At 70.1% G+C, this 54,655-nt stretch carries 56 protein-coding genes, 1 tRNA gene, 1 other RNA gene and 1 pseudogene (3 of these 59 cut by a window edge); 21 read left to right on the forward strand and 38 right to left on the reverse strand.

The features are described from left to right. Positions 1 to 5, forward strand: partial view of a hypothetical protein gene (locus E4J16_RS09295; protein ID WP_136313826.1) — the end only. 442 nt of this gene lie to the left of the window's left edge; only the last 5 of its 447 coding nucleotides appear in the window; its start codon lies beyond the left edge, outside the window; the stop codon is at positions 3 to 5. Further along, positions 1 to 315 carry the 3' portion of a transcriptional regulator gene (locus E4J16_RS09300; RefSeq protein ID WP_073330740.1) on the forward strand. It extends 3 nt beyond the left edge of the window, so 315 of the gene's 318 nt are visible here — the last part of the coding sequence; its start codon lies off the left edge, out of view; the stop codon is at positions 313 to 315. Before E4J16_RS09295 ends, E4J16_RS09300 begins: the two co-directional genes overlap by 8 nt. Positions 316 to 1,307: 992 nt before the next feature. On the opposite strand, the gene E4J16_RS09305 is transcribed toward E4J16_RS09300, so the two are convergent. The 5 genes from E4J16_RS09305 to clpS are packed head-to-tail and all read right to left on the reverse strand — an operon-like array spanning position 1,308 to position 4,558. After that, on the reverse strand, positions 1,308 to 1,835 hold the full coding sequence (locus E4J16_RS09305) for a DUF3054 domain-containing protein (RefSeq protein ID WP_136313828.1): 528 nt from the start codon (positions 1,833 to 1,835) through the stop codon (positions 1,308 to 1,310). Positions 1,836 to 1,838: 3 nt separating this feature from the next. Continuing rightward, complete coding sequence (locus tag E4J16_RS09310; protein WP_136313829.1) at positions 1,839 to 2,639, reverse strand: MBL fold metallo-hydrolase; 801 nt, start codon at positions 2,637 to 2,639, stop codon at positions 1,839 to 1,841. A 14-nt stretch (positions 2,640 to 2,653) separates the two neighbouring features. Further along, positions 2,654 to 3,484, reverse strand: coding sequence for a glutamate racemase (gene murI, locus E4J16_RS09315; RefSeq protein ID WP_240038449.1), 831 nt, complete (start codon positions 3,482 to 3,484; stop codon positions 2,654 to 2,656). Between the two features lie 31 nt (positions 3,485 to 3,515). Further along, a complete protein-coding gene (locus E4J16_RS09320; RefSeq protein ID WP_136192370.1) occupies positions 3,516 to 4,202 on the reverse strand; it encodes a DUF2017 family protein in 687 nt (228 codons plus the stop codon). Beyond that, on the reverse strand, positions 4,202 to 4,558 hold the full coding sequence (clpS, locus tag E4J16_RS09325; RefSeq protein ID WP_136192371.1) for an ATP-dependent Clp protease adapter ClpS: 357 nt from the start codon (positions 4,556 to 4,558) through the stop codon (positions 4,202 to 4,204). The genes E4J16_RS09320 and clpS overlap by 1 nt, the downstream gene beginning before the upstream one ends. A gap of 76 nt (positions 4,559 to 4,634) precedes the next feature. On the opposite strand from clpS, the gene E4J16_RS09330 reads away from it, so the two are divergent. After that, entirely contained in the window at positions 4,635 to 6,029 is a 1,395-nt protein-coding gene (locus E4J16_RS09330; protein ID WP_187271342.1) for a nicotinate phosphoribosyltransferase, read from the forward strand. Between the two features lie 109 nt (positions 6,030 to 6,138). Here the strand turns inward: E4J16_RS09330 and E4J16_RS09335 are convergent, their stop codons facing one another. The 13 genes from E4J16_RS09335 to E4J16_RS09395 all read right to left on the reverse strand — a co-directional run bounded on the left by E4J16_RS09335 (position 6,139) and on the right by E4J16_RS09395 (position 21,135). Beyond that, positions 6,139 to 7,956, reverse strand: a complete 1,818-nt coding sequence (locus tag E4J16_RS09335) for a DEAD/DEAH box helicase (RefSeq protein WP_136313831.1) — start codon at positions 7,954 to 7,956, stop codon at positions 6,139 to 6,141. Further along, complete coding sequence (locus E4J16_RS09340) at positions 7,953 to 8,333, reverse strand: DUF3039 domain-containing protein (protein WP_136313832.1); 381 nt, start codon at positions 8,331 to 8,333, stop codon at positions 7,953 to 7,955. The genes E4J16_RS09335 and E4J16_RS09340 overlap by 4 nt, the downstream gene beginning before the upstream one ends. A gap of 196 nt (positions 8,334 to 8,529) precedes the next feature. Further along, complete coding sequence (gene nagB / locus E4J16_RS09345; protein WP_136192374.1) at positions 8,530 to 9,267, reverse strand: glucosamine-6-phosphate deaminase; 738 nt, start codon at positions 9,265 to 9,267, stop codon at positions 8,530 to 8,532. A gap of 221 nt (positions 9,268 to 9,488) precedes the next feature. After that, a complete protein-coding gene (locus E4J16_RS09350; protein WP_136313833.1) occupies positions 9,489 to 11,210 on the reverse strand; it encodes a transporter in 1,722 nt (573 codons plus the stop codon). Next, complete coding sequence (locus tag E4J16_RS09355) at positions 11,186 to 11,998, reverse strand: ABC transporter ATP-binding protein (protein ID WP_136192376.1); 813 nt, start codon at positions 11,996 to 11,998, stop codon at positions 11,186 to 11,188. The genes E4J16_RS09350 and E4J16_RS09355 overlap by 25 nt, the downstream gene beginning before the upstream one ends. 251 nt (positions 11,999 to 12,249) lie before the next feature. Next, complete coding sequence (locus E4J16_RS09360) at positions 12,250 to 12,534, reverse strand: HU family DNA-binding protein (protein ID WP_092532173.1); 285 nt, start codon at positions 12,532 to 12,534, stop codon at positions 12,250 to 12,252. 204 nt (positions 12,535 to 12,738) lie between these two features. Continuing rightward, the gene (locus E4J16_RS09365; protein WP_136313834.1) at positions 12,739 to 13,431 is read right to left on the reverse strand and encodes an N-acetylmannosamine-6-phosphate 2-epimerase; all 693 of its coding nucleotides are present in this window, start codon (positions 13,429 to 13,431) and stop codon (positions 12,739 to 12,741) included. Positions 13,432 to 13,525: 94 nt separating this feature from the next. Further along, positions 13,526 to 14,557, reverse strand: coding sequence for an ROK family protein (locus E4J16_RS09370; protein WP_136313835.1), 1,032 nt, complete (start codon positions 14,555 to 14,557; stop codon positions 13,526 to 13,528). A 1-nt stretch (position 14,558) separates the two neighbouring features. After that, positions 14,559 to 15,476: a dihydrodipicolinate synthase family protein gene (locus E4J16_RS09375; RefSeq protein ID WP_136313836.1), complete on the reverse strand. Its 918-nt coding sequence runs from the start codon at positions 15,474 to 15,476 to the stop codon at positions 14,559 to 14,561. Between the two features lie 57 nt (positions 15,477 to 15,533). Next, positions 15,534 to 16,358 carry an ABC transporter ATP-binding protein gene (locus E4J16_RS09380; protein ID WP_136192380.1) on the reverse strand — a complete coding sequence of 275 codons (825 nt, stop codon included), beginning with the start codon at positions 16,356 to 16,358 and terminating at the stop codon, positions 15,534 to 15,536. After that, on the reverse strand, positions 16,358 to 18,502 hold the full coding sequence (locus E4J16_RS09385) for a dipeptide/oligopeptide/nickel ABC transporter permease/ATP-binding protein (RefSeq protein ID WP_136313837.1): 2,145 nt from the start codon (positions 18,500 to 18,502) through the stop codon (positions 16,358 to 16,360). Before E4J16_RS09385 ends, E4J16_RS09380 begins: the two co-directional genes overlap by 1 nt. Beyond that, the gene (locus E4J16_RS09390; protein WP_136192382.1) at positions 18,502 to 19,467 is read right to left on the reverse strand and encodes an ABC transporter permease; all 966 of its coding nucleotides are present in this window, start codon (positions 19,465 to 19,467) and stop codon (positions 18,502 to 18,504) included. Before E4J16_RS09390 ends, E4J16_RS09385 begins: the two co-directional genes overlap by 1 nt. A gap of 39 nt (positions 19,468 to 19,506) precedes the next feature. Beyond that, on the reverse strand, positions 19,507 to 21,135 hold the full coding sequence (locus E4J16_RS09395; RefSeq protein ID WP_136313838.1) for an ABC transporter substrate-binding protein: 1,629 nt from the start codon (positions 21,133 to 21,135) through the stop codon (positions 19,507 to 19,509). A 197-nt stretch (positions 21,136 to 21,332) separates the two neighbouring features. Here E4J16_RS09395 and E4J16_RS09400 point away from each other — a divergent pair, with 197 nt between their 5' ends. After that, positions 21,333 to 22,049: a FadR/GntR family transcriptional regulator gene (locus E4J16_RS09400; protein WP_240038454.1), complete on the forward strand. Its 717-nt coding sequence runs from the start codon at positions 21,333 to 21,335 to the stop codon at positions 22,047 to 22,049. A 91-nt stretch (positions 22,050 to 22,140) separates the two neighbouring features. On the opposite strand, the pseudogene E4J16_RS16255 reads toward E4J16_RS09400, so the two are convergent. Further along, a pseudogene (locus tag E4J16_RS16255) lies at positions 22,141 to 23,263 on the reverse strand (alpha/beta hydrolase fold domain-containing protein). A 205-nt stretch (positions 23,264 to 23,468) separates the two neighbouring features. Between E4J16_RS16255 and E4J16_RS09410 the strand changes: the two are divergent. Beyond that, a complete protein-coding gene (locus tag E4J16_RS09410; RefSeq protein ID WP_136314652.1) occupies positions 23,469 to 25,406 on the forward strand; it encodes a solute carrier family 23 protein in 1,938 nt (645 codons plus the stop codon). 114 nt (positions 25,407 to 25,520) lie between these two features. Then, entirely contained in the window at positions 25,521 to 26,162 is a 642-nt protein-coding gene (locus E4J16_RS09415) for a hypothetical protein (protein WP_136313839.1), read from the forward strand. 1,279 nt (positions 26,163 to 27,441) lie between these two features. On the opposite strand, the gene E4J16_RS09420 is transcribed toward E4J16_RS09415, so the two are convergent. Beyond that, the gene (locus tag E4J16_RS09420) at positions 27,442 to 28,074 is read right to left on the reverse strand and encodes a TetR/AcrR family transcriptional regulator (RefSeq protein ID WP_136313840.1); all 633 of its coding nucleotides are present in this window, start codon (positions 28,072 to 28,074) and stop codon (positions 27,442 to 27,444) included. A gap of 99 nt (positions 28,075 to 28,173) precedes the next feature. Here E4J16_RS09420 and E4J16_RS09425 point away from each other — a divergent pair, with 99 nt between their 5' ends. Then, the gene (locus E4J16_RS09425) at positions 28,174 to 28,764 is read left to right on the forward strand and encodes an NAD(P)H-dependent oxidoreductase (protein WP_136192387.1); all 591 of its coding nucleotides are present in this window, start codon (positions 28,174 to 28,176) and stop codon (positions 28,762 to 28,764) included. A gap of 136 nt (positions 28,765 to 28,900) precedes the next feature. Here the strand turns inward: E4J16_RS09425 and E4J16_RS09430 are convergent, their stop codons facing one another. From E4J16_RS09430 to ssrA, 7 genes are all read right to left on the reverse strand, one after another. Then, positions 28,901 to 29,713 carry a hypothetical protein gene (locus E4J16_RS09430; RefSeq protein ID WP_136313841.1) on the reverse strand — a complete coding sequence of 271 codons (813 nt, stop codon included), beginning with the start codon at positions 29,711 to 29,713 and terminating at the stop codon, positions 28,901 to 28,903. 173 nt (positions 29,714 to 29,886) lie between these two features. Further along, a complete protein-coding gene (locus E4J16_RS09435) occupies positions 29,887 to 30,711 on the reverse strand; it encodes a MerR family transcriptional regulator (protein WP_136313842.1) in 825 nt (274 codons plus the stop codon). An 886-nt stretch (positions 30,712 to 31,597) separates the two neighbouring features. Then, a complete protein-coding gene (locus E4J16_RS09440) occupies positions 31,598 to 32,377 on the reverse strand; it encodes a hypothetical protein (RefSeq protein ID WP_136313843.1) in 780 nt (259 codons plus the stop codon). 9 nt (positions 32,378 to 32,386) lie between these two features. Continuing rightward, positions 32,387 to 32,632 carry a hypothetical protein gene (locus E4J16_RS09445; RefSeq protein ID WP_136313844.1) on the reverse strand — a complete coding sequence of 82 codons (246 nt, stop codon included), beginning with the start codon at positions 32,630 to 32,632 and terminating at the stop codon, positions 32,387 to 32,389. A 371-nt stretch (positions 32,633 to 33,003) separates the two neighbouring features. Beyond that, entirely contained in the window at positions 33,004 to 33,381 is a 378-nt protein-coding gene (locus tag E4J16_RS16260; protein WP_420809309.1) for an IS3 family transposase, read from the reverse strand. A gap of 213 nt (positions 33,382 to 33,594) precedes the next feature. Continuing rightward, positions 33,595 to 34,140 carry a hypothetical protein gene (locus E4J16_RS09455; protein WP_136313845.1) on the reverse strand — a complete coding sequence of 182 codons (546 nt, stop codon included), beginning with the start codon at positions 34,138 to 34,140 and terminating at the stop codon, positions 33,595 to 33,597. 112 nt (positions 34,141 to 34,252) lie between these two features. Further along, positions 34,253 to 34,621, reverse strand: a transfer-messenger RNA (tmRNA) gene (gene ssrA, locus E4J16_RS09460). A 174-nt stretch (positions 34,622 to 34,795) separates the two neighbouring features. On the opposite strand from ssrA, the gene E4J16_RS09465 reads away from it, so the two are divergent. Next, positions 34,796 to 35,791 carry an aldo/keto reductase gene (locus E4J16_RS09465; protein WP_136192399.1) on the forward strand — a complete coding sequence of 332 codons (996 nt, stop codon included), beginning with the start codon at positions 34,796 to 34,798 and terminating at the stop codon, positions 35,789 to 35,791. A gap of 108 nt (positions 35,792 to 35,899) precedes the next feature. On the opposite strand, the gene smpB is transcribed toward E4J16_RS09465, so the two are convergent. From smpB to ftsE, 4 genes are all read right to left on the reverse strand, one after another. Then, on the reverse strand, positions 35,900 to 36,430 hold the full coding sequence (gene smpB, locus E4J16_RS09470) for an SsrA-binding protein SmpB (protein ID WP_136192400.1): 531 nt from the start codon (positions 36,428 to 36,430) through the stop codon (positions 35,900 to 35,902). Positions 36,431 to 36,520: 90 nt separating this feature from the next. After that, positions 36,521 to 37,855, reverse strand: coding sequence for a peptidoglycan DD-metalloendopeptidase family protein (locus E4J16_RS09475; RefSeq protein WP_136192401.1), 1,335 nt, complete (start codon positions 37,853 to 37,855; stop codon positions 36,521 to 36,523). Positions 37,856 to 37,860: 5 nt separating this feature from the next. Further along, on the reverse strand, positions 37,861 to 38,775 hold the full coding sequence (gene ftsX / locus E4J16_RS09480) for a permease-like cell division protein FtsX (protein WP_136192402.1): 915 nt from the start codon (positions 38,773 to 38,775) through the stop codon (positions 37,861 to 37,863). Positions 38,776 to 38,853: 78 nt separating this feature from the next. Next, positions 38,854 to 39,543 (reverse strand): cell division ATP-binding protein FtsE, encoded by a 690-nt coding sequence (gene ftsE, locus E4J16_RS09485; RefSeq protein WP_136192403.1) that lies wholly within the window; start codon positions 39,541 to 39,543, stop codon positions 38,854 to 38,856. A gap of 151 nt (positions 39,544 to 39,694) precedes the next feature. On the opposite strand from ftsE, the gene E4J16_RS15115 reads away from it, so the two are divergent. Next, on the forward strand, positions 39,695 to 40,258 hold the full coding sequence (locus E4J16_RS15115) for a TY-Chap domain-containing protein (protein ID WP_168709482.1): 564 nt from the start codon (positions 39,695 to 39,697) through the stop codon (positions 40,256 to 40,258). A gap of 61 nt (positions 40,259 to 40,319) precedes the next feature. On the opposite strand, the gene ssb is transcribed toward E4J16_RS15115, so the two are convergent. The 4 genes from ssb to E4J16_RS09515 all read right to left on the reverse strand — a co-directional run bounded on the left by ssb (position 40,320) and on the right by E4J16_RS09515 (position 46,430). Beyond that, positions 40,320 to 40,958 (reverse strand): single-stranded DNA-binding protein, encoded by a 639-nt coding sequence (ssb, locus tag E4J16_RS09500; RefSeq protein WP_136313847.1) that lies wholly within the window; start codon positions 40,956 to 40,958, stop codon positions 40,320 to 40,322. A gap of 215 nt (positions 40,959 to 41,173) precedes the next feature. Continuing rightward, entirely contained in the window at positions 41,174 to 42,658 is a 1,485-nt protein-coding gene (locus tag E4J16_RS09505) for a GTPase (RefSeq protein ID WP_136192407.1), read from the reverse strand. Continuing rightward, positions 42,655 to 44,250 carry a GTPase domain-containing protein gene (locus tag E4J16_RS09510; protein WP_136313848.1) on the reverse strand — a complete coding sequence of 532 codons (1,596 nt, stop codon included), beginning with the start codon at positions 44,248 to 44,250 and terminating at the stop codon, positions 42,655 to 42,657. Before E4J16_RS09510 ends, E4J16_RS09505 begins: the two co-directional genes overlap by 4 nt. 134 nt (positions 44,251 to 44,384) lie before the next feature. Next, positions 44,385 to 46,430: an ATP-binding cassette domain-containing protein gene (locus E4J16_RS09515; RefSeq protein ID WP_136313849.1), complete on the reverse strand. Its 2,046-nt coding sequence runs from the start codon at positions 46,428 to 46,430 to the stop codon at positions 44,385 to 44,387. Here E4J16_RS09515 and E4J16_RS15120 point away from each other — a divergent pair. Next, positions 46,423 to 46,587, forward strand: a complete 165-nt coding sequence (locus E4J16_RS15120; protein ID WP_168709483.1) for a hypothetical protein — start codon at positions 46,423 to 46,425, stop codon at positions 46,585 to 46,587. The two genes, E4J16_RS09515 and E4J16_RS15120, sit on opposite strands and share 8 nt — an antisense overlap. Here E4J16_RS15120 and E4J16_RS15345 read toward each other — a convergent pair. Further along, on the reverse strand, positions 46,520 to 47,314 hold the full coding sequence (locus tag E4J16_RS15345) for an FHA domain-containing protein (protein ID WP_136313850.1): 795 nt from the start codon (positions 47,312 to 47,314) through the stop codon (positions 46,520 to 46,522). The two genes, E4J16_RS15120 and E4J16_RS15345, sit on opposite strands and share 68 nt — an antisense overlap. Here E4J16_RS15345 and E4J16_RS09525 point away from each other — a divergent pair. After that, a tRNA-Arg gene (locus tag E4J16_RS09525) sits at positions 47,288 to 47,363 on the forward strand. The genes E4J16_RS15345 and E4J16_RS09525 overlap by 27 nt on opposite strands. 118 nt (positions 47,364 to 47,481) lie before the next feature. Next, a complete protein-coding gene (locus E4J16_RS09530; protein ID WP_168708075.1) occupies positions 47,482 to 48,714 on the forward strand; it encodes a tyrosine-type recombinase/integrase in 1,233 nt (410 codons plus the stop codon). On the opposite strand, the gene E4J16_RS09535 is transcribed toward E4J16_RS09530, so the two are convergent. Then, positions 48,707 to 49,090: an ImmA/IrrE family metallo-endopeptidase gene (locus E4J16_RS09535; protein ID WP_136313851.1), complete on the reverse strand. Its 384-nt coding sequence runs from the start codon at positions 49,088 to 49,090 to the stop codon at positions 48,707 to 48,709. The genes E4J16_RS09530 and E4J16_RS09535 overlap by 8 nt on opposite strands. Positions 49,091 to 49,184: 94 nt before the next feature. Further along, positions 49,185 to 49,466 (reverse strand): hypothetical protein, encoded by a 282-nt coding sequence (locus E4J16_RS09540; RefSeq protein WP_136192412.1) that lies wholly within the window; start codon positions 49,464 to 49,466, stop codon positions 49,185 to 49,187. Positions 49,467 to 49,731: 265 nt separating this feature from the next. On the opposite strand from E4J16_RS09540, the gene E4J16_RS09545 reads away from it, so the two are divergent. The 9 genes from E4J16_RS09545 to E4J16_RS09585 all read left to right on the forward strand — a co-directional run. Next, positions 49,732 to 50,178, forward strand: a complete 447-nt coding sequence (locus tag E4J16_RS09545; RefSeq protein WP_136313852.1) for a helix-turn-helix domain-containing protein — start codon at positions 49,732 to 49,734, stop codon at positions 50,176 to 50,178. Beyond that, the gene (locus tag E4J16_RS09550; RefSeq protein WP_136313853.1) at positions 50,175 to 50,540 is read left to right on the forward strand and encodes a hypothetical protein; all 366 of its coding nucleotides are present in this window, start codon (positions 50,175 to 50,177) and stop codon (positions 50,538 to 50,540) included. The genes E4J16_RS09545 and E4J16_RS09550 overlap by 4 nt, the downstream gene beginning before the upstream one ends. Then, positions 50,540 to 50,794 carry a helix-turn-helix domain-containing protein gene (locus tag E4J16_RS09555; protein ID WP_136192415.1) on the forward strand — a complete coding sequence of 85 codons (255 nt, stop codon included), beginning with the start codon at positions 50,540 to 50,542 and terminating at the stop codon, positions 50,792 to 50,794. Before E4J16_RS09550 ends, E4J16_RS09555 begins: the two co-directional genes overlap by 1 nt. Before the next feature lie 75 nt (positions 50,795 to 50,869). Beyond that, positions 50,870 to 51,067, forward strand: a complete 198-nt coding sequence (locus E4J16_RS09560) for a hypothetical protein (RefSeq protein ID WP_136313854.1) — start codon at positions 50,870 to 50,872, stop codon at positions 51,065 to 51,067. Beyond that, the gene (locus E4J16_RS09565; RefSeq protein ID WP_136313855.1) at positions 51,064 to 51,312 is read left to right on the forward strand and encodes a hypothetical protein; all 249 of its coding nucleotides are present in this window, start codon (positions 51,064 to 51,066) and stop codon (positions 51,310 to 51,312) included. Before E4J16_RS09560 ends, E4J16_RS09565 begins: the two co-directional genes overlap by 4 nt. Continuing rightward, on the forward strand, positions 51,309 to 51,998 hold the full coding sequence (locus tag E4J16_RS09570; RefSeq protein WP_136192418.1) for a hypothetical protein: 690 nt from the start codon (positions 51,309 to 51,311) through the stop codon (positions 51,996 to 51,998). Before E4J16_RS09565 ends, E4J16_RS09570 begins: the two co-directional genes overlap by 4 nt. Continuing rightward, positions 51,998 to 52,765 carry a hypothetical protein gene (locus E4J16_RS09575; RefSeq protein WP_136313856.1) on the forward strand — a complete coding sequence of 256 codons (768 nt, stop codon included), beginning with the start codon at positions 51,998 to 52,000 and terminating at the stop codon, positions 52,763 to 52,765. The genes E4J16_RS09570 and E4J16_RS09575 overlap by 1 nt, the downstream gene beginning before the upstream one ends. Beyond that, positions 52,765 to 53,091, forward strand: coding sequence for a hypothetical protein (locus tag E4J16_RS09580; RefSeq protein WP_136192420.1), 327 nt, complete (start codon positions 52,765 to 52,767; stop codon positions 53,089 to 53,091). The genes E4J16_RS09575 and E4J16_RS09580 overlap by 1 nt, the downstream gene beginning before the upstream one ends. Further along, positions 53,088 to 54,655, forward strand: partial view of a ParB N-terminal domain-containing protein gene (locus E4J16_RS09585; protein ID WP_136313857.1) — the 5' portion only. The gene runs 283 nt beyond the window's last position; only the first 1,568 of its 1,851 coding nucleotides appear in the window; it begins with the start codon at positions 53,088 to 53,090; its stop codon lies beyond the right edge, outside the window. The genes E4J16_RS09580 and E4J16_RS09585 overlap by 4 nt, the downstream gene beginning before the upstream one ends.

The following is a 54,655-nucleotide window of genomic DNA, read 5'->3' on the forward strand; positions in this document are numbered from 1 at the left end:
CTTGATCCCGTGATACACCCGCTCAGTCGCCTACGGATCTGTGCGACGCTCAAGTCCGTCGGGGCAGTGAATGACGGCGCCCTGGTGTGGACCGGTACCGAGATGAAGTTCTCCGCACTGCGTGACGCCGTTGGTCTGTCCGACGCCAGTCTGTCCAAGCAGCTCAAGGCACTGGAGGAAGCGGACTACATCCGCCGCCACCGTGACTACGGTGTGGTGCGTTCCATGGACGTCGTCTGGGTGTCGCTCACCCCGCGCGGTCTGAAGGCATTTGAGGATCACGTCGCCGCGCTGCGGGAGATCGCCGGGGATTAAGACGCAGGCGGGTCAACCCACGACGTGAACGGATTAGCGTGATCGGCCGCCCCGGCTTGTCCTCAAGACGCCCATGCGATCCAAGCCCCCAGCATGTTGGACCCGTTCCTCAGTTTGGACCATCTGGGAGTGCCTGTGATGTGTTATGTCTCAGGACATCGGTGACAGTTTGGACCGTCTGAGAGTGCCTGCCAGACGGTCCAAACCGGCTCTTCCGGTTTGGGGTTGTGGTGGGTGCGGCTGGGTGGGCGTGGGTGGCGTCGGCAATGGGCGGTTCGCAGGTGGTTGGGGCCTGGTCGGATGAGTATTACCGGGGAGCGGCGCACGCTCAGTCCTCTTGCCGCTCCGGCCGGACAGCGAGTTTTGCCCGGTATTTCAACGTTCTTGGTTTTGGGTTGAAGGAGGCTGGTCGGCTCCTGCGTGCGCCGCGGGGGTCGGCGCACGCAGGAGCCGAACACCCCGTTCACCGCCGGAGGTGTTTTCCGCATGATTCCGCCAAATCTCTAGAAGAGCTCCACAGCTGAGCGTGCGGCGCGCTCACGCCGAGCCCACCCGTGCGCGGTTCCGGCACCATGCCCCAGCCCGGGTTCACCACCGAAGCCCACCCGTGCACGCGCTCAGCTCCTGGCACTTGAGGACGAGACCGTGGGAAGAGCCCGAGGCCGCACAAGTAGGCGGAGCGCCCCGCGATTGCGGAGTATCCGCGGCCACCAGCACGGCCGACACCACTCCCACCGAGCCTGGACGCCTCGCTGCGGCCCACACCCCGGATCGGCCCCGCACAACCACCCCACACCCCCACACCGGAAGCGCCTCCAAACTGAGGCGACAGTCCAAACAGCCTCGGGTGGGCAGGCATACTTTGCCGGCCGAGGCGTCACTACGCCGCTAACGCGCCAGCCGCCGACGCCTTCGCACCCGTCCTCGCCCGATCGGCACGTAAGGTTTACCGACCTCAGCATGTAAGATCTACCGACCTCGGCACGTAAGATCTACCGATCTCGGTGGGATTGGGCGTCCAGGCGGCGCTGGATGCCCTTGGGGACCAGCGAGTCATGCGCCTTGACGTAGCCATACAGGCTGCGCCAGCCACAGAGGAAGACTACGACGAAGGCGGCCAGCATGGCCGCAAAGGATGCCGCCTGCCCCTCCCCACCGACTGTCCCCACGGGCGTCAGCCACACGCACAGCCCGGTCCACAGCGCCCACACGACGCCGCTCACGAGGGATCCATCGGGCCAGATCACCTCCAGGTGATCATGCGGACGGCGCACCAGCCAGGTCACCGCCCAACCAACGACGACGGCGCCCGCCCCGCCGGCCAGCAGGCCCGCCACCCGCGACAGGTCGTGCATGGACGCGGCGGCGAAGCAGGCGATCAACGCCACCGATACGGCGTCGGCGAGCAGCACCAGCCACCAGCGGGTGCGCCGCCCACGCGTCCAGGGCCGATCCGGCCCATCGGGCACCGGCGGTGTGTAGCTGATACGGCGCGGCTCGTCCCGCTGCTGATCCTGCACCGGTCAGATCTCCCAGGAGGCGCCGGGGGTTGCCGCCGTCAGCGGACCGTCATAGACGGCGGCGGCCTCACGCAGCGGATCGGAAGGATCCGTCCAGGGCTGAATGTGAGTGAGCACCAGCCGGGCGGCTGGGCGACGCCCGCCCCGGCCGGAGGTGCCCGCCGCAAGCTGCCCGGCACGGCGCCCGGTCAGGTGTATGCCGCGCACGGCGTCGCGCCCTTCCAGGAAGGCGGCCTCCGAGAGCAGCAGGTCGACGCCGTCGGCCATGGCCTCAATGCCCTCGCACAGGTCCGTGTCCCCGGTGAAGGCCAGGCTGACGGAACCTCCGTCGCGACCGGGGCCCTCCACCCGGTACCCGAAGGCCTCCACCGGATGCAGCGCCGGGAAGGGAGTGATGGTAAGCGGGCCCACCTGCACTCCCTCTCCCGCCGCAGCAGTGCGGAAGGAGAACTCGGTGGCATAGGTCTCCTCCGCGGAAGTGCCGTCCACGCCGTTCAGACGCGTGCGCAACTCGCCCGGGCCGAGCGTGAGCACCGGCCCCAGTCTGCCGGCCGGGTTCCAGCGCCGGAACACGTGCATGCCCACCAGGTCCACCATGTGGTCGGCGTGGCAATGGGAGATGGCGATCGCGTCCAGCTGCGCCGGATCCAGGTGCCGCAGCATCTGCCCCATGGCGCCGGGTCCGAGGTCGAGCACAACCGACCAGGTGCGCCCGGCGGCGTCGTCGGCCTGCACCAGGTAGGAGGAGGCCGCGGCCTCAGGCCCGGACATGGAGCCGGTGCAGCCAATGATGGTGAGTTTCATGCGGGATCCTCGCTCTAATCGGGGAAGTGGGCGGGGTCTGGGGAGGAGGCGCCGGGCATGACCTCGGCGCGGCGTACGCGGCCCACCTCAGGGCCGAGGAATCGGCGCGCCAGCACGGAGAACGACTGCGGGTCTCCGGTGGAGCGGAACTCGTGGCGGGGCGCCGGCGCATCGGGGGCGCGCAGCAGGTTACGGCGGGCGAGCTCGCGGTAGACGTCCTTGGCGGTCTCCTGGCTGGAGGTCACCAGGGTGACGTCCTCCCCCATCACATAGGAGATGGGTCCGGCCAGCAGCGGGTAGTGGGTGCATCCCAGGATCAGGGTGTCCACGCCTGCGGCCTTCACGGGTTCGAGGTACTCCTCGGCGGTGGCCATGACCTCCGGGCCGGTGGTGACGCCGCGCTCGGCCAGCTCCACGAAGCGCGGGCAGGCCTGGGAGAACAGGTGCACCCCGGGCACGGCCGTCAGGGCGTCCGCGTAGGCGTTGGAGTCCACGGTGCCCTGGGTGGCGATCAGGCCGACGCGCCCGTTGCGGGTGACACGGGCGGCGGCGCGCGCCGCCGGGTGGATGACCTCCACCACGGGCACGCCCTTGCCGCGCGTGTAGCGGCTGCGGGCGTCGTGCAGTACGGCTGCGGAGGCGGTGTTGCAGGCGATCACCAGCATCTTCACCCCGGAGTCGACCAGCTCGTCCATGATGCTCAGGGCCAGCCGACGCACCTCCTGCACCGGGCGCGGGCCGTAGGGGGTGTTGGCGGTGTCACCGATGTACAGCACCTGCTCCCCGGGGAGCTGATCGATCACCGCGCGGGCCACGGTCAAGCCGCCGACGCCGGAGTCGAACATCCCGATGGCCGCATCATTCACAGCGCCGAGACTATGCGGCCCCTTCCCCATTCAATAGCACGGCCACCAGTGATTCCTGCCACCAGGACAGCATGTCGTATGACAGCGCCATGGCCCGATTCCAGCGCTCCGCCTCCCCCTCGTCCGCGGGCGCCTCATCCCAGGCGGCGGCGTGCGCCTGCTCGGCCGCCTCGGGGGAGTCGATCTGCAGGCGCTCGGCGAGTACCAGGCGGGCGTCGTTCAGCGCCCCCAGCCAGCGGCCCTCCTGGCCGGCGCGCACGAGCACGGCCCCGTCGGCACCGGTCGGCTCGAGCAGTTCGCACACGACGTCCTCCAGGCGGGAGCGCTTGTCCGCACGCAGCCGCCCACGGGTCAGTGAGGCGATCTCGACGGCGACCTCCGGGTCCTCTGAGGCGTCGGGCAGCAGCACGTCCAGCAGCGGCGCCAGGGAGACGGGCACTTCGCGCTGTCCCCCGCCGACGGCGTCGCTCGTCTCGGGCTCGAAGTCGAGGGCGGCCAGTACATCGCCGTCGTGCGGGGTCTCACCCGCGCGGGCGCCGACCCGGCGGGTCGCCGCATCGCCCCGGCCGGCGTTCGGGGCCGGGGTATCGGCGGCCAGCAGGTCCGCGATCTGCTTGAACAGTCCGGCCAGGTACTCGCGCTCCCAGGCGTCCAGCGCACTGACCCAGCCCTGCGGGTCCGGGCGGAAGGCGCGCATCAGGGCCTCCTCCCTTCCGTCCCGCCCGCGCTGGAGTCGTCGTCGGCGTCTGCGAGCGGCTCGATGGTGGCGTGCAGGCCGTAGGAGTGCATGGCGGTCACGTCCACCTCCATGCGCTCCCGGGCCCCGCGGGAGACGACGGCACGGCCGTTGTGGTGCACCTGCAGCATGCGCCGGCGGGCCACCGGTAGCGGGAAGCCGAAGTAGGAGTGGAACACCCAGGTCACGTAGTCCATCGTGTTGACGGGGTCATCGTGGACCACGGTGCACCACAGGCGCCCGCGGGTGGTGCGGGCGTCCGCCAGCGTCTCCGCCTCGGGCGTGAGGGCGGCGACGACGGGCACTGCGGGCTGCATGCGCCCAGCCTAGCCGCGAGTCGCATGTGACGGCGGGCTCATTCCGTCGTGTGCCCACCTGCGCTAAGTTGCTGTCATGACAGCCAATCTGCGGGATGTCCCCGCCCCGGCCACTTCCAGCACCGCGCTGCTGACGGACATGTACGAGCTGACCATGCTGCAGGCCGCGCTGCACGGCGGCGTCGCCGAGCGCGCCAGCGTCTTCGAACTGTTCGGGCGCAACCTGCCGGCCTCGCGCCGCTTCGGCGTGGTGGCCGGCGTCGGCCGCCTGCTGGACGCCATTGAGGACTTCACCTTCACCGACGCCCAGATCGACTACCTGCACTCGGCCGGCATCGTCGACGACGACACGCTCGACTACCTGCGCTCCTACCGCTTCTCCGGAAACATCCGCGGCTACGCCGAGGGAGAGTGCTACTTCTCCGGCTCCCCGCTGCTGACGGTTGAGGGCACCTTCGCCGAGGCCTGCATCCTGGAGACCCTGGCACTGTCCATCTACAACTACGACTGCGCGGTCGCTGCGGCCGCCTCGCGCATGACCATCGCCGCACACGGCCGCCCCTGCGTGGAGTTCGGGGCGCGCCGGGCGCACGAGCGCGCCGCCGTGGCCGCGGCCCGGGCGGCCGTCATCGGCGGCTTCGCGGGCACCAGCGACCTGGAGGCGGCCATGCGCTACAGCATTCCGGCCGTGGGCACCTCCGCGCACTCCTTCACCCTGCTGCATGACAGCGAGGAGGAGGCCTTCGCCTCCCAGGTGGCCAGCCTGGGCCCGGGGACGACCATCCTGGTGGACACCTACGACATCGAGCGCGGCGTGGCCCGGGCGGTGGCGGCGGCGCGCGCGGCCGGCGGTGAGCTGGGCGCGGTGCGCCTGGACTCCGGTGACCTGGTGGCCGAGGCCTTCAAGGTGCGCGCCCAGCTGGACGCCCTGGGGGCGACGACGACGAAGATCACCGTCACCAGCGACCTGGACGAGTACGCGATCGCCGCCCTGGGGGCGGCGCCGGTGAACTCCTACGGTGTGGGCACCAAGCTGGTCACCGGTTCGGGCCGGCCGACGGCGGCGCTGGTGTACAAGCTGGTCGAGCGCATGGGCGGTGACGGGCAGATGCAGGAGGTCGCCAAGTTCTCCGCCGGAGGCAAGTCGACGGTGGGCGGACGCAAGTGGGCCGGGCGGGTACTCAACGGAGCCGGCTCGGCCACCGAGGAGCTCATCATCTCGGCGCGCTCCGAGCAGGCCGGCCTGGCCGCACTGGAGGCCGCCGGGGCGCGGCCGCTGCAGGTGGACCTGGTGCGCGACGGCGTCATCGTGGAGGAGCACCGCGGCCCCGACGCGCTGGCGGCGGCCGCCGAGCGGCATCAGGTCGCGCGCGCGGAGCTGCCCTACGAGGGCTGGCGGCTGAGCGAGGGCGACCCGGCCATCCCCACCCGCCACGTGGACAGCGACGATCGCCAGGCGCTGCGCGGCTGAGCCGGACCCGCACCCGACTATCCGACTAACTGGACCGGCCCGACGGCGTCGCCGCGTACCCCAAGGGGCGCGGCGACGGCGTCGGGCCCGGGCCGCAGGTAAGGGGCCTTCAGCGCCGCCCGACGAACCAGCGGCGCAGCGTCTCGATGCGCTTGTTGATCTGCTCGGTGGTGGCCTGGGCGACCTCCGGGCCGCCGCATACGCGCCGCAGCTCGGTGTGAATCACCCCGTGTGGCTGCCCGGAGCGGCGCGCCCAGGCGCCCACCAGCTTGGACAGCTCCTTGCGGGCGGCGGCGCGCTGGCGGGCGTCGTCGACCCCGGAGTTGGCGCGGCGCTGCTGCTCGGCCGCCCGCTGCCGCTTCTGCTGCTTGATCTGCTGGCTCTGCCGCTGGCGCAGCAGGGCGGTGACCTGCTCGGGCTCCAGCAGGCCGGGCAGGCCCAGGTACTCCTGCTCCTCGGGGCTGCCCACCATGGCGCCGGTGCCGAACTCGCCGCCGTCGAACAGGACCCGGTCGAACTCGGCGGTGGACTCCATGGCCTCGAAGCCGCCCAGGAGATCGTCGGAGGCGTTCTCGGTCTTGTTCGCCTCGGCGATCAGCCGGTCCTCAGGGGAGCCGAACCGGGAGTCCTCCTCCGCGCCCCGCTTGCCGAGCACGTGATCGCGGGCGGCCTCCATCTCACTGGCCAGGGCCAGCAGCGGGGTGACCGAGGGCAGGAAGACGCTGGCCGTCTCCCCCTTCGCGCGGGACCGCACGAAGCGGCCGATCGCCTGGGCGAAGAACAGCGGGGTGGAGGCGGAGGTGGCGTACACGCCCACGGCCAGCCGCGGCACGTCCACGCCCTCGGAGACCATGCGCACCGCCACCAGCCAGCGGTCGTTGGAGGCGGCGAAGGTCTCGATGCGGCTGGATGCGCCGGAGTCGTCCGACAGCGCCACGGTGGGCGCCTGCCCGGTGATGGCGCGCAGCTGCCCCGCGTAGGCGCGGGCGGAGTTCTGGTCGGAGGCGATCACCAGGCCCCCGGCGTCGGGGACCTGACGGCGCACCTCGGTCAGGCGCTGGTCGGCAGCGGCCAGCACCGCGGGAATCCACTCCCCGCCCGGGTCCAGGGCGGTGCGCCAGGCCTGGGACTCCATGTCCTTGGTCAGCGGCTCGCCCAGGCGGGCGGCGACCTCATCGCCGGCCTTGGTGCGCCAGTGCATCTGGCCCGAGTAGCTCATGAACATCACCGGCCGCACCACGCCGTCGGCCAGGGCCTCGGAGTAGCCGTAGGCGTAGTCGGCACGGGAGCGCTTGATGCCGCCGGCCTCCTCCGTGTAGGTGACGAAGGGGATCGGGGACTCGTCGGAGCGGAAGGGCGTGCCGGTCAGGGACAGGCGGCGGCGGGCGGGGGTGAAGGCCTCCCGGATGGCGTCGCCCCAGCTGCGGGCGTCACCGCCGTGGTGGATCTCATCGAGGATCACCAGCGTGCGGGTGCGGTCGGTGCGGGCGCGGTGCAGGTTGGGGTTGGCGGCCACCTGCGCGTAGGTCACGGCGACGCCGTCGAACCGGGATCCGAGGGCGCCCTGGGAGTTGGCGTAGGACGGGTCGATGCGGATACCCACCCGGGCGGCGGCCTCCGCCCACTGGTACTTCAGGTGCTCGGTGGGGCACACGACGGTCAGCTTGTGGACGTCCCCGGCGGTGAGCAGCTCGGTGGCGATGCGCAGCGCGAAGGTGGTCTTGCCGGCGCCGGGGGTGGCCACGGCGAGGAAGTCACGCGGCATGGCCTCCAGGTACTGCTTGAGGGCGGCGGCCTGCCAGGCGCGCAGCGGACGCGTGGTTCCCCAGGCGGCACGCTGCGGGTATGCCGGGGAGAGGTTCTCCGCGGCGAAGATGGAGGGCTGAGTCGGGTTGTGGGACGGCTGGGAACGACGTGCGGGAGTCACCGACCGCCTCGCCCGAAGGGGAAGCGGGGGCGCTTGGGCCCAGAGCCGCCCTGGTCACCGTCGCCGCCGGGCCGCATCTGTTCATAGATCTGCTTGCAGGTGGGGCATACCGGGTACTTGGAGGCGTCGTGCTTGGGCACCCAGAGCTTTCCGCACAGGGCGACGACGGGGCGGCCGGTGCGCATCGCCGCCTCCACCTTGCGCTTGTCCGCGTAGTGGGCGAAGCGGTCCGCGTCGCCGTCGTCAGTCGACTTCAGTTCCTCGCGCTCGAGGACGGCCGTCCCCACCGACTGCGTCGGCTCGCCGGCCGGGCCGCCGGGGGAAGCGGGTCCGGCGGGATCGGTGCTGGCCTGAGGCCCGACGGTGAACTGACGCATGCCGACCAGTGTATGCCGCCCGGCAGTCGGCCCCGTGCCCCGCCGCCTGTGGCGACTCTCTCCTTGGCTCCCCGGACGGCTCGCCCGGCGGCTCTGCGGGCGGGAACGCCGTCGCGGCCGGCCCCGCCCATTGGGCCGAGTCGCCGGCCGCGACGCCAGCGGCGAGACGCCGCCTGTGCCGGTTCCGCCGGAAGGGTCAGTGCTGCTTAAGCGCCGCGGCGGCCTCCCGGTCGATGAGCACCAGGGCGTCGGGGTGGTTCTGCATGACGGTGGCGGGCCACTCGGGCGTGATCTCACCCTCCACCAGGTGGGCGACGGCCTCCGCCTTGTTGGCACCGGTGGCGATCAGGACCAGCTTGCGGGCCTTCATGATGGTGCCCAGTCCCTGGGTGAGGCAGTGGGTGGGCACGGCGTCGATGTCGCCGTCGAAGAAGCGGGCGTTGTCCGAGCGGGTCTGCTCCGTGAGCACGTCCACGTGGGTGGCGGAGTCCAGCGGGCCGCCGGGCTCGTTGAAACCGATGTGCCCGTCCGCGCCGATGCCCAGGATCTGCAGGTCGCAGTAGCCGGCGGCCGCCATCTGCGCCTCATAGTCGGCGCAGGCCTGCTCCAGGTCGTCCGCGAGCGCGTCGGGGCCGTGCAGGGCGCCGGGGGCCATGTCCACCCGGGAGCGCAGGTTGCGCTCCATGAAGGTGGCGTAGCGCTCCGGGTGTCCCTCGGGCAGGCCGACGTACTCGTCGAGCATGAAGCCGGTGACGTCCTTGAAGGAGATGCGGCCGGCGGCGCAGCGCCGGGTCAGCTCGTCGTACAGGGGCAGGGGGCTGGAGCCGGTGGCGGTGCCGAGAACCGCGTTGGGCTTGTCGTTGAGCAGGGATTCGATGACGTCGGCGGCGCGGGAGGCGATCTCTTCGGCCGTGTCGAGGATGACGAGCTCCATGGTTGATTCCTTATGGTTTGCTTCCGGCAGCGGACCTGGCGGCCCCATCCGAGAGGCCGGCGGGCGGCGCAACCGCGCCGCGCGTCAATGCTACGGCGTGATGGAGCGGCTCGCGGGAAGGCAGGGCTGCGAGCTTCGGCCCCGAAGCCGACGCGAGGCCGGCGCACACCCACTGCACGCGGCCTCCGCCCGGCACCTGGGGCTCAGGCCCGCGGCGGGTGTCAGGCGGCGTCGTGCCCGGGCCAGGTGCGGATGGTGGCGAGCACATCGGCGCAGCGCCGGTCGAGCTGCCGTCCGCCCAGCACCGCCCCGCACCAGGCGACTCCCCCGCCCCACAGCACTCCGGCAGGCAGCAGCAGCCAGCCCCACAGCCAGGCCTCCCGCGTCACCAGGACGATCAGCGGCACCAGTACCGGCAGGCAGACGACGCCGATCACCACCGTCCCCAGCATCTGCAGCAGCGCCGCGATGAACGCGGTGCCGGAGGTGCGCGACTTCATGGGGTTCTCCCCCGGCGGATTGGTCTCATAGGGGAGCAGCACGCTGGTCACGCTCGACCAGGCCAGGGCGACGCCGTACATGCCCACCATCGCCCCCAGGTAGGCGGGCACCTGCACCCAGTTCCCAGTCAGCCAACCGCACACGAAGATGAGCGCGAGGAGCAGCGGCAGCTGCCAGACGGCCACCGCGAGCGCCCGCCCGAGGCGGTCACTGCGCCCGGGCAGTCCCGCGGAGATGTGGGTCCACAGCGCGGTGGAGTCGAAGGCGAGGTCGTCGTGAATCATCCAGCCGCACAGCAGCGCGAGTATCAGCCCGATGATGAACAGCGCGCCCGGCGCCTGCCCCGGGGTGAGGCTGACGTCCCTGAGCGTCACCGTGGTGCCCTCGTCGTAGGAGTCCGTGGCGAAGCCGTAGTTGGTGGCGATCATCCCGGTGAGCAACACGGCGACGGCGAGGACCGCCACCACCTGCACCAGGTAGCGCGGGTCGGAGCGCCAGTAGCGCAGGCAGCGCGCGGCCACGGCCGCCGTCGGCCCGGAACTGATCCGCTCCAGTCTGCGCTGCCAGGGCAGCACGGCTCCCACGGCGGCCCGGCCCGGATGTGAGGGGGCGTCGGCGTATGCGTGCGCACGCGTCCGCGTCTGCGTGGGAGCGGTCATGACTCGGATCACCACCCGGTGCCAGACCGGCGCCAGGACCAGTGGTAGGGCCAGGGCGCCCACGGTCAGCAGCGCCGCCGTCGCCGCCTGCCCCTGGGCGAGGTAGCCGGGCGCCGCCAGGGCCCATCCGAAGGGTGTCAGCCCCAGTCCCCTGGCGACTGCGACGAGCCCTCCCAGTTCCAGGTGCTCCGCGTCGAGTACCAGGTTGAGCAGGGAGGGCAGCAGCGACAGGGCCATGACGGCGAAGAACCCGAGGAGGGCGAGCAGGTCACGGCCGCGCCGGGAGGAGGAGACTCCCGCGCGGATGACGACGCTGCGCCCCAGCAGCACGCAGGTCGCCAGGCTCGCGGGCGCGAGCAGCAGCGACAGCAGGGCGGCTCCCGGCTGCCCTGCCGCCAGCCAGGTAACCGCGGGGATGAGGAGCACCAGGCCGGTGACTATGCCGGGCACCCCGCAGGCGCCGGCCACTGCCAGCCCCAGGCTGAGGGTCCGGGAGGGTGCCGTCCAGGCCGCCATTGAACGCGGGTCCAGGGTTGCGTCGACGCCGGTGGACAGCAACGGCACCACCGTCCACCCGATGGTGATGGCGGCGCCGACTCCGCCCAGCACCTGGGTGGCGGTCGCCGGGTCCGCCCGCCCCAGGGTCACGGCGCCGAGGACCAGCGGCGTCAGTAATGCCAGCGCGCCCGTGGCGCCCAGGATCAGGCCCAGGGCGGCCCAGATGTTGCTGCGCAGCACATTGAGGGTGATCCGCCACCTCAGTGCGACGAGGGTCGCAACCATGACAGCTCCTCCCCGGATACCTGTGCTCCCACGAGCTGGGCGAAGCGGTCCTCCAGGTCGGCGCCCGCGGCCACCTCGGCGGTTGTGCCCGCGGCGATGACCCGGCCCTGGTCGATGATGGCGACGTGGCTGCACAGGCGCTGCACGGTGGCCATGACGTGGCTGGAGATGATCACCGTGCCGCCGGCGGCCGTGAAGTCCGTGAGGATCTTCTGGATCGTCTTGGCGGAGATCGGGTCGACTGCCTCGAAGGGCTCGTCCAGCACGAGCACGCTGGGCGAGTGCACTAGGGCGCAGGCCAGGTGGACCTTCTTGCGCATGCCTGCCGAGTAGTCGGCCACCAGGGTGGTGCCGGCGTCCCACAGGTCCAGCACGTGCAGCAGCTGGGTGGCCCGCGGGACGACGACGTCGCGGGGCATGCCGCGCAGCAGCCCGGAGTAGGTGACCAGCTCCAGGCCGGTCAGGCGGTCGAAGGTGCGCAGCCCGTCGGGCAGCACGCCGAGGCGGGCCTTGGCGCGGGCGGGTTCCGCCCACACGTCCACGCCGTGGACCAGGGCGCGGCCGGCGTCGGGCCGGAGCAGGCCGGTGGCCATGGACAGGGTGGTGGTCTTGCCCGCTCCGTTGGGGCCGACGATGCCGTACAGGCTGCCTGCGGGGACGGCCAGGGTGAGCAGGTTGACGGCGATCTTCTGGCCGAAGGCCTTGGCGAGGGAGTCCAGGAACAGGGCGGGGTGCGGACCGGGTGCGGCCGGTCCACCAGGTGGTACGAGCGGTGACGGGGCGGTCATGTACTGAAAGTAGCCGCATCGTTCCCGGCCCGGCTCATCCGTGAGGAGGAGTCAGGGCCGCGCCCGCTCCGTCGGCCGGCCCAGGCGCGTGCGCCCGGCCGGCGCGTCTCACCGGTGCCGGCCGGGCGCATGCGGGGCGGGCGGGAGCGGGGATGCGGAAGGCGCGCCGCCCGTATGGGGCGACGCGCCTTGCGAGTTCAGGTTCCGTGGCCGCCGTCGGGCGGGCCCACGCGCTCCAGTGCCCTAGCGGGTCACTTGCCGGAGGCGGCCTTCTTCAGGGCGGAGCCGGCGGTCAGCTTCACGCCGTAGCCGGCCGGAATCTGGATCTCCTCACCGGTGCGGGGGTTGCGGCCGGTACGAGCAGCGCGCTCGACGCGCTCAACACCCATCAGGCCCGTGACCTTGACGGCCTCGCCCTTGGCGACGTTCTCGACGAGGACGTCCTGGAAGGCGCCGAGGAAGGCGTCGGCGTCGGTCTTGGTCAGGCCGGCCTTCTCAGCGATGGCGGCGATGAGCTCGGTGCGGTTGATGGACATGTATCTGCCTCTCGGTTGGGTACTCGATTGTCTAGGCGTCTGAAAGACGGTTGGGCACCTCAGTGCGGTGCCGCTGGCCGTAACGCTATGCATAAACGGGGCGATTTGTCAGATATGACGGCGTTTTCCCCGGCGTGGCGTGCCATTTTGTGGCCCACACCAAACACTTTCACCGCTTTTGTCACATGCGCAACACCGTTCCCGTCACCGGTGGACGACGGCATTGACGAACCAGGAGGTGATGGTCGCCGGGTGGGTGATGGCGGTGCCGACGACGACGGCGAAGGCCCCGTGGTCCAGGGCCATAGCGGCCTGCGCGGGCGTGTGTACCCGTCCCTCGACGACCAGCGGCACGTCGGCGATGGCCGCCACCTGGTCGACAAGCTCGATGTCGGGTCCGTCGGTCGGGGGACGCTCCCCCGTGTAGCCGGCCAGGGTGGTACCGAGGATGTCGGCTCCGCCGTCCTGCGCTGCACGCGCGTCCTCCAGGCTGCCGCAGTCCGCCATGACCAGGACGTCCGGGCGGGCGGCCTTGAGCGCGGCCACGGTCTGGGCGAAGGTGCGTCCGTCCGGGCGCGGACGGCGGGTGCCGTCGAGGGCGACGATCTGGGCTCCGGTGGCGGCTACCGCGATGGCGTGGGTGAGGGTCGGGGTGATGAACACCCCGTCGTGCCCGTCCTTCCACAGGCCGATGACGGGAACGTCCACGTGCTGCGTAATCAGGCTCAGGTCGGCCAGGCCCTGGGCGCGAATGCCGGCGGCACCGCCGGCGATGCAGGCCCGGGCCACCTGGTCCATGGTGCGCGGGTCGCGCATGGGCTCACCCGGGTAGGCCTGGGCGGAGACGATCAGGCCTCCGCGCAGGCGCTCGAGTACGGGGTTGAGGGCGGCGGTCACGGTTCTCTCCTAGGTGCGGCTGGCCGGTGGCTTGTGGGTGCTGGCCTGCCCGGATCCGGGCGGGTTGCAGGCGGTTCACCTCACTGGGTGAGGGTCAGGCGACGTGGCACAGGCGCAGTGCTGCCTGCCGGGCCGCGCCGACGATGGGCGCCGTCGTGCCGAGTGCGGCGGGCACCACCCGCAGCTGCGAGGCGACCGGCTCGACCAGCTCGCGGCGCACGGTCTCACGCAGCGGCCCCCACCACAGCGGCCCGGAGCGGGCCAGCCCGCCGGAGATGATGACCCGGTCGGGGTCCAGGACGGTGACGACGCCGGCGATGGCCTGTCCCAGGGCGGTGGCGGCCTCGCGGTACAGGCGGCGGGCGTCGGGGTCGCCGGAGCGGGCCAGGCGCTCCACGGCGAGTGCGCCGGTCACGTCCTGGGCGCCGGTGGCCTCGCGGAAGCGGCGGGCGATCTGTGGGCCGGCGGCCACGGCCTCGAGGTGGCCGGGGCGCCCGCAGCTGCACCGCTCCCCCACCGCCAGGGCGCTGGGCATGTGCCCCATCTCCCCGGCCAGGCCGTGCGCCCCGTGGTGGACGCGCCCGTCCAGCACCACTGCCCCGCCCACGCCGGTGCCGACGGCGACCACCAGCGCGCACTCGGCGTCCGCCCCGGCTCCGATCCAGGCCTCGCCGGCGGCGTAGGCGTTGACGTCGTTGTCGACGTGCACCGCGGGCGCCCCGCCGTCCGGTCCGTGCAGGCCGTCGGCCTCCAGGCGCGCGGTCACGCCGCCGGCGATGTCGGCGCCCGCCCAGTCGGTGATGGCGTCGGTGGCGGAGATGACCGTGCCGCGCTCGGCGTCGATCACGCCCGCCGAGCCGATGCCGACCGCCGCCACCGGGCGGTGGCGCCGGGACGTCGGCGTGCCCGGGCCGTCGTCGGCCACGGCCACGATGAGGCCGGCAATGGCGTCGAGCATGGCGGCCGGGCCGGCGTGGGCGGGCGTGGGCACCTCCCGCACGCCCCCGCGCAGGGCGCCGTCGGGGGCGACGCGGGCGGCGGCGATCTTGGTGCCGCCCACGTCCACGCCGATCAGGTCCTCCGCGGCCGCGGCCGGGCGGTCGGCCGGGCAGGCGACAGCGGGCATCTCAGATCAGCCCCTGGGCGCGGGCGATCGCCAGCACGCCGTCGCGGGCCTCGCCGTCCAGGGCCCGCACCGGGAAGGCCATGTCATTGGTGTCGATGGTGCCCTGGGCCGCCATGACGGTCTTGAAGGCGCCGATGCCGGTGGCGTCGGCGGAGCGGGCGCGCGGCACGTAGACGATCTCGAAGCCCGCGCACAGCTGGTCCTGAATGGCGCGGGCCTCCGCCCAGTCGCCGGCCCGGGCGGCCTCCCACAGCGCCACGTAGCGGCCGGGGTCCACGTTGCCGTATCCGGGCACGCAACCGTCCCCGCCCAGCAGCAGCATGCCGTCCACAACGCACTCATGGCCGGAGAGCACGGCCAGCGGGCGGCCGGCAGCGGCGTTGGCTGCCACCAGCCGCCGGAAGCCGACGTCGTCGCCGGAGGAGTCCTTGACGCCGGCGAGCACGCCCTCCTTGCCCAGGGCCACGAGCAGGTCGTGTCCCAGCTTCTTGCCGTTCAGGCGCACCGGGACGTCGTAGGCCAGCAGGGGCACGCTCAGCGCGGCGGCAATGGTGCGGAAGTGGTCGTCGATCTCGGTGGCGTCGTTGATCGCGTAGAAGGGGCAGGTGGCGACGACGGCGTCGACGCCGAGTGCCTCGGCCCGCCTGGCCTGCTCGATGACCCGGTGGGCGGTGGTATCGATGGCGCCGGCCAGCACGGGCACGCGCCCGGCGGCCCGCTCGACGACGGTGGCGGTGACGGCGTCGCGCTGGGAGTCGGTCAGGTAGGCGACCTCGCCGGAGGAGCCGCCGACGAACAGGCCGTGCACACCGGAGGAGATGAGGAAGTCGACGGTGCGGCCGAGGGAGCCCAGGTCGATCTCGCCGTGCTTGAAGGGGGTGACGACCGGCGGGATGACGCCGGTGAAGCGGGTGTCCATGTAACGGTTTCCTTGCAGGTTGAGGGGCAGGTTGGGGTGGTTTGTGGGGCCGGCCGGTCAGGCCTCGAGCAGGGAGGGCACGGCGCCGAGCAGCGTGCGCGTGTACTCCTGCTGGGGGTGGGCGAAGATCTCCGCGGTCGTGTTCGTCTCCAGAATCTTGCCGAAGTACATGACGGCGATGCGGTCGGAGACGTAGCGGACCGTGTTGATGTCGTGGCTGATGAACACCAGCCCCAGGCCGAGGGCGGCCTTGAGGTCCTGCAGCAGGTTGAGGACCTGGGCGCGCACGGACACGTCCAGGGCGCTGGTGGGCTCGTCGGCGACGATGATGTCCGGGTCCAGGGCCAGTGCCCTGGCGATGGCGACGCGCTGGCGCTGGCCGCCGGAGATCTGCCGGGGCAGCACCTCCAGGGCGCTGGGCGGCAGGCCCACCAGGTGCAGCAGGTCGCGGACCTTCGCCTCGCGCTCGGCGGGTGAGCCGATGCCGTGGACGTTGAGCGGGTCGATGAGCGTGTCGTGCACGATCATGCGCGGGTTCAGCGCGGTGGCCGGGTCCTGGAAGACCACGGACACCGAGCGGCCCAGGGCGCGCCGGTCGGCGGCGGAGTGCCCGAGGGGGCGGCCCTTGAAGTAGACCTCGCCGCGAGTGAGCGGTTGCAGGCCGGTCATGACGCGGGCGGTGGTGGACTTCCCGCAGCCGGACTCCCCCACCAGTCCGAGGGTCTCGCCGCGCTTGACCTTCAAGGAGACGTTGTTGACGGCGTGGACCGTGTCGGGGCGGAACAGCTTGCCGGTGCGGGACTTGTGGATGACGTGGGCGTGGCGCAGCTCGATGACCGGGTCCGTCTTCGGGTTCCAGCCGGCGTACTTGTCGGTGGGCATCAGTGGGCCTCCTTGGCGAGGATCGCCTCGAGCTCGGGCGTGGTGGCGTAGTAGTGCTCGCCGGCGCCGGCCACGGGCCGCAGCACCGGGCGGGTGTGCAGACCGACGTCGGGGTGGGAGGAGCGCGGGGCGAAGCGGTCGCCGGCCACGAACTCCTGTGGGCTGGGCACGGTGCCGCGCACCTGGTGCAGCCGCTTGGAGCCGGCCTCGATGGACAGCACCGCACCGAGCAGGCCGCGGGTGTACTCGTGGACGGGGTTGGTCAGCAGTTCGGCGGTGGTGGCCTGCTCGACCACCTGGCCGGCGTACATGACGGTGATGCGGTGGGCGACCTTGGCCACCAGGGCCAGGTCGTGGCTGACGAAGACCATGGCGAAGCCGAGCTTCTCGCGCAGCTGGTTGAGCAGGTCGATGACCTGCTTCTGGACGGTGACGTCCAGGGCGGTGGTGGGCTCGTCGGCGATGACCAGGCTGGGGTCGCGGGTGAGTGCCATGGCGATCAGCACGCGCTGGCGCTGACCGCCGGACAACTCGTGCGGGTAGCTCTTCAGGGTGCGCACCGGGTCCAGGCCGACCAGCTCAAGCAGCTCCTCGGCGCTGCGGGTGCCGCCGCGGGAGGTGAGCTGCTTCATCTGGGAGCGGATGAGCATGGAGGGGTTCAGGGAGGACAGGGCGTCCTGGTAGATCATGCTCATCTCGTGGCCGCGCAGGGCGTTGTGCTCCTTGGGGCTCAGCTCCAGCAGGTCGCGACCCTGGAAGCGGATCCGCCCGGTGATGCGCGCGCTGGACGGCAGCAGCCCCATGACCGCCATGGAGGTGATGGACTTCCCGCAGCCGGACTCCCCGACCAGGCCCATGGTCTCGCCGGGGCGCACGGAGAAGGACACGCCGTCGACGATGTTCACCTCCCCGTGCTGAGCGGGGAAGGCGATCGACAGGTCCTCCACCTCCAGCACGGGCGCGGCCTGCGGGGTGGGGTAGACGAGCCGGTCGTGGCGGGCCAGTTCGGCGTCGCGCAGGGCGGCCAGCCGCTCGGCGAGCGGGACCTCCTCGGCGGCGGGCTCCACGATCCCGGTCAGGGCGCTCTTCTGCCCGCCGGGGACGGCGTCGGCGGTCAGCTCGGCGTGGGTGCGCACGGCGTGGCCGGCCTCGTCCCAGGCCTGCTGGGTCTGCATGGCCTCCTCGTCGGCCTCGACGTCCACATGGGCGCGGATGCGCGGGGAGGCCATGGCGTCGGTGAGGCCCTCGGAGAGGATGTTCAGGCACAGGGTGGTGATCAGGATCATCAGCCCGGGGAAGAAGGTCGGCCACCAGTGGCCGGACAGCAGCAGGGCCTTGCCCTCGGAGAGCATGTTGCCCCAGGTGGGGGTGTTGACGGCCTTGATGCCGGCCCCGATGAATGACAGGGAGGCCTCGAAGACGATGGCGTCGGCCACCAGGACGGTGGCGTAGACCATGATCGGGGCGACGCAGTTGCGCACCACGTGCTTGGCCAGGATCCAGGGGACGCGGGCTCCCATGACCTTGGAGGCGGCCACGTAGTCCTCGCCGAACTGGGCGAGGATATTGGCGCGCACCACGCGGGTGAGCTGTGGGGTGTAGACGACCGCCGTGGCGATGATGATCACGGCCACCATCGGCAGCCCGGAGGCGGACATGGCCAGCACCAGCACCGCCGCGAGCGCGATCCCGGGGAAGGACATGACCACGTCCAGCACGCGCATGACCACCTCCCCGATCCACTTGCGGCTCGTGGCGGCGATGGCGCCGAGGACCGCGGCCAGGGCCAGGGCGATGCCGGTGGCGCTCAGGCCCACCACCAGGGAGACGCGGGCCCCGTAGATGGCGCGGGAGAAGATGTCCCGGCCGGTGGCGTCGGTGCCGAACAGGTGCGCGGCGGAGGGTGCGACGGCGGGGTCGGAGGAGACGACGTCGCCCACGCCCTCCACATGGGTGACGGTCTGGGCGGAGGCCAGGCCGGTGGCGCCCGGATGATAGGGGGCCACCAGCGGGGCGAAGAGGGCCATCAGGGCGATGGCTGCCAGGACGAGCACGGCGATCTTGGAGCCCAGCGGCAGGCGGCGCCAGCCCTGGAAGCGCAGGCCGGGGGTGGAGACCCGGTTCAGTGTGCGGCGGTGGGGCATCAGACGCTCCTGATCCTCGGGTTGACCAGCACGTAGAGCATGTCAACGACGATGTTGATGATGATGAAGGCCAGCGCGACCGTGATGGACACGCCCTGGACGATGTTGACGTCATTGCGGGTGATGCCCTGGAAGATGAGCTGTCCCATCCCCTGGATGTTGAAGATCATCTCGATGACGACGGCGCCGCCCATCGCGTAGCCGAGCCGCAGGCCCAGCACCGTCAGCGGGGTGATCAGGGCGTTGCGCAGCACGTTGCGGGCGACGACGACGTGCTTGGGGATGCCGGCGCCGATGGCGGTGCGCACGTAGTCGCGGTCGAGTTCCTCGACCATGGCGGTGCGCACCACGCGGGTGAGGGTGCCGGTGTTGGGGACGGCGACGGCCAGGGCGGGCAGGAAGATCTGCCGCGCGTAGGCGCCGGGGTCATCGCCGAAGGAGACCCACTGGGTGACCACCGAGGGGAAGGTGCCGGTGGCGCCGGGGATGTCACCGAACCACTGGATCAGCAGCAGGGCCAGCCAGAAGGAGGGCGTGGCCAGGCACAGGATGGAGATCACGCGGATGACCTGATCGGGCCAGGCGTCCCGGTACAGGGCGGCGATCACGCCCAGGATGGTGGCGGCGATAACGGCCAGGAGGATGCCGATGAAGGTCAGCTGCAGGGTGATGGGGAAGGCGCTGGCGACCATGTCGGTGATCTTCACGCCGGTGAAGGTGGTGCCGAGGTCGCCGTGCGCCAGGCCCACCAGGTAGTCCCAGAAGCGTTGCAGCAGCGGGTCGTTGAGGTGGTGGGCCTGGCGGTACTGCTCGAGGGCGTCGGCCGTGGCGGCCTCCCCCAGCGCCAGGCGCGCCGGGTCGGCCGAGGAGAACGACATGACGACGAACACGAGCAGCGTCACGCCCAGCACCATGACCGGCAGCGCCACCAGGCGGCGGCCGATCAGGCGGAGGAGGTTGGACACTGGAGTGCTCCTTTTGCCGGAACTGGGGGAGGCGGGCGGTCAGGCGGCGGTGGTGCCGACGTCGACGAAGGACAGGCCGGTCAGGGCGATCGGCTGGAATCCGACCAGTGCCTCGGCGTCGTAGGCGGTGGGCGACTTGCGGTGGAAGATCGGGTAGAGCGGCACGTCCGCGGCGATCAGGTCGAAGATCTCCTGCCACTTGGCCACCTGGGCGTCGCCGTCGAGCTGGACGGCCTCGTCCAGGGCGGCCTGCACCTGCTTGTAGGCGTCGGTGCCCTTCCAGTGCAGGCGGGTGTCGGTCCAGATGTCGCCGGCGTACCACCAGCGCATGAGCAGGTCCGCGTCGTTGCCGAAGACGGAGGGGTCGCCGGGGGCGATGACCACGTCCCAGTCGCCCTGGTCGGAGTCGATGAAGGCGTAGACGTCCGCGGACTTCTTCTCCTCGTAGTTGACGGTGATGCCCAGGGCCTCGAGGTTCTCGCGGATGATCGGGCGGACGGAGGCGAACCAGCCGTGGTCGGAGCACAGCAGGTTGATGCTGGTGACCCCGGCCTCGGCCAGCAGGGACTTGGCCTTGTCGGCGTCGTAGGTGTAGACGGTGCTGGCCTGCTTGTAGGCGGGGTGGTCTTCCTGGACGAAGCAGGTGGCGGGGGTGGCGAGCGTGCCCATGCCGGTCTCGCAGATCTTGTTGTAGTCCAGGGCGTACAGGATCGCCTGGCGAGCCTTGACGTCGGAGAGCGTGGCGTTGTTGAACATGGCGAACAGCAGGGAGAAGCCCTGCTGGGCGGCCACGGTGATGGGCGCCTGCATGGTGGAGAGATTGGCCACGGGGACGGCGTCGATGGCCTGGACAGTGCCGGAGGTGATGGCGTTGGTGCGGGTGGTGTCGTCGGGCAGGATCTGCCAGGTCATGGACTTGGCCAGCGCCGGGTGCGAGCCGTTGTAGTGGTCGTTGCGCTCAAAGACGATGGTCTGGGAGGCGGCGCCGTTGTCGGTCATGGTGTAGGGGCCGGTGCCGACCGGGTTCATGTCGAAGGCGGCGGCGTCGGCCTCGACGGCGGCGCGGGGCACGATCTTGACCACGCTGATGCGCTCGGCCACCAGCGAGTAGGGGTACTTGGTGGTGATGGTCACGGTGGCATCGTCCTTCTTCGTCACTGCGTCGATGAAGGTGATGAACTGGGAGTACAGCGAGTTGTTGTCCGGGTCCAGGACGCGCTCGAAGGAGAAGACGACGTCGTCGGCGGTCACGGGCGTACCATCGGAGAAGGCGGCGCCGTCGCGCAGGGTCACCTCGTAGGTGGTGTCATCCACCTGGGTGGGCAGGTCGGCGGCCAGGGCGGCGTAGCACTCGCGGGTGGCGGGGTGCAGCTCGGTCAGGCCCTCCAGAGTGTGCCAGTTGGCGGCGACGGTGAGCGCGGCGGAGGTGGTCATGGGGTCGTAGCCGTTGGTGCCCAGCTCGTAGGAGATGCCGGCGGTGATGGTGCCCTCGGCGTTGGAGGCGGCGGCATTGGCGGCGGAGTCACCTGCCACTGCCGTGGCCCCGGCGCTTGCGGAGTCGGAGCCGCCGCAGGCGGCGAGGGTGGCGGCCAGCCCGGCTGCCAGGCCCAGCGTGGAGGACAGGCGGATGAATTCGCGGCGGGAGGCGCGGGGAGTCGAGATCGTCATTGAGGTCTCCTGAGATCGGACGTCTGTTGTCTGACGTCGGTAGAATGACTGTAGCAGGCATCAGACATCTGATCAATCCTCTGACGGAGGGTGGATTGTGTGTAACGATGACCTGGGAACCAGCCCGGTACACCCTGGCCGGGCTATGCGCGCAAGACACCGACACCGAAGCCGAAGAGGAACGAACCGTGGTGGAGATGAAGCGGGGCGCCTACGCCTCAACCGCAGGAACGACCACACAGGCCACCAGCGCCATGAATGCCATCAAGGACTACATCCTGCAGTCCCACCTCCAGCCCGGCGACCCGCTGCCGACCGAGTCGCAGCTGTGCGAGACCCTGGGCGTGTCCCGCTCCTCCGTGCGCGAGGCCATCCGCACGCTGGCGGCCCTGGACATCGTGGAGGTGCGCCACGGCCACGGCATGTTCGTGGGGCAGGTGTCGATGCGCCCCATGGTGGAGTCCCTCGTCTTCCGGGGGCTGCTCAAGCCGGGCGACGACTACCGCAGCCTGCGCGAGGTGGTTCAGGTGCGCCGCACCCTGGACGCCGCCCTCGCGGAAGCGGTGGTGACGGCCTGGAAGGAGCGCGAGGACGCGGAGATCGACGCCGTCGTGGATGAGATGGAGGCGCTGGCGGAACGCGGGGAGACCTTCACCGACCAGGACCGCGGCTTCCACCAGATGCTGCTGGCGCCGGTACCCAATCAGCTGTTCGCCCATCTGATGGAGGCGTTCTGGGCGATTCACACCCTGACGGTTCCCATGCTCCATGCCCCGCGCCCGGAGGACATCGTCAAGACCGCCAAGGCCCACCGCGCCATGCTGCAGGCGGCCCGCGCCGGGGACGTGGGCGCCTACCGGGAGGCGATCGTGGCGCACTACGAGCCGCTGGAGAAGGCCCTCACCCACGCCTGACCCCCACCGAGATCGGTAGAAGTTACGTACTGAGATCGGTAGAAGTTACGTACCGAGATCGGTAGTAGTTACGTACCGAGATCGGTAGAAGTTACGGCTGCTGCCGCCCAAGCCCATCATCGAGCTCGCCACCGCAGTCATTCGCGGCGATCATCGGGAAGGTCCCCTCCCCCACCACCCGTGCCAGGTTAACGCCCGGGTCCTCGGGCTCCAGCAGCCGGGTGAGCCAGCTCAGTCGCGCGGTCTCCAGGCCGTCGCGCAGCCAGGTGGCGCTGACGTACTCCATGGCGTGGGTGGCTCCCGGCCACACGTGCAGCTCGCAATCCCCGCCGTCGCGCCACAGGGCCGCGGCGAAGGCGACCACCTCGTCGCGGAAGGTCTCGGCCCCGGCGACGGACAGGAACACCGGCGGCAGCCCGGCCAGGGCGCCCGGCCGGTCGACGGCGCGGCCGGCCGCCTCATGCGCGCTCACCGCCGCTCCGCCCCGCCGCCCGGGCAGGATCTGCTCCCAGGCCCAGTCGTTCCAGTGCGCCGGCCACAGCCCGTCCTCGGGGAACTGACGGGCCGACGGCGGCTGCACCGCGCCGTCGGGGCCAGGCAGCCCGGTGCGGTCGTCCAGCATCGGGTAGTCGAGCAGGTAGCCCAGCGCCCGGGGCCCACCGCGGTCCCGGGCGGCCAGTGCCAGGCAGGCGGCCAGTCCCCCCCGCCGCTGGGCCCGACGACGACGATGCGCCCGGGTCCGCCCCGTAGTCCGCGGCGTGCTCGGCGGCCCAGGCCAGCGCCGCCAGGCAGTCCTCCCCCGCTGCGGGTGCGGGGTGCTCCGGCGCCAGGCGGTACTCCGGGGCGACGACGATGCCGCCGAAGCGCCGCGCCCAGGCGGTCGGGGCGGCCAGGTCGTCGAAGCGGCAGCCCATCACCCGCCCGCCACCGTGGATGGACAGCAGCAGCGGGACGCCCGGCTGCACCGCGCCGTCGGGCGGGAGCACCACCGTCAAGGCCATGGTGGTCCCGTCGTCGCGAGTGAGGGTCTCCTCGTGCAGGTGCACGTCCGGGCAGGTGGCCAGATAGGCGGCGCGGCGCCGGGCGATCGGGATGCGTCGGTCGGTCAGTGTGGAGCTGTTCAGGGGCGGGAGTCCGCCGGCGGCCTCGAGGCGCTGGAGTACGAGCGCGGTGGCAGGCTCGTAGGGCGGGCGGGGCGGCGGCGTCGGCGTCATGGGCGGAGAGTACGCGGGAGAAGGTGGCTTGAACCGGCCCGAGCGCCCACGCTGCGGTCACGATTACCGCTCGTTCGGCCAGTGCCAGGACAATAGGCACACCCACTTCCTGAGTGCATTGGAGATCCGCATGGCCCTCGGCTCCCGCCCCGCCATTCACCCCTCCCCCTCCGCAGCCGCCGGTGCGGCCGCCGTTTCGACCACGATGCCGGGAGCGAAGCACCCCGTAGATCAGGTTCCGCCGCTCGGCCGCCTGGCCGTCCTGGGCATCCAGCACGTGCTGGCCTTCTACGCCGGTGCCGTCATCGTCCCGCTGGTGATCTCACAGGGGCTCGGGCTCGATACGGCCACGACCGTTCACCTGATCAACGCCGACCTGCTGACCTGCGGCATCGCCACGATCATCCAGTCGGCCGGCCTGGGGCCGAAGATCGGCGTGCGGCTGCCGCTGATCCAGGGCGTAACCTTCACCGCCGTCTCCCCGCTGATCGCCATCGGCATGGCCGCCTCGGGCGGGGCGGGCGGCACGGCGGGGCTGCCCACCATGTACGGCTCGATCATCGCCGCCGGCATCCTGACCTTCCTCACCGCGCCCTGGTTCGCGCGGTTGCTGCGCTTCTTCCCGCCGGTGGTGACCGGCACGCTGCTGACCGTCATGGGCACCACACTGATGAGCGTGTCCGCGGGCGACATCGTCTCCCTGGGTACGAACGCCCCCGACGGCGCCTCCGCGGCCGCGGTCAATGCGCTCACCCTGCGCGGGCTGGGCTACGCCGTGCTGACAATCGTGCTGATCGTTGCGGTGCAGCGCATCTTCAAGGGGTTCATGGCGACCATCTCGGTGCTGATCGGCCTGGTGGTGGCCACCGGCGTCGCCGTGGCGCTGGGCGACGCCGACTTCACCGGGGTCGCGCAGGCCGCACCGCTGGGCGTGACCATGCCCTTCTACTTCGGCGTCCCGCAGTTCTCCGCCGCCGGGGTCCTGTCGATGCTGATCGTCATGGCGGTCACCGCCGTGGAGACCACCGGCGACGTCTTCGCCACCGGTGAGGTGGTCGGCAAGCGCATCACCCCGGCGCATATCGCCGCCGCCCTGCGCGCGGACGGGTTGTCGACCCTGCTGGGCGGCGTGCTCAACTCCTTCCCCTACACCTGCTTCGCCCAGAACGTGGGCCTGGTGCGGCTGACCCGGGTCAAATCGCGCTGGGTGGTGACCGTGGCCGGGGCGATCATGATCGTGCTGGGCCTGCTGCCCAAGGCGGGCGCCGTCGTCGCCGCGATCCCGACGCCGGTGATCGGCGGGGCCAGCCTGGCCATGTTCGCGTCGGTGGCGGTGGTCGGCATCCAGACGCTGGGGAAAGTGGACCTGCGCGACAACCGCAACGCGGTGATTGCCTCCACCTCGATCGGACTGGCCCTGCTGGTCACCTTCAAGCCCGATATCTCCGCGGGCATGCCGGCCTGGCTGCAGATCATCTTCGGATCGGGCGTGACCATCGGGGCGCTGACCGCCGTCGTGCTCAACCTGCTGTTCTTCCATGTGGGTCGTCAGAGCGGCGAGGACGTCGCCGTCGTCGCCGGGCGGGCGGTGAGTCTGGAGGAGGTCAACGCCATGGACCGGGAGGAGTTCGTGGCCACGCTGAGCGGGCTGTACGACGGCGCCGCCTGGCCGGCGGAGCGCGCCTGGGAGCAGCGGCCCTTCAGCTCCACGTCGCGGCTGCGGCAGGCCCTGGAGGATGCGGTTCTGGCAGCGTCGCCCGCCGAGCAGGAGGCGCTGGTGGCCGGGTACACGGACGTGGTGGACCTGCTGCTCTCGCGCGAGGACGGGGGTCAGGCGCATCTGGACACGGCCTCCCTGGCCCTGGAGGAGTTTGACGACGCCGAGGCCGCCGAGCTGCGCGGCCTGGCCGCCGCCTACCGGGAGCGCTTCGGGCGGCCGCTGGTGATGTGCGTAGCGCGGGTGGCCGACCGCTCCCAGCTGGTGGCACGGGGCTGGCAACGGGTGGAGTCCTCCCCCGCCCGGGAGGCACGGGTGGCGCTGGGTGAGGTGATCGACATCGCCGACGAGCGCTTCGACGTAATGATCGCCGACGCCAACCCGATTCGCTCGGCCTGGGCACGCAAGTTCGAACAACTGGGCTGAGGTGCACGCACAGGCACTTTCGGCGTGTACCATTCAATTCCGAGGCGGGCGTGTCGCATGGGTGCGAGAAGAGGCGGTCATGTTCTGTTCACGGCCCGCGGGCGAGCAGGCGCCGTGAATAAGAAGCAGACCACTGGGATCGTCGTCTTGGCCGGGATCGCTCTGCTCGCTGTCCCGTTCGCAATCGGTAAGAGCGGCGATGCCGCGACCGCCGCGCCCGAACCGGCGGCGTCGTCTGAGGCCCCGGTCGCGCCGGAAGTTCAGGAGCTCGCTCATCACGAGCTCGAGGGCGACGACTTGACCTTCGCCCCCGGGGTCGAGGTGCCCACAGCAGCTGACCTCATCCCCGAACTCGCGGGCGCCACCGTTCAGACGCAGGACGGCTCCGACCTCACCCTCGAGGCCGACGCAGAGAACCCCGCGGCCAGGCGTAGCCTGGAGGACAGTGGAATGGACCCCTACTCCACCGGCGTGGTGGTTCACGTGGCCGAGGGAGACCTGGCGGTATCCGAGGCGCTGTACTGGCAGTGCGGCTGGATCGACGAGTACTTGAACGCGGCCGACGCCGGGGACGCCACGCGCATGGACAGCGCCGAGGCACAATTGAGCACCTTCCCAACCCTCAACGCCATCACCACCTACGCTCCGGAATTCGCCGAGATGCACTCGTACATAGTGGTGCCCATGATTGACGGCGACCTCGATATCGGGCGCCGATGGCTCGACAAGAACTGCCAGACCTACATTAACCGCTGACATCCACGGCCGGGCGGTCCGCGAGGCAGCAGTTTCGCGAAAGGATGAGCGTTCATGACCGGAACGCCTGTACGGCGATTACTGGCTCTTCGTGTTTGTGGGTGTGGGTGGCGGCGGGAGTCGGCTCGTCGCCGTGCTTTGCGCTGACCTCGTCTGCTACGCCGGTTCGCGGTTTACTACGCCGATTCGGTGTCTGCTGAAGGGTTCTGGGCCCTTCAGCGGAGGTCTAACTGGCGTAGCAGACGCCGAAGGGGCGCAGTAGACGCCGAAGGGGCGTACCCAACGACCGCGCCGCTGGCCTTGAGCCCGACTCACTCTCCGTCCGCGACACTGCCCCGAGGACACCCCCCGCCGGCCACAAGTCCTCGTCAACCTCAGAACCTCCGCGCAGGCCCCACGCGGACCCCGCCCGAGCACGACCGCCCGCGGGCCCGAACCACCACGCCCGCAAACGCGCAGCGCCCGCGAGCATCCGATGGTGCTCCCAGCTGTCACAGATTGCACCACTTTTGCTGGGACATGCCGGAACCTTGGCCGGGAAAACCGCATGATTTCAACGATGCATGTAAGGCGGCTCGCGTCCGGGCAGGCAAAGTGGTGCAATCAGTGACAGCTGGGCGGCGGTCACCGTGGTGAACCGGCATGCCCACCGGTCTCCTCACCCGGCGACACGCCGGCCGCCACACCCACAAGCACGACGAGCCGGTCCAGATGACCTGGCGGGGCTGCTAGAGGACACGCCCCGGCCCTCAAGGACGCCTCCCAGGAGAGCGTCTTCGGCGGTCCGACGATGTCCCACCGACCCAACCACCCCCGCACCACAGCCCCGGCCAGACCCCACAACCGCAAACCGGAAGCGCCGGTTTGGGCATATCCGGGCACCTGGCACTAATCAGGGATGAGTCCATTCCCGCGCCCGTGATCGAACTCTACACGGTGTTGTTGTTCATGCCGTTGGTTCTTCCCTCGATCGCCCTCTACTTCGACAAGAAGCTCGAGGCTAACCAGACGTGGCGGTCGAGCCTGCTGCTGGCGCTGGGAGAGTTTCCACCGTACCTGCCCGGAATCGCCCTGCACTTCGCAGTCCATCAACCCCATTGCAGACGCGTCGCTTCCCCCTCCCTGGGCGTTGTATGCGGTGTGTGCTGTGTTTCCCGCGGCGACCGTACTGGTAGGCCGGATTTACCGGGTTATATGGCCGCCGCGGGAAACACAGAGATCAGGCGACCAGGAAGCTCGCAAAGGCTCGTGACGCCGCCTTCAACGCCGAGTTCCTCGACTAGCGCAATTCGACACTGAGGAGCATGAGACCTTTCGTCACCAGATCCTCAATCGGCGCCACCTCGCCGTACAGATTCATCCGCCCGACCTGTCCCACGAATCCCTCCGGGTAGCTAAGCAAGGGGTAGATGCTGTAGCTGTACATCGTGAGCTGGGTCCGGAACATTTCACGCTCGGACTCCACCGCATTGGGGAACTGCTTGCGCAGAACCTCGGCGAGCTCGACGAAGAAGGGGTGGATGTCGCGCTGGAAGTCCATGATGGCCTCGTCGCCGCATTTGCTGCGCAGGGAGGCGTCGTTGATAGCAAGGAGCTGCAGAATGAGTCGGCGGCCGAGCAGCGACTCGGCGAGCTCGCGGCAGAACTTCTCTCGTCCCATCCTCCCCTTGAACCTCACGCGTATCTCTGTCGCCCATGCGGCATACTCGCGCCGCATCAGGTCGAGATAGACCTCCTCCTTCGTGGCGTAGTAGTGATACACGGATGGGCGCGCGATCGAGCACTTCTTGGCTATTGCGGCCAGGGTGACGGACTCGTACTCCTGCTCGGCCAGCAGCGCGGCCGTCGCGTCGAGTATCTCTGCTCTGCGTGCGGCAACCTCCGCATCCGTCCTGGCCCTCACATTTCCCATGCGTCCCCCCTTGAGTTGCAACCGACACCTTGTCGGTTATACGCTCCATCGAGCCCAACTCAGACTCGACACACCCTCTGTTTGAAGGGAAAGGTACCCATGAAAGCACTGCTGATCAACGCTCACCTGCCCTACCCCAACTGGTCGGAGGGCGCGCTCAACGCTTCCGCGCACGCCGTCGCGAAGGAGTTCTTCGAGGCCCGTGGCGACGAGGTCACCGAGACCAGGATCGCCGACGGCTATGACCCCGCCGCAGAGGCTCAGAAGATGCTCGACGCCGACGTCGTCGTCGTGCAGACTCCCATCAACTGGTTCTCCGCTCCGTGGATCTGGAAGAAGTACACCGACGAGGTGTTCAACGTCGGTCTGCACGATCAGACCTTCCTGACCGGAGACGGCCGCACGCGCAAGGACCCGACCAAGCCGTACGGCTCAGGCGGACTGATGGCACCGCGTAAGGTGCTCATCTGTACCACGTGGAACGCACCGCGCGAGGCGTTCGATGCGCCGTCCAACCCGACGTTCCAGGGGCGTTCGCTGGCGGACATGCTCAGCGACATCACCTGCACCTTCCGCTTCTGCGGCTTCGAGGTACTGCCCGAGTTCGCCATCTTCGACATCTTCAAGAACCCCAACATCGAGGCAGACCTCGTCGCATACCGCGACCACCTCAACAAGCACCTCGACTGAGTCGCCCTCGACCAGGGCCGGCCCGGCGCACCCGGGCGGACCAGTCCGAGCGGCTGGACCAAGACAGGACGAGCTCACCGGCAGTCGTTGCGGACCTCTCGATCCGCCGACGCTACGGCTCTTGTCCCACAAGGCACTACGCAAACAGGTCCTGGTTGTCGGATAGCCAGAATCCCGTCGTACCCGTGAGAAACGCCTTGCCATCCACCACGCTCCCGGGGTGCGGCGCAGGTGTTGTGTCGATAGGCAGCCCCAGCGTGATGGGGAATCCACAATCGGCATCGACCTTGTACCACTGGTTTCCAGTGAGGCGGTTCGTCACGATCGTCACCTCATTGCAAACGGCCTTCAGCATGCCGATGGGGCTGACGTCTTCCGGCCCGGCCTCGCCGCTGTAGAGCGCGAACAGCCAGGGGCTAGCGACGAACCGCGGGCCGATGTAGACCTCGTCGGGCAGGCCTTCGTCCATCCTCTTTGCCGGTGAGTCCTTCATGCTGATCGGCGTCTGGACCTGCTTCCAGTCCTCCTCCGAGTCGAACACCTCGACATCCACGGCGATCGCACCGACCCGGTAGTCGTGGAAGCGGGCGACCGTGCCGTCAGCCTCAACCCCGTGCACCGGATACATGTGCGGGTCATCGACCCAAATCAGCAGGCGAGTCATCTCCTCGCCATCCTCGTAGAGGACGCTGAGATAGGCGACGCCCGGAACGACCTGCCAGCCCTCGACGCTCACACGCGCCGGACCGACCACGGTGAGCGACTCTCGCGAGCTTCCCTCCGCCGTCTCGAACAGGCAGATGTTGGCCCCCGAATCGTCGGCGTAGACCACGATGTGGTTGAAGTGATCGTTGCGCGGCAGGCCCATCATCGCAGGCAGCGGCAGCAGGTCGTAGGTTGCCCGCCAGTCAGGCAGAAGCCCCATTGCTTCCAGGTAGTTGTTCTCCATGCGGGCATCGTCGCACAACGGTCCGACACGAATACCGACTGCTCCGCCCACCTGGGCCACGGGGCTTTGCGCCACGGCGATTCGCCTCGCCGGCAGCGGGCCCAGTGGGCACCTCGCCGACGAGGCGTATCGCCGTGTTCCGGTAGGAGCTTCGGTTCTGCGCGACTGCGTGCTCAGCCCAGCGGAATGCACACCTCGGTTACGAGCTGGTCTGCCGGCACCTGGTCCGGCGTCGTGAGGTAGAGGTTGAAGGACTTGCTCGGGCGGGTGCCGTCATCCAGCGGCGTCAGCCCCTCCGCAGCGATCCGGGTGGCCAGCCGGTCGTGTGCCTCGGTGATCTGGTCGTACGGCCCTACCACGTGGGCCACGAGGCAGTCCCGAGCCGGAAGCTCGTGAATCTGCAGCGGGGCCGCGGCCGTCGTTCCGGGTGCGACCGGCAGGAAGATCTCCTCGTCGACGTCGCGCTCGGTGAACTCGGCGTCGTGCTCGATCACTCCGCACGCTCCGATGGGCGTGATGCCCTGCCGGGCGATCTCCGGCATCATGCGGGCCCAGAGAAGGTGCTCGTCGGCGTAGGTGGGGACGACGTCGCGCAGAGCGACGATGGTCATTGCCTCAATGGTGCGGCGCTCGACAGTGATGGACATGCTGGTTCCTCCTTCGATGAGGCGATTAATGAGAGCCAGCCGAGCCTGGGCGGCGCGCGTCTCCTCGATGACGGCCTCGCGCTGGAGCTCCAGCGCAGCCGACCATGCCGGGGTGCCGCGGGCGGCGAGCAGGGCGGAGATGGCGGAGACGCCGAATCCGACATCGCGCAGGTTCCGGATGTCCGCGGCGTCGCGCAGCTGGTGCGGCGCATAGCGGCGGTATCCCGTCCACGGGTCGACGTCGGCGGGCACGAGCACGCCGTGAGCGTCGTAGTGGCGCAGCATGCGTACCGACAGGCGAGTCAATGAGCTGAACTCGCCGATCGTCATGAGATTCGTGGTCTCGGCCATGGGTCAACCATGGGCCCTCACACCGTGTCAGGGTCAACCCTCGGACTTGCCTGTGTGAGCGTATTGCTTGTGATTCGGGATCGCGTTGGAGCGATGCGGCGGAGACCGGGCGGTCGGCCCGGATGAGCTCGTTGTTCATTGAATGGGCGCCGACAATAGCCCAGAGCGCCTGGCCGACGGCGTTCGCAGGGTGTTTCGCGGCCGGCGTCTGCCGCGGGAGGCGCTCCCGCACCAAACCGTACTTCCCTGGGATGTTGTGAACGCGGTCAGCGGGGGTATGGACATCGAGGGCGACGCGGGGGTCGGCGATGAGTGTAGGTGTGGAGCCACTGCGTGTAGGCGGTCTCGCGCTTGGTCTAGCTGGTGTGGGTGCGTGCGTGGGCTCACTGGCTAATCACGATGCGGTTGAAGCGCTCGACCTTGTCGTTGGTCTGTGGCCGGTAGGGGCGGGGCGTTTGTGCGCCACGTCTTCAACCAGGGCCTGGGCGAAGGCCTGGGAGCGGTAGCAGGACCCAATGTCGGTCATCAGCGCCTGCACACTCACGCTGATGGAGGCGAAGAACACGGCCGCGCGCCGCCACAAGCCGGCGGTGGCCTACTTGGGCTGGTCGTCAAGGATCTCGGAGTAGACCACGCGCGAGTAGTCGTCCAACCGGTAGCCGCCGGTGGCCCGTCCCTCGCGCTGCGCCCAGGTCTTGACCCCTGTCCGTGCTCAGCGCGGCCGCAGAGCCCCGCCCGTGGGCCCTCTCCAGCCCCCACGCCGACCCCACCCCCTTGGAATCAATCACCTAGGAAACCAATAGACGTCGCAGGGCGGCCCCTCGCACCGGGTACTTCGCCACGGAATACGCGACACGCTCCAACGACCGAAGCCATCTGTGCAGCATCAGGAAGACCATCTGTCAGACGTCTCCGCACCTACGCCGACTTCGGGGTTTTCCACCGAGATTGCCGAGAGAGCACTGGCCAGATCAGCCAACGAATCGTCACAGAGCAGCCTCGGGTTACTTGTCATCCGAACCAAAAGGCCACGGACTTGCTCTGGCGACAACTGACCGATCAAGAGTTCACTCTCATCAGCATTGTCAGCCTCAACGATCTCGGCACTCCTGACTAGAGAAAGTTGTTCTCTACTGAACGCCTCAGCCGCCATAGCCGCCAAGTAACGAGCCTGCGCCTCCGCCCTAGCCATTTTCAGACCTGACGATGCTACGATATCTGAGCCAGGAGAGGTTACTTGCGGATTTCCCTCTGGAACTTCTGATTCCGGTTGACTTGCCTCAGCCCTAGATCCCTGTCCCGGACGAAGACGTGCGAGCTTCTCACGCTGCTTCCCGACGAAAGGGCGCACAGAGTCTTGCCACCATTGCCGAACATGTGGTTTCGCGAGCTCAATTCCGTTTTCAAGAAGCTGAGCCAGAACCTCACCGATGAATTCAGCCAGTTCCTGCTGCTCTGGAGATAGACGACGCTCTTCTGTGGGCACGTAGACCTGATCCGTAACATCGAATATGCCATTATCAAAATCTTCTTTTGGAACAAAACGCGCATGCCCCCTCAGATTGCCGTCAGCATCAAACAGATTCTGATGAAGGCCGCCTTCTTTCCTGCGCCCCGGCATCAGCGTATCGTCATCCCACTCGAAGTACCCAGGAATGCTGCCCATACTCTGATTTTAGACGAGTCTTCGTGTCAAGCCCCGGGTTTTGTGGAGGGTGTCTTGTCTGGTGACTGCACTTGCCGGCTGGGGGTGGCTGGTGGTGGTCTGCTCGCCGACGTCCATGGCCTCGGCGATGGTGTTGGTGTCTTCTTGTGGTGGTGGGGTGTAGGCCTGCTCGTGCTCGATGGGGGCGTGCATGCCGATGGTGGAGCGGGGGCGGGTGTTGTTGAACCAGTGCACCCACTCGGCGGTAGCGAACACGGGCGTCGTAGATGCCCTCCCAGGGGCCGTGGGCGTCGAGGTAGTGGCGGTTGCGGATGAGCTCGGCCTTGTAGAGCGAGTTGAGGACCTCGGCCAGCGCGTTGTCGTATGAGTCGCCCTTGGAGCCCACCGAGGCGACCGCGTCGCCGTCGGATAGGTCCTGCCCGCAACGGGTCGCCCGGTACAGCCGCACCCGGCCGCGTGTGATGAACCAGGCCGGTAAGGTCGGCTTCTTCTCGCCTTCGCTGCCAGATACCCATGCGTAGGGCGCCCCTGGGCCAGGGCGGTGTACAAGCTCGTAGAAGTCTGCCACCCAATGATCCGCCGCGAGCACACGTCAGCGGGCGAAGGCGACGTACCCCCCCCCAGCCTTACGGGGTGCGTACGTAAGTGGGGTACTTCCCACGAAGTGGGGAATGTCCACAGGCCCACAGCTCGTTGGGCAGGAAAGCGCTGAAGTGTCTGCCCGTCAGGTCTGCGGGGTACTGCTCCTTGGGAGCGCTGCGCGTGGTGCGTGGTGATTTGGCGTGGCGGATGCCGTGCATGCTCATGGCCCGCATAAGCCTCTCCACGGTACAGCGGGCGACATGCCCCGGCCCATGACGCTCAGACTCCTCAGGCCGGTTGAGCATCGCATGCATCTTCCTGGCGCCCAGAACACAATAGTTGTTCTCATGCACCCTCATGATCTCGGCCTTGAAAGCGCCATCACACCGCCCTTGCTGATGGGGGACGGGACTTGGCTGCACACGTGGTGCTCGGGGCGATCTTCATGCCTGAGGCGGTCAGGACGTGGCAGTGCCGGCACAGGCCCCGAACTCTTTACGGGAGTCGATGTACTCACAGATCAGCGGGATGGGCGTCCTGGATCCGCCGCGAAGAAAGGCGATGCACCCCTTCGGATCGCGTTAGCCCTGCGCAGCTCGCGGATTTCGGTCTCAAGCTGCCTGATCCGCTCGGCATCAGATGTGGTGGTTCCCGGGCTGGCGCCTGCGTCGATCTCGGCCTCCTGTGCCCCAGGTGCGCAGCGCCCCGGGGTATACGTCCAGCTCCTCGGGGATCCTCCAGGTTCGTTCCCCGTGTCTGTCGGGTCCTGGCGGGGCCCTGCACACCCCATCCGGGTTGCCCGCTCTCACAACTCCTCGGGATACTTCCACGGGTAGCACTTCCGGCAGTGATCCTTCCGTGCGTTCACCGCCTCCATCAAACCCGGGACGATTCAGCGCCCCGGCGGCGACCCACTCGAGCAGAGCGGTGGGCAGGTGGTAGGCGACCTCGACGACGGCGGCGCGCCCGGCCTGTAGGTGGACTGTGGCGGCGTCGCAGTAGGTGCGCCCGAGGCGGCCGGCGTCCCCGAGGTAGCAAAGGGGCGCCCGGCGTACTTCCAGATCTGCGCCGGGGCCGAAGAGGCGCTGGATCTCGCCGCCGGTGACGTCACCGGGGCGGACGATGACCGCGCGGGCGAGGGCACGGCGGGCAGCGGCGGCGGGGAGGGTGGGAGTGGTCATGGCTTGGGGCCTTCCTGTTCAGGCGCGCCCATGCCGTGTTGCCCATTCTCATTGTACCCACCATGTACCCACAGGGGGTTCGCGGGAGGCTTTTCGTTGGTATCCCAACGGATAGTGGAGATGCGGGGAATCGAACCCCGGTCCGACGGCAATGCAACAGGACTTCTCCGGGTGCAGTTCGCTACTGCTTTTCTCAGCCCCGGCGTCTCACGCGAACAAGGACGCCGACGGGCTCAGCCACCAAAGTGTCCTGAGGCCCCCGGTGGCATGGGACCTCAGCAGTGGCTTCCTAGATGACGCCAGGAACCGGGTCGGAAGCACCCCCGGGCTGGCGAACTTCGGCTCTCGTCAGGCGACGAGGACGAAGTCGGCGCGAGTCTTATCGGCACCTATAGGTTTGCACAGAGCGTTGACGAGATGACTGTGCATCCTCGACCCGCTTCTCCTGAATCCACGACCGTCGTCGAAACCGATCATCCCCTGTTGAGTTCTCCCCGTCCGGAGCTCCGGTCGGGAACACGCTGAAAGCTCAGCAACTAAAGGATACCTCCGCCGCTCCCCCGGCGCACGAGACCTTCGCCACGGTTTTTGTTTTACAGAACCACTAGTTCCCGGTACGCTGTCGGCACCGTGTCATCATCGAAGGAGGCCCGTCATGGAGACCCGCCCGTTCCCCGCCCTGGACCGCGACATCTCCGTCGTCGGCATCGGCACCTGGCAGCTCGGCACCGACTGGGGTGAGGTCACCGCCGCCGACGCCACCGCCACGCTGCAGGCGGCGCTCGACGCCGGTGTCACATTCATCGACACCGCCGACGTCTACGGCGACGGCCGCTCCGAGCGCCTCGTCGGCGCCTTCGCCGCCGCCCACCCCGACGCCGGACTCACCATTGCCACCAAGATGGGCCGACGAGTCGAGCAAGTACCCGACAACTACACGCGCGAGGCCTTCCGGGCCTGGAATGACCGCTCCCGGCAGAACCTGGACGTGGACACGATCGACCTGGTGCAGCTGCACTGCCCGCCCAGCGAGGTCATCTCCGCCGAACGCACCTGGGACTGGCTGGAAGAAATGGTGGCGGAGGGTCGCATCCGCGCCTACGGGGTCAGCGTGGAGACCTGCGCCCAGGCCTTGGCAGCCATGCGCCGCCCCGGCTGCGCCAGCGTGCAGATCATCCTCAATGTCCTGCGCCGCAAGCCGCTGGAGCAGGTGCTGCCGACGGCGCAGGACACCGGCACCGCGATCATCGCCCGCGTGCCGCTGGCCTCCGGGCTGCTGTCCGGCCGCTACACCGCGGACACCACCTTCCCCGCCTCCGACCACCGCAACTACAACCGCGACGGCTCCGCCTTCGACATCGGCGAGACCTTCTCCGGCGTGCCCTTCGGCGTCGGCGTCGAGGCCGCCCAGGAGTTCACCGCCCTGTGCCGCGAGCTCGGCCCGGCAGCCGCCTCCCCCGCCCAGGTGGCGTTGCGCTGGATCCTCGACCAGCCGGGCGTGACCACGGTGATCCCCGGCGCGCGCAGTGCCGAGCAGGCCCGCGCCAACGCCGCCGCAGCAGCCTTGCCCGCACTGGGCGAGCAGCTGCACGCAGCCCTGGAGGACTTGTACGACCGGCGCATCCGCGCTCACGTGCACGACCGCTGGTAAATCGGCCCGCCCAGCTCGTCGTCGGCCCACCCTGCCCGACGACGACGCTTGGTGCCCCGCCGACCGGCAAGCGGCGTCACGCTCAGTAGAAGAACCGGGGCGCCCGCCTCAGCCGCGACGCCGGTTGGCGGAGGCCATGGCGCGTGCCGCGTCCCGCTTGTCCTGTGCCTCCCGCAGGGCCTGGCGCTTGTCCCAGTCCTGCTTGCCTCGGGCTAGCGCGAGCTCCAGCTTGACGCGTCCGCCGGTGAAGTACAGCTCCAGGGGCACGATCGTGTAGCCCTTGGCCTGCACCCGCTGCGCGAGCTTGTCCAGTTCGGAGCGGTGCAGCAGCAGCTTGCGCTTGCGGCGCGGGGAGTGGTTGTTCCAGGTGCCCTGCAGGTATTCGGGGATGTGGGCGCCCTGCAGCCAGGCCTCCCCGTTGCGGTCGATCTCGATCCACGCCTCGGTCAGGGAGGCCCGGCCCATGCGCAGGGCCTTGACCTCGGTGCCGGTCAGGGCGAGGCCCGCCTCGTAGCGGTCCTCGATGAAGTAGTCATGCGTCGCCCTGCGGTTACGGGCGATGGTCTTATGCGCGGCGGCAGCGGCCTTGGCACGCTCCGCCGGGGTGAGCTTCTTGGTCCCCTCGGTCTTCTTGGCCACCGGCGTCCCCTTCCCTCGTCCCGGTCCGTCAAGCCACGGCGTCGCATCCTACTGCCGCCGACGGCGGTCGCCAAGACCGCTGCCCGGCCCTCAGAACCCGGGCAGGGTCATGGGGTCCACCTCGGTGCCGTTAATGATCACCTCGAAGTGGACGTGCGGGCCGGTGGCCCCACCGGTCATACCCGTAAGGCCGATGGTCTGCCCGCGGGTCACGGTGGCGCCATTGGGAACAGAGATCGCGGACAGGTGGCAGTAGGCGAGCACCACCGACTGCCCGTTGATGACGCCGCCGTTGATGAAGACGCCATTACCGCAGGAGCTATTGATGTTATGCGTGACGGTCCCGGCCACTCCCGCGTACTGGGGCGTGCCGGATGAGGCCACCAGGTCGACGCCGGCGTGCAACCGCCGCTCCCCGGTGATGGGGTGGATCCGGTAGCCGAAGGGGGAGGCGACGATGAGGGGGCCGGCGATGGGGTGCCCGATCGCCCCGCTCCCCAGGGAGGATGACGCCCCCGCGCCCGAGGACGAACCCGTGTAGCCGGCGGAGGCCCGGTTGGCGGCGTCGAGCTCGGCGATCTTGGCGGCGGCGGCCTCCTCGTCGGCGGCGGCCTGCGCCTGCTGCTTCTCCAGGTCGGCCTTCTGCGACTCCAGGTTCGATGCTGCCGTCGCCTTCTCCGCCTTCAGAGCGGCCACCTCATCGCGCTTGGTCTTGGCGGTGTCCTTGGCGGTCTGGGCGGCCGTCTTGGCGGCGTCGGCCTCCGCCTTGAGCGTGCTTACGCGCTCGGTGGTGGCGTCCTGACGGGCCTGGCGGTTGGCGGCCTGGACGCGCTCCTGCTCGGCGGCGGACAGCACCGACTCCTGCACGCCAGTGGCGATCTCCATGGTGGAGGCGCGGTCGGTGAGCTCATCTACCGAATCGGAGGCGAGCACGTACGTCCAGGACGTGACCGCGCTGTCGCCCTGATAGGTGGCCACCACCAGGTCGGCCACGGAGGTGGTGTTCTCATCAACGGTGGTCTGAGTCTGCTCCGCCTGCTCCTTGAGCGTGGCCAGCTGTGACTCCGCCACGGCCAGCCGGTTGGCGGCGGTCTGCTGCTCGCGCTCCTTCTGCGCCAGCACGGCCTCGGCACTGTCGAGCTCGGTCTGGGCGGTGTCCAGGGACGCCTGCGCGTTCTGCAGCTCGATGTATGCCTGTCCCAGCTCCGCCGACACCCCCTCCAGGGATGCGGCCAGCTCGGCCTGCTTGCGCTGGGCGGCGGCCTGGTCGTCGACGGCGTCCTGACGTTCGTCGGCCTGCGCGCCGGCGTACAGGGGGGCTGCGGCCAGCACCAGGGCCGCGGCAGTCGCGACGGCACGCCGCGCCCGCCGCGCCCGGCGACGCCGACTGGAACCAGCTTGGAGGGGGGATCGGACTGAGAACATGGGAATCAGACCCTCGTGTACTTCGACAGTGAGAAGGCGGAGGAGACCACGGCCAGGACCACCGCCGCGAGCAGCAGCCAGGGCGCCAGGCGCAGGACGTCACCGGTGCCGATGAAGGCGGTGAACTGCACTGAGGTGGCCAGCCAGTCGACGACGACGTAGCGCACCAGCGCCCACAGCGCGGCCACGGAGCCGATGGCACCGATCAGGGCGGCGATGGCGCCCTCAAGCATGAAGGGAAGCTGGATGAACAGGTTAGAGGCGCCGACCAGCCGCATGATGCCGGTCTCCTTGGAGCGGCTCATGGCGGACAGCCGGATGGTGGTGGAGATCAGCAGCACCGCGGTCAGCGCCAGGATGGCGGCCAAGCCACCGGTGATCCAGGAGACCCGGTTCATCACCACGAACAGGGGTTCGAGCGTATCGCCCTGGTCGATGACGCGCTCGACGCCGGCGCGACCGGTGAACTGCTCGGCGACCACCTGGTACTTCTCCGGGTCCACGAGCTTGATGCGGAAGGACACGGGCATCATGTCCTCGGTGGCGTTGCGGCCGATCCGCGACTCCCCGTAGGCGTCCATGAACCGCTTGTAGGCGTCCTCCTTAGACTCGATCGTGTATGACTCGATGTAGGGGGACAGCGTGGCGGAGTTGACCAGGTCCTCGACGGCGTCGATCTGCTCCTGCGTGGCCTCGCCCTCGGTGCAGGCCGCCGCGTTGGAGGACGGCGGACACATGTAGACGCTGACCTCGACCTTGTCGTACCAGTCCCCCTTCATCACGGCGATCTGGTTCTGCAGCAGCACCGATGCGCCGACGAACAGCAGCGACACGAAGGACACCAGGATCACCGACACGGTCATGACCAGGTTGCGGCTGAGCCCCTTGAAGGTCTCGGAGACGATGAAACGAAATCGCATGCGGTTACCTCAGTACCTCGTTCACGGGATTAGCGGGATTCACAGCCCTCGCAGTCCTCACTGCCGGCGGTGCCGGGCTCAACGGTCCGATCCGTACACGCCGCGAGCCTGATCACGTACGACCTCGCCCGCCTTGAGCTCGATGACGCGCTTGCGCATCTGGTCGACGATCTCGTCGTCGTGGGTGGCCATGACCACGGTGGTGCCCTGCCGGTTGATGCGGTCCAGCAGGCGCATGATGCCCACGGAGGTCGAGGGGTCGAGGTTTCCGGTGGGCTCGTCGGCCAGGAGCAGCTTGGGGCGATTGACCATCGCGCGGGCAATGGCGACTCGCTGCTGCTCACCGCCGGACAGCTCATGCGGCAGGCGCTTGTCCTTGCCGGACAGTCCCACCAGCTCCAGGGCCTCGGGCACGGCCGACAGGATGTAGTGGCGCGGCTTGCCGATCACCTGGGAGGCGATGGCAATGTTCTCGAAGACGTTCTTGTTCTCCAGCAGGCGGAAGTCCTGGAAGACGAAGCCCATCTCCTGGCGCAGCTTGGGGACCTTCCAGCTGGAGATCTGCGACAGGTCGCGGCCGAGCACGTGGATGCTGCCGGAGGTGGGGCGCTCCTCCCGCAGGGTCAGGCGCAGGAAGGTCGACTTGCCGGAGCCGGAGGCACCCACCAGGAACACGAACTCCTCGCGCTCAATCTCAATGGAGACGTCATCGAGCGCGGGCCGGGCTCCGCGCTTGTACACCTTGGAGACGTTGTCGAATCGGATCATGGGGAAGCTGCTTCCTGCTCGTAGCCGACGCAGGCACGCCGGGACTGCAAGCCACGGTAACCAGTGAGGCTTGGAATCCCGGCGTTGACACGCCCGGACACGCCGAGTCGTGGTGTGGCGCTGCCCGCCTCGGACGACCTACCGTTCCGGCATGCCCTGCACCATCTCCGACGACGGAACGCCCGACTCCCCCACCGCACGCACCTGCGGCGACGAGCCCGCAGCCGCGGCCGGCGCCCGCAAGCGCACCGCCCCCCAGGTCGACGTCGGCTCCTGGAGCCGCTTCATCCCCTCGCTGACGCAGCTGCTGCAAAGCGCCAATCTGATCGACATCGTCGTGGTGGAACTGACGCTCGCCGCGCCGATCGTCACCGCCGACACGGTGGTGCGCATCCGTACCGGCACCGGCCCGCTACGCGCTCTGCGCCGACGGCGCCGCCCGGAACCCTCACCGGTCCCGCCGCGAATAATGGCCTTCGGCCTTCCCGATGAGGTCACGTTCACCGTGCCGATGCTGGACGAGCAGCGGCGGGCACTGCTCACCGAGGACGCCTCGACGACGCTGACGGGGCTGGGCTGGGAGCAGGAACCTACGCGGTTGCGCTGCAGGATGCCGAAGCCACAGGCACAGCAGGCGGTCGCGATGGCCTCCCGAGCACTGATTGAGGTGTTCGACGTCGCGCACCCCGCGGATCTGGCCGTCCGCGTGCTCTAGCGCCATGCCCGGCGCGGCTGCGCACCTGCCCCGGCGCAGACCGAGGCCGCGCCAGACTTGATCAGCCCTCCTCGTCGGCGAGCATGTACTCCAGTGGATCCGGCTCATCGGCGGCTGTCATGGTCGGCGGAATGACCGGCACTGGCTCCTCCTGCGCCGCAGGACCGGCGGTGCCCGGCGCGGGAGCCGGGTAGGGGTCCTCCACTCCGGTCGCCGACGCCGGTGCGGGGCGGGCGGCCTCGTCCGCACTGGGCGCCGACACCGGGGAGCCGGCCGAGCCGGATGAGCTGGTCGCCTCGGCACCCGCTGCGCCGGTCTCGCCGTCTTCAGTGGTATCGGTCCGGTGGACGATGCGCATGAAGCGCGTCTCCCCACGTGTCAGGTCATGGCCTCCGCAGGAGACCGTCAGCACGTTGGTGAAGAACTCCTCGGAGCCCTTGAACCAGCTCTCCTGGGTGAAGCGCCCGACCAGTACCACCGGATCGCCCTTGTGCAGGGAGCGGCCGAGGTTCTCGGCCAGCGGCCCCCATGCCTTGGCGGTGAACCAGATGGTCCGCCCGTCCTGCCAGCCATCGGAGGTGCGGTATGAGGGGGACGTGGCCAGGCGGAAGTAGCAGTAGGCGCGTCCTGCGGAGGTGCGGGTGACGGCGGGGTTCGTGCCGAGAACGCCCTGCACGACGAGGTCAAGTTGGCGGCTCATGGAATGCTCCTTTGCGTTGGGCGCCGGCCCGGTGCCGGCTGCTCCAACGGTGCCGCGTGCGAGGCGTGGTCCGCCACCGGCCTGTGAATGCGCGGCGGGCGACCCTGCACCAACACCACCTGTGGAGGTCGGCGCCCAGGCCGACGGCGGTCTCCCGGCTTCCTCCGGCGAGCACCGAGCGGCCGGGCACGGGAAAGACGTTCGCGCGTCAGGCGCTAGCGCTGAAGCTCAAGCGCCTGCCGGAGCATGCGGTGGCGCACCAGCACGCCGTCGGCGGGACGCGTCAGTCCGCGGGCAACCACCGAGGCCAAGCGGGCCCGCACGGCCCGCGCGTACTCCTCGGCCTCACGCCGTGCGCGGGAGCGGCGCGCAAGCAGCGCGCTGACCGCCGCCACCAGCCCAACACCCGCCACCAGGATCGGCGCCAGCAGTCCCGCCGCGAAGGCCTGCCCCTGTACCAGGACGACCGCAGTCCACACCACCCCGATGACAGTGGCGAGCGCGCCGCCCCACCAGGCCAGCTCGATGACCGGGGTGCGATGCCGGGGCAGCTGCACACTGCCCACCGCCTCCGCGGTCTGGGCCGCCAGCGTCTCGGGAGCGGCCACGGCGTTCTCCACGCTGCGCAGCCAGGCGCCGGGCAGGCCCTCCGTCGTGCGTCGCAGCCAAGTCGTCTGGATCGCCGCAACGGCATCCCTGGCGGGCGGCGCCGGCCGGGCCAGCGCGCGCGGGAAGGTGCGGGCCAGGCCCGTGCGCACCGAGTCCTCCACCGCCTGCGCGCCGCACGCGTGTACAAGCGTGGTCACGGCGGTGTCGGCGAGCTCGGGGCGGGTGGCCACGTTCTGCGCGGCGGCCGCGGGGCGCAGCCGCATGGCGATCGCGTCGAGCTGGGCGGATGCGGTCCGGGCGGCGTTGGACTCCCGCGAGACCCGCTCCAGGAACAGCTCGCGCACGGCGGCGAGGTTGTCGCCGCGCACCGCGGACACGGGCAGCACCTTCACGTCGTGCAGCCCGTCGGCGGCGAGCAGCGCGCGCACATCCTCCAGCAGCGCATCGGTGCCGCCGGCGGGCAGCGTGTCCACCTGGTTTACCAGGACCAGCATGTCCTCCTGCCGGGCCCCAAGTCCCCGCAGGTACCCCTCGTGCAGGACCGCATCGGCGTATTTCTGCGGGTCCACCACCCACACCAGGATGTCGGCCAGGGGCACCAGCCGGTCCACCTGGAGCGCGTGCTCGGTGCTTACCGAGTCGTAGTCGGGAACGTCCAGCAGCACCAGCCCCGCGAAGGCGTCCTGATCGGTGGCGTCCAGCAGGGACTCACGGCGGATACGGCGGTCGTCGGCGACCTCCAGGAAGTCCAGCAGGGCCTCGGCGTCATCGCCCCAGGTGCAGGCGGTGGCGCGGGAGGTGGTGGGGCGGCGGGCGCCGACGTCGGCGAACTGCAGGCTGGTGAGGGCGTTGAACAGGGAGGACTTGCCGGATCCGGTGCCGCCGAACAGCGCCACCACCGTGTGGTCGACCCCGAGGGCGAGCCGCTCGGCGACCTCATCCAGGTGCTCCCTGGCGGGGATCGACAAGGATGCGGGAATCTCCGTGGGGCAGTCGTCCAGGACGTCACGCAGGCGCTCCAGCCGCGCCTCCAGGTGGGCGGCGTCGAGCACGTGGCTCCCGTTGGCAGTGGCGGTCGGGTCAGCGGTCATGCGGAGGCTCCAGGGCGGGTGAACGGTGCGAGTTCGCCGGCACGTAGCCGCAGCGCGGCGGCCAGGGCCGGGTCGGGGGCGAGGGCGCGGGCGGCGCCGACGGGGACGGCGGCGTCGAGTACGTCGGTCAGCGTCCGCACCAGGGAGTCCCGGGCCTGGCTGGTGGCCGGCCCCAGCCCCATCCGCTCGGCGGCGGCCCGCGAGCCGTCGATCCCGGCGGCGGCCGCGGCCACCAGGTCGGCGGCTCCCTGCGGATCCAGGCCCTTGGGCGGGGCGGTGACGTGTGCGGCCAGGCTCACCGCCCACGCGTCGACGACGGCGGTCGCGTCGGCGACGCCGGGCAGCAGCTCCCGGCTGCGCGCGCCCGCACCGACGCCCTCCCAGGTGCGGGTGGCGTCGTCGTGCACGGAGACGAGGGCGGCCTCCAGGCGGGAGGCGATCGACTCGCGCGCGTCGGCGGCGAGCGTCGCCAGGGCGGCTGCGCGCGCCTTGCGGGTGCGGCCGAACCAGCCGGAGCGGAGCTTGCCGCCCTGTGCGAGCGGGGCGAGCGGGCCGCCGGAGGAGGCGAGGGTCACCCACCGCGTAGTGGGCGCGCCCTGCCCGCAGCTGCCGCGCTCGACGTCGGCGCGCAGGTCCGCTCCCGGCGCGTCCAGGAGCTTGCGGGAGGCGGTCTCCAGGCGGGTGGCGGCGTCGTCCTGCGCGTCGACGCCGTCGGCGAGCGTGATCAGGTCGGCGCGCAGGCCGGTCCACAGGCCACGACCCGTGCGCCGCATCAGGCCGGCGGCACGGTGGCGCCCGGCCAGCAGCCGCAACCAGTCGCGCAGCTCGTTCACGGAGGCCTCGGGCAGCAGGCCCTCGTGGGGTCCGGCGTCGGGTACCACGAAGAACGGGGACTCGGCCAGGCCGAGCGTGTCCAGCCGCTCGATCAGGTCACGGCGCACTTCGGACATGACCGTGGCCGGAACCCGGTTCAGGACGACGCCGATGGGGGTCTCCCGGGCGGCCGCCTCCTCCAGGGAGGTCCAGGGGGTGTGGTCGCCGTAGCGGGCGGCGGTGGTGATGAACAGCCACAGGTCCGCGGCCTCCAGCAACCGGGTCGCGAGCACCCGGTTGCTCTCCTGCACGGAGTCCAGGTCTGAGGCGTCCACCAGGGCGAGCCCGGCGGGGACCGCCGCAGAGGTGACGGTCCGGCAGACCTTGGCGATCGGGTGATCGCTGAGCGCCTCCCCGTCCTCGGGGTTGACTACCAGCACCGGGGTGCGGGTGGTGGGACGCAGGACCCCGGCATCGGAGACCTCCTCGCCCAGCACCGAGTTCACCAGCGTGGACTTGCCCGCGCCGGTCGAGCCGCCGACGACGACGATCGCGGGGATGTCGGCGTCGGCGAGCCTGGGCAGGACGTGGTCGCGGATCTGCGCGATGAGGCTGGAACGCAGGCGGCGCGCTTCCTCGACGCCGTCGGCGGCCAGGCTGAGGTCGAGTTTGTCCAGGTCCCCCACGGTGTCGGTGAGGACGTCGATTAGCTGCGCGCGGCTGAGCGCAGAGACGGGGACGTCTTCACCGGCGGTCAGCGGGGAAGCAGATGAGGCCATGGTCCAACCTTAGGCGGAAGGCGGGTCGCAGACGGTACCGACCCGCCATTGCGCCCTCGCGGCCCAACCCGGGCCCGGCGGTCGGCCGGAGCGACCGCCGCCCCCACGGGCAGCGGCGGTCGCGGCCGCCTAGGTCAGCGGCGGTCGCGGCGGGCGAGGCCGATGTAGCAGGCCACGAAGCAGACCAGGCCGATGGCGGAGAGCAGGCCGAGGTCGACCGCCCACTGGGAGGCGGTGTGGTCCCACAGGTCTTCGGCGCGGTAGGGCAGGATCTCGTTCATGTTGACCGTTGATGCGGCCATGGCGTAGCCCCAGCGGGCGGGGATGAACCAGGCCAGCTGCTCGAACACGGCCCTGCCCGCGATGGGGATGACGCCGCCGGCCAGCACCAGCTGCGCCATGATGGTGACCACCAGCACGGGCATGACCTGCTCGGAGGAGGACACGAAGGCGGAGACGGTCAGGCCCAACAGACCGGAGACGAAGGCGATCGCCCAGCAGCACGCGGCCAGCTCCAGGCCCGGGGAGCCCAGCAGGACGGCGTCGCTGGGGGCCTTGTTCAGTGCCAGGGCGATCCCAACCATGACGGCGGTCTGCACCGTGACGATCAGGGCGAGCACGAGCGCCTTGGCCACCAGGTAGGAGCCCGCCCGCAGGCCCACCGCCTTCTCCCGCAGGTACACGTCGCGCTCCCCCACCAGCTCACGGATGGTGGCGGCCATCCCGGAGAAGGCGGCGCCGGTGATGAGAATGACCAGTAGCTCGAGCGCCTGGGTGGAGTAGGTGACGCAGGGCTGCTCCGGCGTCGGATCCGGCAGGTCGGGGACGGCGAAGCCGTTGGAGCCGGCGATGGCCTTGGTGAGCAGGCCGATGATCACCGGCAGGGCCAGCATGAACACCAGGTAGGAGGGATCGGCGGCGATGATGCGCAGGTGGCGCCGTACCAGGGTGGAGACCTGCCGCAGGGCCGTCTGCTGGGGGGCCTGGCGGGTGTCGGCGTCGGTGGAAGTGGTCAGCTTGCGGCCGTCGCCGCGGCGGGTGGACGGGACGGTCGCCTCCAGGTGGGCGCGCAGCTCGGCGGCGTGGTTGCGGATCAGGGCGTACACGTCGGCGAAGCCGTCAATCGACACCGGGTCCGCGAAGCCGCCTCGGGGCGGATTCACAACCAGCCGCCCCGCCTGCCCGAACTCCGCCAGGCGGGTACGGAAGTACCCGATCACCTCGCGCGGAGCCCCGAAGTAGACGGGCGTGCCGCCGGCGGCGAGGATGAGGACCTTGTCGGCCCGGTCGATGTGGTTCTCATTGTGGGTGACCACGACCACGGTGCGTCCGGTGTCGCCGGGGCGAGTGCCGTGGGCGAGGGAGGCCAGCAGGTCCATCACGTCCCGGTCCAGCTGCGGGTCCAGGCCGGAAGTGGGCTCATCCAGGAACAGCAGGGACGGGCGGGTCAGCAGCTCGATGGCGGTGGACACGCGCTTGCGCTGACCGCCGGAGAGCTGCTTGACCTTCTTGTCCACGTGCTCGGACAGGTCCAGGTCCTCCAGGACCTCGTCGATCCGGGCGCGCCGCTCGGCCTTGGACACGTCCTTGGCGAACCGCAGCTCGGAGGCGTACTCCAGGGTCTGGCGCACGGTCAGGGCGGAGTGGACCACGTCGTTCTGCGGCACCACCCCGATCTTGTTGCGCATGACCGGGTAGTGCTCGTACACGTCCAGGCCATCGAACAGGACCTGCCCCTGCTGGGCCTTCTGCTCCCCGGTCAGGGCCTTGAGCAGGGTGGACTTGCCCGCGCCCGAGGGCCCCACCACCGCCAGCAGCTCATTGCCGGGCAGGGCGAAGGAGACGCCGTCGAGCAGGGTCAGCTTGCCGTCGTTGACGGAGAAGGTCAGGTCGCGGCCCACCAGCTCCCCCGCGGCGGCGGCCACCTGCACCTCGCAGGTGCCGTCCGGGCTGATGACCACGAAGGTGGAGCCCATGCCGAAGGTGGTCGGCTCGGTCACCCGGTAGCTCTGCACCCGCTGCTGGCCCACGAACACGCCATTGGTGGACCGCAGGTCCGTCACCACGATTCCCTGCGGGGTCAGGTCCACCCGCGCGTGGTGGCCGGACACGCGCGGGTCATCCAGGCGCAAATTGGCGTCGGGGGCCCGCCCGATGGTGCCGGAGGAGGTGATGGTCACCTTGGCGATGGTTCGACGGCGTCCGGTCGGGAAGCCGCCGGTGCTGCCAGACGCCGCCGAGCGAGGCGAGCCGGAGGAGCCGGCGATGGTTACCGACGACGCGGCGGGATCGACGAAGGTGGCGGCCGCCGAGGCGGACTCGGCGGAGGGCCCGTAGCCGGTCGGCGCCGAGTCGGCGGAGGGCCCGTAGCCGACGGGGGTGGACGCCGGGGCCTGCCGCGCCGGGGCCTGCTGCCCGTAAGACGACGGGGCGGGAGCCGGCGTCGGGGCGGGCGGCGCCGTCGGGCCCGGGCGGGGGGCGGCGGGAACTGCGGCGCCTGCCCCCGGGACGGAGCAGCCGGCGCGGGGGCGGGGGCCGCAGACGGGACTGATGCGGGCAGGGGCGCAGATGCGGGCGGGGCACCGGCCGGCGCCGTCGGCACCAGGTCGATGCCCGGCCCGGAGCTGTTGGCGAGGTAGACGCGGGTGGGTCCGGTGACCAGTGCGCGACGGGTGTCCTGGCCGGCCACCAGCATCCCGTTGGTGCGTGAGACGCACTCCACCAGCCAGCCCTCCGGCGTCGGCGTAATGCGCAGGTGCTCGCCGGAGACCACATTGGATGTGGACACGACGACGTCGCAGGTGGGACGCCGACCAACAGTGAAGGCGGCGGTGAAGATGCGCGGCTGTTCGTATGCGGGAGCGTTGGTCAGGCGCACGGCAAGCGCTGTGGGTGGCACGTGGGTCCTTCCGGGATCTTGGGAGCGGGAGTTCACCAGCTTGGCCGAAACGATACCTTCATCGTCCAGGAGCGCGAGGCAGTTCCCCCTCCTCCGAGTGGGAACTTCTGCCCATTGTGACGTACGCTGAGCCGGCAAGCCTCCGTAGCTCAATGGATAGAGCATCGGCCTTCTAATCCGCAGGTTCCCGGTTCGAGTCCGGGCGGGGGCACCACCGAAAAGTCCATATCGCGCGGGAAACCGCCCCTCCCCCACCAACGCTAGAGCCCGCTATTTCGTCTATTTCAGCTATGGTATGGCTGCACCTGGGGCTGCACCGATGGAGGGCTGGCATGGCGGGTAGGGGCAAGGGCGAGGGGTCCATCTACAAGGAGGCGTCCGGACTGTGGGCGGCGGTGATCCCGCTGCCGCCGGACCCGGTCACTGGCAAGCGGCGACGCAAGTATGTGCGCGCCAAGTCCAAGGCCGAGGCGGTCCGGAAGATGCGCGCCGCCCAGCTGGAGCTGGCTCGCACAGGTGACATCTCCACCGGCCGGGGGCTGACCCTCGCGGAGTGGCTGGACCGGTGGATCGAGCAGGACGTGGCGCCCCGACGTAAGCCGGCCACCACCGCCGACTACAAGTCGGTCATCCGTGTGCACATCAACCCGGCGATCGGCTCCCGCCGCGTCGACCAGCTCACCGCCGCCGACGTCCGCGCCCTCCACGCCCGCATCGCCGCCGCCGGCGCCTCCACCTCCACAGCCGCGAAGGTGCACCGTGTGCTGCGGGCGGCGCTCGCGGTGGCGGAGCGTGAGGAGATAGCCCCTCGTAATATCGCCCGCCTGGTCAAGGCCCCGCCCGCACCCATCAGGGCACCCCGTGCCATGACCGCCGACGAGGCCCGCCACTTCCTGGCCGCACGCACCACGGACCGTGCCCGGTGGATGGTCTCCCTGATGCTCGGCGTCCGCCAGGGCGAGGCCCTGGGCATGACCCTCACCAACCTGCACCTCGACGTCGCCGACGGCGGCACGCCGTGGGTGGATCTCGCCTGGGAGCTGCGCCGGGTCACCTGGGCGCACGGCTGCGGCCCCCACACCGACGGCGGCGGCTGGCCGTGCAGGCGGAAGCGCGGCTCCGACTGCCCCGACCGCACCGCCCCCATTCCCGACGGCATGGAGGCCGAGCAGGCCCACGGCGGCCTCTGGCTACTACGCCCCAAAACCGTCGGCTCCAACCGTCGCGTGGCCCTCCCAACCGTGCTCGCGGACGCGCTCGCGGAGCACATCGAAGCGGCTCGGCCGACTCGGTTCGTGTTCGAATCGTCGCCCGGGCTGCCGATCGATCCGCGGCGCGACTACGGCGCCTGGAAGGCTGCGCTCGCGGAGGAGGGGCTGCCGGAGATGTCGCTGCACTCGGCCCGCCACACGTGCGCGACGCTGCTGTTGGAGGCGGGGGTGCCGCTGCGGACGGCGCAGGAGATCCTGGGCCAGACGCAGGCGCTTACGACGGCGCGGTATCAGCACCCCAGTCTCGGGGTGCAGGCGCAGGCGCTCGACGCCGTCGCCGGGGCGCTCACCTGACCCTCAGCATGTCCTGATAGGCAGCGACGACCCAGCGCGCGACGTCAAGTTCTACGGCCAGCGCGCCCGGGTGCGGACCCACCGCAACCTCGGCGCGACGGTAGCTCTCGGGGGTGACGAGACGGCAGGCCACAGCCCGGTTGATGTGCGCCTCGACCGCGCCACCCTGGTGGCCGTCGTCCCCGCGGCGTGCGTGCTCCAGCTCGTGCATCAGCGTGGGGACGGCGAGGCGGTCGGGCATCCCCTCCCGCAGGAGGATCATGCGCGTGGCCAGGTGGTAGGCACCTCTCAGCCCGGCCGGCATGCGAGTTACCCAATGCACGAGGATGCCCTGCTCGGCAGCATTGTCGAGCAGGGCATCCATCGTTGGTCTCATGAGCGGGGATGCTAACCCTGACCTCAGACACGAATATCGACCGCACTTGTAGCACCTCACTTACAAGCAGGGTCGCGGTGCGCTCGCCGCCAACTCAGAGCGACTCGTCCTCCCCGTAGGGGATGTCCTGGGACTCCTCGCCAAGGTCGTCGCGCCATCCGGTCGTCTCCGCCAGCTCCTCGTCGGCTCCCGGCTCGACCTGGGCGGCAAGCTCCTCCAGAGGAGGCAACCCCTCCGGCCAATCAGCACGCCGCTCCCCCAGCTCGACAACCTTTGCACGCTCGCGCTCGCGGACCATCTCCTGCGCCTCACGCAGCACCTCCACCGGGTCTAGACCGAGCGACTCCGCGATGGCCTCCAGCTCACCTACTGTCATCGCTCGACCGCGGCGGAGCACGTCACCGAGACGAGTCAGCCGCACACCAGACCTTCGCGAGAGCTCACGCAGGCTCATCCCGCTGCCCTCAAGCGCGTCTCCAAGCGCCTCAGACACCCTCGCATCGGCCGGGTGCTGCTCAATCGACCTGCTACCCATATCGTGATGTTCTCACATGCGAACACGCAAGGCAATCCCTCTTGACAACGTTCGCGATTGCGAGCACTCTTCTCTCAGGCGTTCGCAATCGCGAACGGAAGGAGGAATGATGTCGGTCGCGTCCGAGATCCGAGCTGAGATGGCACGCCGCGGCGTCACGGGCACCGCGCTCGCCGACGAGGTGTCGCTCAAACGCCCGTACCTGTCCCTGCGGCTGAACGAACATGCTGACCTTAAGGTAGGCGAGCTCGTGGCTATCGGCGACGCCCTCGGCGTGCCCGGGTGGGAGCTACTGCGCCGCAGCAGGCGTCCCCAACCCGGGACTACCTCGGAGTCATCCCCCGCCGTCGTCGAACCCGAGCCAGGGGTGCAGGCACGCGGCATCGCCGCCGTCGAGCACGTGGGTGCTGCGCTCGCGGGTGTGCCGGCGGAGGACCTGCTGGCCCATGAGCAGGCGTGTGACTCGTGCTGGTCGCTGGACGACGCGGCCCGGCACCTGTCCGGTGACGAGGACCCAGCCACGCACCGCTCCTCCGACGAGGAGGTGGCGTGATGCAACGCCCTGTACTTGCCCTGCGGACGCCTGATGGCGCCATGTTGGCCACGGTCCCTGATGAGCCGGTGGAGATCATCATCGAGCCCCAGAGCCCTGTTGCAGTCGTGCGCGTCAGTCTCTTCGTGGAGGCGATCGAGGGAGCGCTATGGCTGCTTCCTTCCTCCCAGGGTCGGGAAGAGAAGGCCACCTCCTCGGTGAGTGGTGATGGGGATGAGGCCACCGAGGAGGTGCACCCCGCCGCCGGCCGGTTCGACTCCTGCCGGTCGTGCGGCGGGTGCGGGGCGGGGCTGGCGTCTCGTAGCTGCGCCGGCCCCGCCCACCCCACCACCAGTGACATCCCGGATGGGGGTGAGGCGTGATGGCCGCCGCGACGCTGGAGGCGATCGCGGAGCGCCTGGACCGGATCGAGCGGGCCCTGACCGCCGGCGCCGTCCCGGAGGTGCGGTCCCTGTCGGTGGCGGATGTGTGCCGCCTGACCGGTATCCCCCGCCCGGCCGTGCTGGCCGCGATCCGTACCGGGGATCTCCCGGCGATCGAGATCGGGGAGCGGACTCGGGTGGTGCGCCCCACCGACCTGGATGCGTGGCTCACTGCCCGTGAGCTCCGCGTCTGAACCCAGCCCAGACAAAGAAGTGGCCGCCAGCAATGTGCCTGCCGGCGGCCGGTGAGCCACAGAAAGGACAAACCAATGGCTCGAACCAAATCTTACAAGCCCCGTCACCTCGCCCCGCGGAAGCGTCTGGTCGATGTCATCCGGGACGCCGCCCACACCGCTGAGCACGGGCTGGCCGACTGGCTGCTCGCCGAAGACGGCGTCGCCGAGGGCACGACCGCCTACCTGAACTCGCTCACCGACAACACCATGGAGGAGGTGCCGGCCCGATGACTGCTCGTGTGTCTGGCCTGTCTCGCGCCGCCCGCGCGACTATCGCCGCTGAGGGGATCACCGTGCGCCAGTACGTCGACTACCACGTCGGCCCCGACACTGCCCGGTGGCCGGGTGACCGGTGCGGCTGCACCGATGACCGCTGCGACGGCTACCACCACATGGCCGGCGAGCCGTGCCCGTGCGTGGAGGTCCTGTCCCGCAACGCCGCAGCCACCTCCCGCGAGGAGGCGATGGTGCGATGAGTACGGAGAAGCGGATCATGGCTGGTGCGTGCCTGCTGTGTGTGGGTGTGCTAGTGGGCTGTGTGCAGGTGTGGCTGGCCGTGGCGGGCCGGGCGCCGGCGATGTCGGGGCTGTCGCTGCTGTCCCTGGGCCTGGGTGGCCTGGGCGCCGGCCTGATGATCGTGGCCGGTGATGGTGGACCCGCCCCTGCGGGTGTGGGCGCTGCGCCGGCCCGGCATGGTCCGGCCGGTGCTAGCGGTGCCGGCGGTGCTGCGGCGTCGGCGTCGACCCCTGACACCGACGACGTCGACGACGATGCCGGTGCTGAGGAGGTGCTGGCGGCCGCAGCGCGGATCGTGGACGGCGCGGTCGCGGATGAGGCGGACGCTGCCGTGGCCCGTATCCATGGTGTGCCGCACTCGCATCTGCGGATGGTGCTGTCCCCTGGTGGGCAGGTCACCACGGGCGCGGGCGCCACCGGAGACGGCGACGTCGAGGGTGACGACGTCGGGGTGCCGGGGGTGGTGTGCGAGCTGGTGGCCCCGTCCGGGTGGATGGGTGCGGGCCTGATAAGTCTGGCTGAGACGCTGATGAGCCACAGGCGGATGCAGGAGCTGCTGGGCCAGCTCGCGGCCGACGGCGACGCCTCCGCGATCGCTGCGGCCGAGTACCTGCGCATCGACATCCCTGATGGGAGGGAGCAGTGATGGGCCGGCCGGTTAAGGATTCGCCGACGATGGACCTGGTGCTGGCGGCAGTAGCCGACGGCAACCACGCCTACCCTGCCCTGGAGCGGGCCACGGGACGCACCCGTAAGCGGATCTCGACCATCCTGTCGCGCCTGCGCGGCAAGGGCCTGATCACAGGTACTGCGTCGGACGGCTCGGTGCGGGTCACCGACGCGGGCCGGCGGATGCTGGCCGGAGACCGGTCGGCTATCGGCCAGCTGGGCCGCTGCCCGACCACGGCACACCTGGTGCTGTCCACTCTCGCGGCGGCGGGCCCGTGCCCGCTGGGGGTGCTGGTGGACGCCACCGGCGTGCGCAAGTCCGCGGTGCGCGCCTGCCTCGCCAAGCTCCGCCAGCGCGGCCGCCTGTCCTACACGGGAGGCGCCTACGCCCTGACCGGCCAGGGACGCGCCCTGGAGGCCGAGTACACGGCCGCCTACGGCACCCCGCCCGGCCTGCCCACCAACGAGCAGGTCTCCGCGGCGTGGCGGGCCGAGCAGGACCGGCGGGAGGAGCGCGCCGGGCAGCTACGAGCCGCCCGGGCCGAGCAGGAGCGCCGGCGCGCCACCCGCAAAGCCGCCAAGCCCAAGCGCCGGCGTGCAAAGGCCGCCAAGCCGAGGACGGTTAAGCGCGCCACCAAACCAGCCGCCGCACCCGCTGCTGTGGCGTCGTCGGGGCCGGTGCGGCTCGGCCCCATCAGGGCCCAGCGGCGTCGTCCGCTGCCCACCGAAGGGTGGGTGCGCTGATGCCTCCTGCGAACAACATCTCGGCCGGGCCGCGCCGCAAGACGTGGATGGCCATGACGGACCACCAGCAGCGTCAGGCCCTGCGCCTGACCCTCAACACCCTGTCCGCCGCCGCGACCGGCAGCCCTGCCGGGGTCGCCCAGACCCTTGCCGAGGCCGCCGCCATTGCACCGGCGGTGGAGGACCACGTGGCGTGGGCGGCCGCCTACCTGACCGCGACGCTGCGCCTGACCGTCGACCCGACCGGCCAGGTCAGCCGCCACCTCACCACCGGCAGACAGCTGCGCGCCCAGACCGCGCCCGCCCAGGAAGGACTCTTCACATGACCACCACGACACTGGACATAACCCCACCCGCCGCGCTCGCGGACCGCGTGGTGATCGACGCCGATGACGACCAGGCGCGGCTGGTGGCTGAGCATCTGCTGGCCGCTGCCGCCGGGGGTGAGGAGACGGTGTGCGTCTCGCAGGCGACCCTCGCGGCGACGACGGGCCTGTCGGCGCGGACGCTGCGGCGGGTGCTGGACCGGCTGCTGGAGGCCGGCTGGATCACCGTCACGGTGGCGGCGACGCCGAATATGCCGGCCACCTACGACCTGTCCCGGCTGCGTGAGCTCGGGGTCATGCCGGCCTCGCAGCCCGCCTCGCCCGTCGGCGCGCCTGCTGGTGGTGTGCGCGTACTGACGGAGGCCGAGGCCCGCTCCCCGCTGGGGAATGTGGTGCCCGGTGAGCGAATCATGGTCGAGCCGGCTCTGTTGGAGGCGGGGTCGAACATCCGCCGGGCTTTGCGGGTGGATGAGCGCTTCACGGCCACGATCGCTGAGATGGGGGTGCTGCGCGATCTGCACGTGTATCCGACGCTGACGGGCCTGGTGGTGCTGGACGGGCACCGGCGCCTGGCCGCCGCCCTGGAGGCGGGCCTGGGGCTGGTGCCGGCGCTGATCGTTGAGCCCGCCGACGACGCCGACCGGATCAGTCAGCAGCTGGTGGAGAACGACGAGCACGCCCACACCCTGCCCACCGAGCGGGCCGACGCGGTCCGGCAGCTGATGCTGCTGGGCATGCCCAAGAGGGACCTGCGCAGGCGGGGCGTTGGGCCGGATGAGATCGACGCCGCCAAGGCGGTCACCGCGGCAGCGGAGCCGGTGCGTGAGCTCGGGCGTCGCGTGACGGGCCTCGACCTGGTGGCGCTGGGCAAGGTCGCTGACATCTCAGGGCAGATCGGCTCCCCGGAGGAGGTGGAGGAGATCGTCCAGGAGGTTCAGGCCCACCCGGAGCAGGTGGATCACATCGTGGAGCGCGCCCGGCGCGCCGTGCTGGCGCGGGACGCATACCAGCGGGTCGTGGACGAGCAGGCCGCCAATGGCGTGCGGGCGATCTCCTACGAACAGTTCCTCCACGAGGATCGATCCCGCTCCCGCATCCTGTCGGATCTGGTCGACGGCCGTGGCGAGCCGATCGACGAGGTCTCGCACGCCTCCTGTCCCGGTCACGTCGCCGTCGTGGACGTCGACTTCACGGTGTCGAGGGAACAGCGGGAGAAGGAGGGGCCCTCGTACCGGGTCCGCTGGTACGCGTGCATGGACTGGGCGGCCCACGGGCACCGCAACCGGTTCGCTGGCCCATCGTCGGGTGCGACGTCGGGGCCGCAGGACGAGCAGGTGCGTGCGGCGCGTGCCCGGGTGCGCCGGCGCAACGAGGACATGGACTCCGCTAACCGGGTGCGGCGGGCGTGGATCCGCGAGCAGCTGCTGCCCCGCCGGGTGCTGCCCACCGACGCCCTGGGCTACGTCCTCGCCGTGGTCCGCTACGCGCACTCCTACGTCACCGGCATGGCTAAGGACAAGGGCCTGGAGCACCTCGGGCTGTCTCCTGCCGGCCTGGACCAGGA

The organism is Actinomyces procaprae, assembly GCF_004798665.1.
GTDB classification, from domain to species: domain Bacteria; phylum Actinomycetota; class Actinomycetes; order Actinomycetales; family Actinomycetaceae; genus Actinomyces; species Actinomyces procaprae.

What these genes read in the sequence shown, in the direction of transcription:
- E4J16_RS09370 (WP_136313835.1), bottom strand. Translation starts at nt 14,557, where the DNA reads ATGCCCGCTGTCGCCTGCCCGGCCGACCGCCCGGCCGCGGCCGCGGAG.
- E4J16_RS09430 (WP_136313841.1), bottom strand. Translation starts at nt 29,713, where the DNA reads ATGGAGAACAACTACCTGGAAGCAATGGGGCTTCTGCCTGACTGGCGG.
- E4J16_RS09540 (WP_136192412.1), bottom strand. Translation starts at nt 49,466, where the DNA reads ATGACAGTAGGTGAGCTGGAGGCCATCGCGGAGTCGCTCGGTCTAGAC.
- E4J16_RS09505 (WP_136192407.1), bottom strand. Translation starts at nt 42,658, where the DNA reads ATGACCGCTGACCCGACCGCCACTGCCAACGGGAGCCACGTGCTCGAC.
- E4J16_RS09400 (WP_240038454.1), top strand. Translation starts at nt 21,333, where the DNA reads ATGAAGCGGGGCGCCTACGCCTCAACCGCAGGAACGACCACACAGGCC.
- E4J16_RS09330 (WP_187271342.1), top strand. Translation starts at nt 4,635, where the DNA reads ATGACAGCCAATCTGCGGGATGTCCCCGCCCCGGCCACTTCCAGCACC.
- E4J16_RS09455 (WP_136313845.1), bottom strand. Translation starts at nt 34,140, where the DNA reads ATGACCACTCCCACCCTCCCCGCCGCCGCTGCCCGCCGTGCCCTCGCC.
- E4J16_RS09555 (WP_136192415.1), top strand. Translation starts at nt 50,540, where the DNA reads ATGGCCGCCGCGACGCTGGAGGCGATCGCGGAGCGCCTGGACCGGATC.
- E4J16_RS09360 (WP_092532173.1), bottom strand. Translation starts at nt 12,534, where the DNA reads ATGTCCATCAACCGCACCGAGCTCATCGCCGCCATCGCTGAGAAGGCC.
- E4J16_RS09355 (WP_136192376.1), bottom strand. Translation starts at nt 11,998, where the DNA reads ATGACCGCCCCGTCACCGCTCGTACCACCTGGTGGACCGGCCGCACCC.
- E4J16_RS09435 (WP_136313842.1), bottom strand. Translation starts at nt 30,711, where the DNA reads ATGGCCGAGACCACGAATCTCATGACGATCGGCGAGTTCAGCTCATTG.
- E4J16_RS09440 (WP_136313843.1), bottom strand. Translation starts at nt 32,377, where the DNA reads ATGGGCAGCATTCCTGGGTACTTCGAGTGGGATGACGATACGCTGATG.
- ftsX (WP_136192402.1), bottom strand. Translation starts at nt 38,775, where the DNA reads ATGCGATTTCGTTTCATCGTCTCCGAGACCTTCAAGGGGCTCAGCCGC.
- E4J16_RS09580 (WP_136192420.1), top strand. Translation starts at nt 52,765, where the DNA reads ATGCCTCCTGCGAACAACATCTCGGCCGGGCCGCGCCGCAAGACGTGG.
- E4J16_RS09380 (WP_136192380.1), bottom strand. Translation starts at nt 16,358, where the DNA reads ATGCCCACCGACAAGTACGCCGGCTGGAACCCGAAGACGGACCCGGTC.
- ssb (WP_136313847.1), bottom strand. Translation starts at nt 40,958, where the DNA reads ATGAGCCGCCAACTTGACCTCGTCGTGCAGGGCGTTCTCGGCACGAAC.
- E4J16_RS09475 (WP_136192401.1), bottom strand. Translation starts at nt 37,855, where the DNA reads ATGTTCTCAGTCCGATCCCCCCTCCAAGCTGGTTCCAGTCGGCGTCGC.
- E4J16_RS09375 (WP_136313836.1), bottom strand. Translation starts at nt 15,476, where the DNA reads ATGGACACCCGCTTCACCGGCGTCATCCCGCCGGTCGTCACCCCCTTC.
- E4J16_RS09340 (WP_136313832.1), bottom strand. Translation starts at nt 8,333, where the DNA reads ATGCGTCAGTTCACCGTCGGGCCTCAGGCCAGCACCGATCCCGCCGGA.
- E4J16_RS15120 (WP_168709483.1), top strand. Translation starts at nt 46,423, where the DNA reads ATGGTCACCTTGGCGATGGTTCGACGGCGTCCGGTCGGGAAGCCGCCG.
- E4J16_RS09385 (WP_136313837.1), bottom strand. Translation starts at nt 18,502, where the DNA reads ATGCCCCACCGCCGCACACTGAACCGGGTCTCCACCCCCGGCCTGCGC.
- clpS (WP_136192371.1), bottom strand. Translation starts at nt 4,558, where the DNA reads ATGCAGCCCGCAGTGCCCGTCGTCGCCGCCCTCACGCCCGAGGCGGAG.
- E4J16_RS09560 (WP_136313854.1), top strand. Translation starts at nt 50,870, where the DNA reads ATGGCTCGAACCAAATCTTACAAGCCCCGTCACCTCGCCCCGCGGAAG.
- murI (WP_240038449.1), bottom strand. Translation starts at nt 3,484, where the DNA reads ATGTTCGACTCCGGCGTCGGCGGCTTGACCGTGGCCCGCGCGGTGATC.
- E4J16_RS15115 (WP_168709482.1), top strand. Translation starts at nt 39,695, where the DNA reads ATGCCCTGCACCATCTCCGACGACGGAACGCCCGACTCCCCCACCGCA.
- E4J16_RS09535 (WP_136313851.1), bottom strand. Translation starts at nt 49,090, where the DNA reads ATGAGACCAACGATGGATGCCCTGCTCGACAATGCTGCCGAGCAGGGC.
- nagB (WP_136192374.1), bottom strand. Translation starts at nt 9,267, where the DNA reads ATGGAGCTCGTCATCCTCGACACGGCCGAAGAGATCGCCTCCCGCGCC.
- E4J16_RS09575 (WP_136313856.1), top strand. Translation starts at nt 51,998, where the DNA reads ATGGGCCGGCCGGTTAAGGATTCGCCGACGATGGACCTGGTGCTGGCG.
- E4J16_RS09420 (WP_136313840.1), bottom strand. Translation starts at nt 28,074, where the DNA reads ATGGGAAATGTGAGGGCCAGGACGGATGCGGAGGTTGCCGCACGCAGA.
- E4J16_RS09310 (WP_136313829.1), bottom strand. Translation starts at nt 2,639, where the DNA reads ATGAAACTCACCATCATTGGCTGCACCGGCTCCATGTCCGGGCCTGAG.
- E4J16_RS09425 (WP_136192387.1), top strand. Translation starts at nt 28,174, where the DNA reads ATGAAAGCACTGCTGATCAACGCTCACCTGCCCTACCCCAACTGGTCG.
- E4J16_RS09545 (WP_136313852.1), top strand. Translation starts at nt 49,732, where the DNA reads ATGATGTCGGTCGCGTCCGAGATCCGAGCTGAGATGGCACGCCGCGGC.
- E4J16_RS09530 (WP_168708075.1), top strand. Translation starts at nt 47,482, where the DNA reads ATGGCGGGTAGGGGCAAGGGCGAGGGGTCCATCTACAAGGAGGCGTCC.
- E4J16_RS09570 (WP_136192418.1), top strand. Translation starts at nt 51,309, where the DNA reads ATGAGTACGGAGAAGCGGATCATGGCTGGTGCGTGCCTGCTGTGTGTG.
- E4J16_RS15345 (WP_136313850.1), bottom strand. Translation starts at nt 47,314, where the DNA reads ATGCTCTATCCATTGAGCTACGGAGGCTTGCCGGCTCAGCGTACGTCA.
- E4J16_RS09510 (WP_136313848.1), bottom strand. Translation starts at nt 44,250, where the DNA reads ATGGCCTCATCTGCTTCCCCGCTGACCGCCGGTGAAGACGTCCCCGTC.
- E4J16_RS09410 (WP_136314652.1), top strand. Translation starts at nt 23,469, where the DNA reads ATGCCGGGAGCGAAGCACCCCGTAGATCAGGTTCCGCCGCTCGGCCGC.
- E4J16_RS09465 (WP_136192399.1), top strand. Translation starts at nt 34,796, where the DNA reads ATGGAGACCCGCCCGTTCCCCGCCCTGGACCGCGACATCTCCGTCGTC.
- ftsE (WP_136192403.1), bottom strand. Translation starts at nt 39,543, where the DNA reads ATGATCCGATTCGACAACGTCTCCAAGGTGTACAAGCGCGGAGCCCGG.
- E4J16_RS09350 (WP_136313833.1), bottom strand. Translation starts at nt 11,210, where the DNA reads ATGGTTGCGACCCTCGTCGCACTGAGGTGGCGGATCACCCTCAATGTG.
- E4J16_RS09565 (WP_136313855.1), top strand. Translation starts at nt 51,064, where the DNA reads ATGACTGCTCGTGTGTCTGGCCTGTCTCGCGCCGCCCGCGCGACTATC.
- E4J16_RS09320 (WP_136192370.1), bottom strand. Translation starts at nt 4,202, where the DNA reads ATGCGCGCCTTCCGCCCGGACCCGCAGGGCTGGGTCAGTGCGCTGGAC.
- E4J16_RS09395 (WP_136313838.1), bottom strand. Translation starts at nt 21,135, where the DNA reads ATGACGATCTCGACTCCCCGCGCCTCCCGCCGCGAATTCATCCGCCTG.